56 protein-coding genes (2 of these 56 cut by a window edge) are annotated in these 57,671 nt (G+C 45.4%); 14 read left to right on the top strand and 42 right to left on the bottom strand.

What is annotated here, in order from left to right:
- From putR to CVV77_RS15070, 7 genes are all read right to left on the bottom strand, one after another.
- Nucleotides 1-111 carry the beginning of a proline utilization transcriptional regulator PutR gene (gene putR, locus CVV77_RS15100; RefSeq protein WP_100275791.1) on the bottom strand. 1,125 nt of this gene lie to the left of the window's left edge, so only the first 111 of its 1,236 coding nucleotides appear in the window; its start codon is at nucleotides 109-111; the stop codon falls past the left edge of the window.
- Between the two features lie 151 nt (nucleotides 112-262).
- Nucleotides 263-1,717, bottom strand: coding sequence for a sodium/proline symporter PutP (gene putP, locus CVV77_RS15095; protein ID WP_100275790.1), 1,455 nt, complete (start codon nucleotides 1,715-1,717; stop codon nucleotides 263-265).
- A gap of 91 nt (nucleotides 1,718-1,808) precedes the next feature.
- Nucleotides 1,809-3,356: an L-glutamate gamma-semialdehyde dehydrogenase gene (pruA, locus tag CVV77_RS15090; protein WP_100275789.1), complete on the bottom strand. Its 1,548-nt coding sequence runs from the start codon at nucleotides 3,354-3,356 to the stop codon at nucleotides 1,809-1,811.
- A 17-nt stretch (nucleotides 3,357-3,373) separates the two neighbouring features.
- On the bottom strand, nucleotides 3,374-4,285 hold the full coding sequence (gene putB / locus CVV77_RS15085; protein ID WP_080010736.1) for a proline dehydrogenase PutB: 912 nt from the start codon (nucleotides 4,283-4,285) through the stop codon (nucleotides 3,374-3,376).
- 189 nt (nucleotides 4,286-4,474) lie between these two features.
- Nucleotides 4,475-5,257: a nucleotidyltransferase domain-containing protein gene (locus CVV77_RS15080; protein ID WP_100275788.1), complete on the bottom strand. Its 783-nt coding sequence runs from the start codon at nucleotides 5,255-5,257 to the stop codon at nucleotides 4,475-4,477.
- A gap of 84 nt (nucleotides 5,258-5,341) precedes the next feature.
- Nucleotides 5,342-6,298 carry a cephalosporin C deacetylase gene (gene cah, locus CVV77_RS15075; RefSeq protein ID WP_100275787.1) on the bottom strand — a complete coding sequence of 319 codons (957 nt, stop codon included), beginning with the start codon at nucleotides 6,296-6,298 and terminating at the stop codon, nucleotides 5,342-5,344.
- A gap of 71 nt (nucleotides 6,299-6,369) precedes the next feature.
- Nucleotides 6,370-7,344 carry a LysR family transcriptional regulator gene (locus CVV77_RS15070; protein WP_100275786.1) on the bottom strand — a complete coding sequence of 325 codons (975 nt, stop codon included), beginning with the start codon at nucleotides 7,342-7,344 and terminating at the stop codon, nucleotides 6,370-6,372.
- A 117-nt stretch (nucleotides 7,345-7,461) separates the two neighbouring features.
- Here CVV77_RS15070 and CVV77_RS15065 point away from each other — a divergent pair, with 117 nt between their 5' ends.
- A complete protein-coding gene (locus tag CVV77_RS15065; protein ID WP_100275785.1) occupies nucleotides 7,462-8,220 on the top strand; it encodes a class I SAM-dependent methyltransferase in 759 nt (252 codons plus the stop codon).
- A gap of 30 nt (nucleotides 8,221-8,250) precedes the next feature.
- Here the strand turns inward: CVV77_RS15065 and CVV77_RS15060 are convergent, their stop codons facing one another.
- Nucleotides 8,251-8,811: a shikimate kinase gene (locus tag CVV77_RS15060; RefSeq protein WP_100275784.1), complete on the bottom strand. Its 561-nt coding sequence runs from the start codon at nucleotides 8,809-8,811 to the stop codon at nucleotides 8,251-8,253.
- Between the two features lie 267 nt (nucleotides 8,812-9,078).
- Between CVV77_RS15060 and tmrB the strand changes: the two genes are divergently transcribed.
- Nucleotides 9,079-9,672, top strand: coding sequence for a tunicamycin resistance ATP-binding TmrB (gene tmrB / locus CVV77_RS15055; RefSeq protein WP_100275946.1), 594 nt, complete (start codon nucleotides 9,079-9,081; stop codon nucleotides 9,670-9,672).
- Nucleotides 9,673-9,720: 48 nt separating this feature from the next.
- On the opposite strand, the gene nadE is transcribed toward tmrB, so the two are convergent.
- Together nadE and CVV77_RS15045 are read right to left on the bottom strand one after the other, a co-directional pair.
- Complete coding sequence (nadE, locus tag CVV77_RS15050) at nucleotides 9,721-10,539, bottom strand: ammonia-dependent NAD(+) synthetase (RefSeq protein WP_003241188.1); 819 nt, start codon at nucleotides 10,537-10,539, stop codon at nucleotides 9,721-9,723.
- Nucleotides 10,540-10,671: 132 nt separating this feature from the next.
- A complete protein-coding gene (locus tag CVV77_RS15045) occupies nucleotides 10,672-11,268 on the bottom strand; it encodes a DUF1989 domain-containing protein (RefSeq protein WP_019257412.1) in 597 nt (198 codons plus the stop codon).
- 130 nt (nucleotides 11,269-11,398) lie between these two features.
- Between CVV77_RS15045 and CVV77_RS15040 the strand changes: the two genes are divergently transcribed.
- Nucleotides 11,399-12,739 carry an amino acid permease gene (locus CVV77_RS15040; RefSeq protein WP_032732283.1) on the top strand — a complete coding sequence of 447 codons (1,341 nt, stop codon included), beginning with the start codon at nucleotides 11,399-11,401 and terminating at the stop codon, nucleotides 12,737-12,739.
- Between the two features lies 1 nt (nucleotide 12,740).
- Here CVV77_RS15040 and CVV77_RS15035 read toward each other — a convergent pair whose 3' ends face one another.
- The 3 genes from CVV77_RS15035 to CVV77_RS15025 all read right to left on the bottom strand — a co-directional run bounded on the left by CVV77_RS15035 (nucleotide 12,741) and on the right by CVV77_RS15025 (nucleotide 14,739).
- A complete protein-coding gene (locus CVV77_RS15035) occupies nucleotides 12,741-13,502 on the bottom strand; it encodes a YqcI/YcgG family protein (RefSeq protein ID WP_003241194.1) in 762 nt (253 codons plus the stop codon).
- Nucleotides 13,503-13,571: 69 nt separating this feature from the next.
- On the bottom strand, nucleotides 13,572-14,201 hold the full coding sequence (locus CVV77_RS15030) for a LysE family translocator (RefSeq protein ID WP_019257409.1): 630 nt from the start codon (nucleotides 14,199-14,201) through the stop codon (nucleotides 13,572-13,574).
- Between the two features lie 73 nt (nucleotides 14,202-14,274).
- Nucleotides 14,275-14,739, bottom strand: a complete 465-nt coding sequence (locus tag CVV77_RS15025; protein ID WP_003241197.1) for a MarR family transcriptional regulator — start codon at nucleotides 14,737-14,739, stop codon at nucleotides 14,275-14,277.
- Nucleotides 14,740-14,851: 112 nt separating this feature from the next.
- Between CVV77_RS15025 and bmr3 the strand changes: the two genes are divergently transcribed.
- Entirely contained in the window at nucleotides 14,852-16,390 is a 1,539-nt protein-coding gene (gene bmr3 / locus CVV77_RS15020; RefSeq protein WP_100275783.1) for a multidrug efflux MFS transporter Bmr3, read from the top strand.
- Nucleotides 16,391-16,431: 41 nt separating this feature from the next.
- Here bmr3 and CVV77_RS15015 read toward each other — a convergent pair whose 3' ends face one another.
- The 5 genes from CVV77_RS15015 to CVV77_RS14995 form a co-directional block, all read right to left on the bottom strand.
- Nucleotides 16,432-18,057: an L-lactate permease gene (locus CVV77_RS15015; protein ID WP_060397877.1), complete on the bottom strand. Its 1,626-nt coding sequence runs from the start codon at nucleotides 18,055-18,057 to the stop codon at nucleotides 16,432-16,434.
- Between the two features lie 46 nt (nucleotides 18,058-18,103).
- On the bottom strand, nucleotides 18,104-19,054 hold the full coding sequence (locus CVV77_RS15010) for an L-lactate dehydrogenase (RefSeq protein ID WP_100275782.1): 951 nt from the start codon (nucleotides 19,052-19,054) through the stop codon (nucleotides 18,104-18,106).
- Between the two features lie 174 nt (nucleotides 19,055-19,228).
- Nucleotides 19,229-21,208 carry an alpha-amylase gene (gene amyE / locus CVV77_RS15005; protein WP_100275781.1) on the bottom strand — a complete coding sequence of 660 codons (1,980 nt, stop codon included), beginning with the start codon at nucleotides 21,206-21,208 and terminating at the stop codon, nucleotides 19,229-19,231.
- Nucleotides 21,209-21,468: 260 nt separating this feature from the next.
- On the bottom strand, nucleotides 21,469-21,960 hold the full coding sequence (locus tag CVV77_RS15000; protein WP_100275780.1) for a DUF6773 family protein: 492 nt from the start codon (nucleotides 21,958-21,960) through the stop codon (nucleotides 21,469-21,471).
- A 115-nt stretch (nucleotides 21,961-22,075) separates the two neighbouring features.
- Complete coding sequence (locus CVV77_RS14995; RefSeq protein ID WP_100275779.1) at nucleotides 22,076-23,509, bottom strand: YfcC family protein; 1,434 nt, start codon at nucleotides 23,507-23,509, stop codon at nucleotides 22,076-22,078.
- Nucleotides 23,510-23,657: 148 nt separating this feature from the next.
- Here CVV77_RS14995 and CVV77_RS14990 point away from each other — a divergent pair, with 148 nt between their 5' ends.
- Nucleotides 23,658-24,809 carry a M20 peptidase aminoacylase family protein gene (locus CVV77_RS14990; protein WP_100275778.1) on the top strand — a complete coding sequence of 384 codons (1,152 nt, stop codon included), beginning with the start codon at nucleotides 23,658-23,660 and terminating at the stop codon, nucleotides 24,807-24,809.
- 40 nt (nucleotides 24,810-24,849) lie between these two features.
- Here CVV77_RS14990 and opuAC read toward each other — a convergent pair whose 3' ends face one another.
- The 3 genes from opuAC to opuAA are packed head-to-tail and all read right to left on the bottom strand — an operon-like array spanning nucleotide 24,850 to nucleotide 27,837.
- Nucleotides 24,850-25,731, bottom strand: coding sequence for a glycine/proline betaine ABC transporter substrate-binding protein OpuAC (gene opuAC, locus CVV77_RS14985; protein WP_100275777.1), 882 nt, complete (start codon nucleotides 25,729-25,731; stop codon nucleotides 24,850-24,852).
- A complete protein-coding gene (gene opuAB / locus CVV77_RS14980) occupies nucleotides 25,731-26,579 on the bottom strand; it encodes a glycine/proline betaine ABC transporter permease subunit OpuAB (protein WP_003241221.1) in 849 nt (282 codons plus the stop codon). The genes opuAC and opuAB overlap by 1 nt, the downstream gene beginning before the upstream one ends.
- Before the next feature lies 1 nt (nucleotide 26,580).
- Nucleotides 26,581-27,837, bottom strand: coding sequence for a glycine/proline betaine ABC transporter ATP-binding protein OpuAA (gene opuAA, locus CVV77_RS14975; RefSeq protein WP_003241223.1), 1,257 nt, complete (start codon nucleotides 27,835-27,837; stop codon nucleotides 26,581-26,583).
- Between the two features lie 289 nt (nucleotides 27,838-28,126).
- On the opposite strand from opuAA, the gene CVV77_RS14970 reads away from it, so the two are divergent.
- Both CVV77_RS14970 and CVV77_RS14965 read left to right on the top strand, forming a co-directional pair.
- A complete protein-coding gene (locus CVV77_RS14970; RefSeq protein WP_080010733.1) occupies nucleotides 28,127-28,429 on the top strand; it encodes an ArsR/SmtB family transcription factor in 303 nt (100 codons plus the stop codon).
- A gap of 68 nt (nucleotides 28,430-28,497) precedes the next feature.
- Nucleotides 28,498-29,664 carry an MFS transporter gene (locus tag CVV77_RS14965; RefSeq protein ID WP_100275776.1) on the top strand — a complete coding sequence of 389 codons (1,167 nt, stop codon included), beginning with the start codon at nucleotides 28,498-28,500 and terminating at the stop codon, nucleotides 29,662-29,664.
- A 30-nt stretch (nucleotides 29,665-29,694) separates the two neighbouring features.
- Here the strand turns inward: CVV77_RS14965 and niaP are convergent, their stop codons facing one another.
- The 7 genes from niaP to CVV77_RS14930 all read right to left on the bottom strand — a co-directional run bounded on the left by niaP (nucleotide 29,695) and on the right by CVV77_RS14930 (nucleotide 36,467).
- Nucleotides 29,695-30,897: a niacin permease NiaP gene (gene niaP, locus CVV77_RS14960; protein ID WP_100275775.1), complete on the bottom strand. Its 1,203-nt coding sequence runs from the start codon at nucleotides 30,895-30,897 to the stop codon at nucleotides 29,695-29,697.
- A gap of 121 nt (nucleotides 30,898-31,018) precedes the next feature.
- The gene (locus tag CVV77_RS14955; RefSeq protein WP_019257398.1) at nucleotides 31,019-32,110 is read right to left on the bottom strand and encodes a toxic anion resistance protein; all 1,092 of its coding nucleotides are present in this window, start codon (nucleotides 32,108-32,110) and stop codon (nucleotides 31,019-31,021) included.
- 15 nt (nucleotides 32,111-32,125) lie between these two features.
- A complete protein-coding gene (locus CVV77_RS14950; RefSeq protein ID WP_100275774.1) occupies nucleotides 32,126-33,739 on the bottom strand; it encodes a YceG family protein in 1,614 nt (537 codons plus the stop codon).
- Between the two features lie 83 nt (nucleotides 33,740-33,822).
- Nucleotides 33,823-34,596, bottom strand: a complete 774-nt coding sequence (locus CVV77_RS14945; RefSeq protein WP_019257396.1) for a TerC family protein — start codon at nucleotides 34,594-34,596, stop codon at nucleotides 33,823-33,825.
- 51 nt (nucleotides 34,597-34,647) lie between these two features.
- Nucleotides 34,648-35,226 (bottom strand): TerD family protein, encoded by a 579-nt coding sequence (locus CVV77_RS14940; RefSeq protein WP_100275773.1) that lies wholly within the window; start codon nucleotides 35,224-35,226, stop codon nucleotides 34,648-34,650.
- A 35-nt stretch (nucleotides 35,227-35,261) separates the two neighbouring features.
- The gene (locus tag CVV77_RS14935; protein WP_003241245.1) at nucleotides 35,262-35,843 is read right to left on the bottom strand and encodes a TerD family protein; all 582 of its coding nucleotides are present in this window, start codon (nucleotides 35,841-35,843) and stop codon (nucleotides 35,262-35,264) included.
- 24 nt (nucleotides 35,844-35,867) lie between these two features.
- A complete protein-coding gene (locus CVV77_RS14930) occupies nucleotides 35,868-36,467 on the bottom strand; it encodes a TerD family protein (protein ID WP_003241247.1) in 600 nt (199 codons plus the stop codon).
- A 283-nt stretch (nucleotides 36,468-36,750) separates the two neighbouring features.
- On the opposite strand from CVV77_RS14930, the gene CVV77_RS14925 reads away from it, so the two are divergent.
- A complete protein-coding gene (locus CVV77_RS14925) occupies nucleotides 36,751-37,746 on the top strand; it encodes an LLM class flavin-dependent oxidoreductase (RefSeq protein ID WP_100275772.1) in 996 nt (331 codons plus the stop codon).
- 37 nt (nucleotides 37,747-37,783) lie between these two features.
- Here the strand turns inward: CVV77_RS14925 and znuB are convergent, their stop codons facing one another.
- From znuB to rapJ, 6 genes are all read right to left on the bottom strand, one after another.
- Complete coding sequence (gene znuB / locus CVV77_RS14920) at nucleotides 37,784-38,626, bottom strand: zinc ABC transporter permease ZnuB (RefSeq protein WP_100275771.1); 843 nt, start codon at nucleotides 38,624-38,626, stop codon at nucleotides 37,784-37,786.
- Entirely contained in the window at nucleotides 38,584-39,279 is a 696-nt protein-coding gene (gene znuC / locus CVV77_RS14915) for a zinc ABC transporter ATP-binding protein ZnuC (RefSeq protein ID WP_003241253.1), read from the bottom strand. Before znuC ends, znuB begins: the two co-directional genes overlap by 43 nt.
- Nucleotides 39,280-39,333: 54 nt before the next feature.
- Nucleotides 39,334-40,311, bottom strand: a complete 978-nt coding sequence (locus tag CVV77_RS14910) for a metal ABC transporter substrate-binding protein (protein WP_100275770.1) — start codon at nucleotides 40,309-40,311, stop codon at nucleotides 39,334-39,336.
- A gap of 183 nt (nucleotides 40,312-40,494) precedes the next feature.
- Entirely contained in the window at nucleotides 40,495-42,186 is a 1,692-nt protein-coding gene (locus tag CVV77_RS14905) for a glycoside hydrolase family 13 protein (protein WP_100275769.1), read from the bottom strand.
- A 24-nt stretch (nucleotides 42,187-42,210) separates the two neighbouring features.
- The gene (locus CVV77_RS14900; protein WP_100275768.1) at nucleotides 42,211-42,987 is read right to left on the bottom strand and encodes an SDR family oxidoreductase; all 777 of its coding nucleotides are present in this window, start codon (nucleotides 42,985-42,987) and stop codon (nucleotides 42,211-42,213) included.
- Between the two features lie 107 nt (nucleotides 42,988-43,094).
- A complete protein-coding gene (gene rapJ / locus CVV77_RS14895) occupies nucleotides 43,095-44,216 on the bottom strand; it encodes a response regulator aspartate phosphatase RapJ (RefSeq protein ID WP_100275767.1) in 1,122 nt (373 codons plus the stop codon).
- 122 nt (nucleotides 44,217-44,338) lie between these two features.
- Here rapJ and cwlK point away from each other — a divergent pair, with 122 nt between their 5' ends.
- Nucleotides 44,339-44,842: a peptidoglycan L-alanyl-D-glutamate endopeptidase CwlK gene (gene cwlK, locus CVV77_RS14890; protein WP_100275766.1), complete on the top strand. Its 504-nt coding sequence runs from the start codon at nucleotides 44,339-44,341 to the stop codon at nucleotides 44,840-44,842.
- Between the two features lie 6 nt (nucleotides 44,843-44,848).
- On the opposite strand, the gene CVV77_RS14885 is transcribed toward cwlK, so the two are convergent.
- Together CVV77_RS14885 and CVV77_RS14875 are read right to left on the bottom strand one after the other, a co-directional pair.
- Nucleotides 44,849-46,210, bottom strand: coding sequence for a YcdB/YcdC domain-containing protein (locus tag CVV77_RS14885; RefSeq protein ID WP_100275765.1), 1,362 nt, complete (start codon nucleotides 46,208-46,210; stop codon nucleotides 44,849-44,851).
- 184 nt (nucleotides 46,211-46,394) lie between these two features.
- Nucleotides 46,395-47,810, bottom strand: a complete 1,416-nt coding sequence (locus tag CVV77_RS14875) for a YcdB/YcdC domain-containing protein (RefSeq protein WP_100275764.1) — start codon at nucleotides 47,808-47,810, stop codon at nucleotides 46,395-46,397.
- Nucleotides 47,811-47,983: 173 nt separating this feature from the next.
- On the opposite strand from CVV77_RS14875, the gene CVV77_RS22075 reads away from it, so the two are divergent.
- The gene (locus tag CVV77_RS22075) at nucleotides 47,984-48,091 is read left to right on the top strand and encodes a hypothetical protein (protein ID WP_141564863.1); all 108 of its coding nucleotides are present in this window, start codon (nucleotides 47,984-47,986) and stop codon (nucleotides 48,089-48,091) included.
- A gap of 45 nt (nucleotides 48,092-48,136) precedes the next feature.
- Nucleotides 48,137-49,201 carry a DUF4352 domain-containing protein gene (locus CVV77_RS14870; RefSeq protein ID WP_019257388.1) on the top strand — a complete coding sequence of 355 codons (1,065 nt, stop codon included), beginning with the start codon at nucleotides 48,137-48,139 and terminating at the stop codon, nucleotides 49,199-49,201.
- A gap of 39 nt (nucleotides 49,202-49,240) precedes the next feature.
- Here the strand turns inward: CVV77_RS14870 and CVV77_RS14865 are convergent, their stop codons facing one another.
- From CVV77_RS14865 to natA, 3 genes are all read right to left on the bottom strand, one after another.
- On the bottom strand, nucleotides 49,241-50,173 hold the full coding sequence (locus CVV77_RS14865; RefSeq protein WP_084993135.1) for an aldo/keto reductase: 933 nt from the start codon (nucleotides 50,171-50,173) through the stop codon (nucleotides 49,241-49,243).
- A gap of 135 nt (nucleotides 50,174-50,308) precedes the next feature.
- The gene (natB, locus tag CVV77_RS14860; protein ID WP_100275763.1) at nucleotides 50,309-51,469 is read right to left on the bottom strand and encodes a sodium ABC transporter permease NatB; all 1,161 of its coding nucleotides are present in this window, start codon (nucleotides 51,467-51,469) and stop codon (nucleotides 50,309-50,311) included.
- Nucleotides 51,470-52,210 (bottom strand): sodium ABC transporter ATP-binding protein NatA, encoded by a 741-nt coding sequence (gene natA / locus CVV77_RS14855; protein WP_100275762.1) that lies wholly within the window; start codon nucleotides 52,208-52,210, stop codon nucleotides 51,470-51,472.
- A gap of 143 nt (nucleotides 52,211-52,353) precedes the next feature.
- Here natA and natR point away from each other — a divergent pair, with 143 nt between their 5' ends.
- Together natR and natK are read left to right on the top strand one after the other, a co-directional pair.
- Nucleotides 52,354-53,055 carry a two-component system response regulator NatR gene (natR, locus tag CVV77_RS14850; protein ID WP_100275761.1) on the top strand — a complete coding sequence of 234 codons (702 nt, stop codon included), beginning with the start codon at nucleotides 52,354-52,356 and terminating at the stop codon, nucleotides 53,053-53,055.
- Nucleotides 53,056-53,067: 12 nt separating this feature from the next.
- Entirely contained in the window at nucleotides 53,068-54,024 is a 957-nt protein-coding gene (gene natK, locus CVV77_RS14845; RefSeq protein ID WP_100275760.1) for a two-component system sensor histidine kinase NatK, read from the top strand.
- A gap of 39 nt (nucleotides 54,025-54,063) precedes the next feature.
- Here the strand turns inward: natK and CVV77_RS14840 are convergent, their stop codons facing one another.
- Nucleotides 54,064-55,143, bottom strand: coding sequence for a helix-turn-helix domain-containing protein (locus CVV77_RS14840; protein WP_100275759.1), 1,080 nt, complete (start codon nucleotides 55,141-55,143; stop codon nucleotides 54,064-54,066).
- A 233-nt stretch (nucleotides 55,144-55,376) separates the two neighbouring features.
- Here CVV77_RS14840 and CVV77_RS14835 point away from each other — a divergent pair, with 233 nt between their 5' ends.
- Nucleotides 55,377-55,760, top strand: coding sequence for an RDD family protein (locus CVV77_RS14835; RefSeq protein ID WP_100275758.1), 384 nt, complete (start codon nucleotides 55,377-55,379; stop codon nucleotides 55,758-55,760).
- Nucleotides 55,761-55,797: 37 nt separating this feature from the next.
- Here CVV77_RS14835 and estA read toward each other — a convergent pair whose 3' ends face one another.
- Entirely contained in the window at nucleotides 55,798-56,436 is a 639-nt protein-coding gene (estA, locus tag CVV77_RS14830) for a lipase EstA (protein WP_003241287.1), read from the bottom strand.
- A gap of 171 nt (nucleotides 56,437-56,607) precedes the next feature.
- A protein-coding gene (locus CVV77_RS14825) for a type II asparaginase (protein ID WP_100275757.1) crosses the window boundary here: on the bottom strand, nucleotides 56,608-57,671 show its 3' portion. Its footprint extends 70 nt past the window's final position; 1,064 of the gene's 1,134 nt are visible here — the last part of the coding sequence; the start codon falls outside the window, past its right edge; its stop codon occupies nucleotides 56,608-56,610.

Below are 57,671 nucleotides of genomic sequence, written 5' to 3'. Positions count from 1 at the left end.
AAAGAAATCCGCGCTTTCCAGTATGACTGGTTTCTGCAGTTCATAACTGATAAAATCAATCAGCTTATCAACATCTGAAAATGAAAAAACTCTCTCTAAAAGCTCTTCCATACCTTTTTCTCCTATACTTTTTTTACTTTAATCATATCCATACGGGGGCTTTTTGTATAGAAAAAAATACGTTTGTTTCCAAAAGAAAAAACGTCCGCTTAAAAGGAGAAAAGAGGAAAAAGGGACAACCCCTTCCTCCTCCTTTCGATCTTTATTGAGACATTGTATCTTGGTAGTCGTTGAACTGGTCTGTGACAGCTTGTGACGGAGCCTGCGTCAATACACTGACGACAAAAACAGATAATAAACTCGCAGCAAAACCAGGTATCATTTCATACAGAAAGTCCGAAAGACCGGCATTCGCCCAAATGATTACAGTTGCTGCTCCCACAATCATGCCGGCGAGTGCCCCCCATTTGGTCATTCGTTTCCAAAACAGACTGAGCAGTACAACCGGCCCGAATGATGCACCGAAGCCCGCCCACGCGTAGCTGACCAATCCAAGGATCGTATTGTTTTTCTCCCAAGCCAGCAGTAACGCGATGATTGAAACAGCCAGAACAGCCAAACGGCCCAAAAACACAAGCTCTTTATCAGAAGCTGAGCGTCTGAACATCGACTTATACAAATCTTCTACCAGAGAGCTTGATGTCACAAGCAGCTGGGAAGAAATTGTACTCATAATCGCAGCCAAAATAGCTGAAATCAGAAAACCTGTGATAAGCGGATGGAACAAAATATTCCCTAATTGAATAAAAATCGTCTCTGGGTCCTTCAGTGTCATGCCGCGCTGATGGTAATAAGCGATTCCGCCCAAACCGGTCAGCACTGCGCCGACTGCGGACAAAATCATCCAGCCCATTCCGATTCTGCGCGCTCTTTTGATCTCTTTAACAGATGTTATCGCCATAAAACGCACAATGATATGCGGCTGGCCAAAGTAGCCCAAACCCCAGGCAAACAAAGAAATAATGCCAAGGACACTTGTTCCTTTGAACATATTAAACATATCTGGATCCACTGAGCGGATTTCAGCAACTGTATCACCTGCTCCTCCCGTGTGGAAAAACGTAACGATCGGAACAAGAATGAGTGCGGCAAACATAATGATCCCCTGAACAAAATCTGTCCAGCTGACTGCCAAAAAGCCGCCAAACAGGGTATATGCCACAACAACACCAGTCACAATCCACAATCCGGTGTGATAATCCATCCCCAAAATACTGTTGAATAAGACGCCGCCGGATACCATTCCGGACGATACATAAAACGTAAAAAAGACTAAAATCACAATTCCTGAAAACAGTCTGAGAAGCTTTGTTTGATCTCCAAAGCGATTTTCAAGGAATCCTGGAATTGTAATGGAATTCCCCGCTTTTTCAGTATAGGTTCTCAGCCGCGGCGCAACATAGAGCCAGTTCGCCCATGCCCCAAGGCAAAGTCCGAACACAATCCAAACCCCGCTCAGACCTGTTGAAAACATGGCGCCCGGGAGCCCCATCAGCAGCCAGCCGCTCATATCGGCAGCACCCGCACTGAGAGCGGTTACAGCAGGACCTAAGGAACGTCCTCCCAGCATGTAATCCGTCAGATTCGACGTGCGCTTGTAAGCAAAGTAGCCGATCAGCAGCATCCCCGCCATATAAATACAAATCGAGATAATCAGCTGTGTGTTTTCTATGGCACTTCCTCCTCTTTTTTATAGTATATGGATGAAATGGACATCCCCGCAGGGAGGATGCCCATTTAGTCCCGCTTTAGAACATTTCACTGATTGTTTTTGCCTGCATGTGCAGTGCCAAGTAATCCGGCCCGCCTGCTTTTGAATCCGTTCCGGACATTTTGAAGCCGCCAAACGGATGATAGCCGACGATAGCGCCTGTACAGTTGCGGTTGAAGTACAGGTTTCCGACATGGAATTCCTGTTTCGCACGCTCGATGTGCTTGCGGTTGTTTGTGATCACCGCGCCTGTCAAACCGTATTCAGTATTGTTTGCTACTTCTAAAGCTTCATCAAAGTTTGACACTTTAGAAAATGCAACGACAGGTCCGAAAATTTCTTCCTGCATGAGTCTTGCTTTCGGATCAAGGTCAGCGAAGATCGTCGGTTTGATGAAGTATCCTTTCGAATCGTCACCAGTGCCGCCGCTTACTAAACGCCCTTCCTGTTTTCCGATCTCAATATAGCTCATAATTTTATCATAAGAACCTTGGTCAATGACAGGTCCCATATAAACATCCGCACTGTCAGGTTTTGCTGTTACTTTTGATTCCGTAATTTCAATGACACGCTCTAACACTTGATCATACACTTTTTCATGGACAACTGCACGTGAACCTGCAGAACATTTTTGTCCCGCAAAGCCGAACGCTGATGTAAAGATGGATTGAGCCGCCAATTCAATATCCGCATCCTCATCGACAACAACCGTATCCTTACCGCCCATTTCAGCGATGACACGCTTTAAGTGCTGCTGGCCTGGCTGAACCTTCGCCGCGCGTTCGAAAATTCTCGTACCAACTTCTCTTGATCCCGTAAATGTGATAAGGCTTGTTTTCGGATGGTCAACAAGGTAGTCGCCGACTTCCGCTCCGCTGCCAGGGACAAAGTTGACTACCCCTTTCGGCAGGCCGGACTCTTCAAGCACCTCAACGAATTTCGCAGCGATGACAGGTGTTGCGCTGGCAGGTTTTAGAACGACTGTGTTTCCAGTAACGATCGGCGCCACTGTTGTTCCTGCCATGATCGCGAACAAGAAGTTCCAAGGAGGGATGACGACTGTTACACCAGTTGGCGTGTAGACATATTGGTTTTTCTCGCCTTCACGGCTGTTGACCGGTTTGCCTTTTGCCAGTTCGATCATTTGGCGCGCATAATACTCCATGAAGTCAATCGCTTCAGCCGTATCAGCATCCGCCTCGTTCCACGGCTTTCCTGCTTCTTTTACAAGCAAAGCAGAGAATTCATGTTTTCTTCTGCGGACTTTGGCAGCAGCGCGGAACAGGACAGCCGCTCTTTCTTCCGGAGATGTGTATCTCCACTCTTCGAATGCTTTCGCAGCCGCTTCAATCGCTTGCTCAGCGTGCTCTTGAGAAGCTTTTGACACTCTGCCGACGACTTCTTCTTTATCAGCCGGGTTGATAGAAACGATTTTCGCTTCTGTTTCCACTCTCTCGCCGTTAATGACAAGCGGATAGTCTTTTCCTAAATATTCGCTTACTGTCGCAAGCGCTTTTTTAAACGCTTCCACGTTGTTTTGAGCTTGGAAATTTGTGAATGGCTCGTGTTTGTAAGGTGTTGTCATGATAACCTCTCCTTTTTTTACTTCTTTGTCATTCCTTTGAAAGCAAATGCAATGTTTGACGGACGTTCTGCAAGGCGTCTCATAAAGTAGCCGTACCAATCTTCGCCGTAAGGCAGGTAGACTCTCATGTTATAACCTTCTTTTACGAGGCTGAGCTGGGTTTGCGACCGCATGCCGTACAGCATCTGAAATTCAAACTTGTCATTGGCAATGCCATTTTCCTTGGCAAGCTGCTTTGTGTAGTCGATCATTTTGTCGTCATGTGTGGCAATCGCTGTATAGTGACCGTTTAAGAGCTGCTTCCGGATGATTTTTTTGTAATTTTCATCGACATCGCTTTTCTCCGGGTAAGCTACTTTTTCTGATTCTTTATAAGCTCCTTTTACAAGGCGAAGGAACGGGTTTAAAGAATCCAAATCGTCAATGTCTTTTTCCGTCCGGTACAGATAGGCTTGCAGCACTGTGCTCACATGCTCGTATTTCTTTCTGAAATCTTTGAAAATATCAAGCGTTTTCTGGCATCTGACTTCATCTTCCATGTCAATGGTGACCATGATTTTATGCTTCTCGGCCGTCTGGAGGATTTTCGTCATATTTTCATATACCAAATCCATATCTATATCGAGACCTAGAGACGTCATTTTTAAAGAAACGTGTGAGTTCAGCTGCTGATCCGCAATCGTCGCAATGGTTTGAATGCACTCTTCCGTACGCTCCCGTGCGACCTCGGCACTGTTCACAAACTCGCCTAAATGATCGACAGTAACTGACAAGCCTTGACTGTTAAGCTGTCGAATGGTCGGGATTGAACTGTTAAAATCATTCCCGCCGATAATTTTACCCGCTGCTACCCGGCTTCCCCAGTTTTTTGCCATTTTATTGAGAAAGCCGCTTTTGGATAAAAATAAGAAAAAATCTCTTGTGATCACTTCCAACCTCAACACCCCGCAATCTAAGAAGTATTTGTATGAGTTTATTGTAAATGGACAAAACCTCGGTTCACAATATTCTCAAAATACAAAGATTCTGATAATTTTTGTGGGTTTGCCACAATCAGATAGTTAGAAAGTCGGGGGACATTCTGTCGAATAAAGGAGAAAAGGAAGCGACAAAAAACATCAGCTTCCTCCATCCTTCCACACTTCTTCAACCGTATTCAAAAGCAAACGATTCAATTCAGGTGTCATATCCTTTTGTTCTGCTTTCAGCGATTTTGCTGCTTCCATGATTCTTTCAATTTCCGTTTCAATGAATTGGTGAATGACATGAATTCTCGCTTCGAGATCAAGCTCTTCGCCTCTTTTTTTCCGATCAAGCAAGGTTTCCATTTCTGCCTTCAGTTCGGGTTCAGTAACAAGTTCATCCATCAAAACCGTAAAATCCATTGGCGGAATGGTTCCGTGCTTTTCAATCCATTTGCAAGCCAAAATAGGCCGAAGCACGTAGAAATATTTTTTGATTTTGACCTCTTGCCCTTGAAGGTAATCCTTGACGTTCCTTCTCGCCATATTGATATAGTGATACACGCTTGCTTCAGGCTTAAATGCCTCCATCCGCAGTTTTCTTAACCGCTCTGCGGTCGTAAATGCTTCATAATACACTATGTCTGAGGACAGCCATTCAAGGAGCGGCGGGTTTGATTTTTTGAAGAGGCGCAGCGTCTTTCTCAGCTCCCAGCCGCTGATATCCAGCAAATCGTGAATCGGTTCCTCAATCACATCCCGCTCCTGCTCAATTGAAAAATACCACTCCTTTTTCGGCACATAAATAAAGCGGACATCATAATCACTGTCCTGCGACGGGAATCCCCATGCGCGGCTTCCTGACTCAACGGCATATACGATTTTGACTCCGTATGACTGCTCGATTCGTTTTAATTCATCAATGATCCTTTGTTTCATATCTATTCGTCTCCAGTCTGTTCTCATTCCGGCAGTTTGCAGAAAAAAACCGCCTGATGATACGAGGCGGCTTTTCCCGTTTAATCAGCCTTTAAGGTGCTGCTTAAAGAAAGCAAGTTTTTCCGTTTGAAAGGCAGGGATATACTCATGCCCGAAGTAGCGGTACACCTTCAGCTCTTTTTCTGTCTCCAAGTGGTTGTATGCGGCAAACACGGTGGACGGCGGCGTGACCTTGTCAATCAGACCGATCGACATCAAAACAGGCACCTTCACTCGGTCAGCGAGATTCATAATATCGAAATACGAAAGTGTCTTCATCGCCTGTTCTTCCGTTTCCGGGCTGCCATTTCTTCTGAAGAAGGAATTAATTTCAAGGTACGGCTGTTCAAGCGCCACATCAATGGCCCGTTCAAAGTTGCTTAAGTAAGGATAATCGGCAACCGCTGCTTTCGGAATATCTGATAGAGCCGCTGCGGCAATGGTCAAGCCTCCCCCTTGGCTTCCGCCTGTCACACCGATTCTTGTTTCGTCAACTTCGTCAAAGCTGCTGATGACTTCAAGTGCCCGGACGGCGTCCAAATAAACGCCCCGGTAATAGTATGTATCTTTATCAAGAATTCCTTTCGTCATCCAGCCCAAAGCGTGACCGTGCGGAGAAATACTCGTATCCTCGCTGCTCTGCTGGCCGCGGACAAGCATGCCGAATGCGGCGTATCCGTGGAGCGCCCAGTTCACCATTTCATGAATCTCACCGTCATAGCTTGCGTTGTAGCCGTGATATTTAACGATCGCCGGATGCGGGCCTTCCTTGTCAGGCACGGCGTACCATCCGGCAATGCGGGCGTTTCCAAAGCTTTTATATGTGAGGCGGTACACCTTTACTCCATCAGCAGGATAATCAACCGGCTGTAAATCAGGTGCTGATTGGACTTTCGCAAGGTCATCCAAAGACGATTTCCAAAACTCAGAAAAATCTTTCGGTGCTGTTTGTTCAGGCTTATACGTTTGCAATTGGTCGAGCGGCATATCGAATAGTTGCATTTCCGATTATTCCCCTTTGTTTTATAAGATTTAGTTTGTATTCCTATACTACCACGTTTAGAACCTGTTTTCTAAATATTTTCAATTTTGTTTCCCAAACTGCCTTCATCAAACGTTTGTTTAAGACTTTCCCGGCTCAGTTCCATAAAGGCCTGAGCTGTCAAGCTGACGTAGCGGTTCTTTAAAAATACAAAGACGAGGGTTCGTGATGGCGCTGATTGAATAGATAAATAGATCACACCAGGATCTTTATCCCTTCTGACCATATTCGGCGCCATTGTCACACCTAAACCATTGGCCACAAGGGATTGGGCGGTTTCAATATGGCTCGTCTTAAAAGCTGTATTCGGCTTAAAGCCGCTTTCCGCACAGAGATCGAGAACTGTCCTGCGAAAACCGAAGCCTTCTTTTAACAGAATAAAAGGCACGTGCCTCACCATTTCAAGCGGCACGCACGGCTTGCGGCCCTCCTCTCCCTCCAGCGCTTTCTCAATCAGCGCGATCATTTCCGGCGGCATCCACCTTTGTTTTTCCTTCGGCACTGCGAGAACAATCGGTTCCGTGAGCAACGGTGTAATGGCGAGCCGTTCATCCTCGATCGGCAAGGATAAAACAGAAAGGTCAACCTCTCCCTTTGCCGTCATCTCCTCTAAAGATACCGGATCTTTTTCAACAAGCTGAACCTCCACATGAGGATAACGGGCCAAAAACTGCTTCAGCAGAGGCGGAAAGATATATCTCCCCGTTACAGCGGGAATCCCAATGGAAAGCTTGTGTCCGAGCCCCTGCGACCGCTCCTGCATCTCCCGGAGCAAATCATCTCTGGAACGAATAATGTCCTCAGCTTTTTCAATGAAACGCCGGCCGTGGGGTGTCAGTGTAACAGAGCCGTGGGATCTGTGAAAAAGGGTAAGCCCCAGCTCAGTCTCAAGCTTTTTGATTTGCTGGCTGAGAGATGGCTGAGCAATATGAAGATGCTCTGCTGCCTTTGTAAAGCTTTGGCGCCGGGCGATTTCCGCTGCGTATTCCATCACTTTAATATCCATTTCAGCCTCCATAGGTTGATCCTATCGTTTTTATCATTTTTATATCTTGGACGAATCATAACAGAAATTGCTAACATAATCCATATCATCATTTACAAAAAAAAGGGGCTGGTTCACATGACAAATGAAACACCGTTTTCTAAAAACGCCGAGATGTATCGGGATGAGAAGGTATTTGCTGAAGGCGAAGATTTGGGGTTGATGATCAAAACGGCGGAATGCCGGGCAGAGCAGCGGATGCTGGATATCGGAGCGGGTGCTGGCCATACGGCGCTGGCATTTTCTCCATATGTGCAGGAATGCATCGGTGTTGATGCGACGAAAGAGATGCTTGAGGTTGCGTCCTCCTTTGCGCAAGAAAAAGGAGCGGGAAACGTACGCTTTCAGCAAGGAATGGCCGAGTCACTCCCCTTCCCCGACGATTCATTTGATATCATCACCTGCCGATACGCGGCCCACCATTTTTCTGATGTCCGCAAAGCCGTCAACGAAGTTGCACGCGTCCTGAAAAAGAACGGACGTTTTCTCTTGGTCGATCATTACGCGCCTGAAGATCCGGTTCTTGATGAGTTTGTCAATCATTTGAACCAGCTCCGAGACCCATCCCATGTTCGGGAAGGCTCATTATCAGAATGGCAGTCAATGTTCACCGCCAATCAGCTGAGCTATCAAGACATCCAAAAGTGGAATTTGCCGATTCAATACGAAAGCTGGATCAAACGGGGCGGAACCCCCGCCGATCGGGAAAAACAAATTATCAGCCATTTACATCAGGCATCAGAAGAAGCACGTGATACGTTCTCCATCAAATTGAAACAAAACGGACAGCCCGACTCCTTTTGCTTAAAAGCCATTTTGATACAAGGCGTAAAATGATAAAAAAAGCCGTGCGCACTGCACGGCTTTTTACATTGGCTGATAAAGATCCCAGCCGATTTTTAATGTCTCTACAATATAATCGGCGACCTCCTCAGGAGAAAGGTTGTCTGTTGCCACTTTTGAGTTGTGTTTATCGTAAATGACTTTTCTTTCGTTAAACAGCTGTTCCATTTCATTCATTGAACGGTTATGCAGCACAGGACGGCTCTCGATCAATAAGTCCGCACGCTGCTTCCAGTTCTCCCATGACAGGTCCAGATGAAGCACGAGACAGTTTTCCAGACAGCACTTTCTGATTTCCTCTTGCTTAAAAGACCCGCCGCCCAGAGATACGATTTTGAATCGTTTATGATGGCAGATGTCTAAAATATATTCCTTCTCCGTTTTCCGGAAAAAGTCTTCTCCCTTTTCCTCAAACATCTCAGGAATTGTCATCTTGAAATCCTTTTCGATCTCTTGGTCAATATCGATAAAGTCTCTATATAATTTCTTAGCGACCAATTGGCCGATTGTCGTTTTTCCTACACCCATGAATCCGATCAGGACAATATTTCTTTCTCTTACTGGGATGGCTCGTTTAGCGTTCATCTTCGGCGAAATCCTCCTAAGGAATGAAATTTTATATTCATTATATGCTTATTTTGCGAACATTTATATAGATACCGGCTTGCCCGTCCTTTTCCGTTCAAACGTTTTTGCCTGAATGACATTCATTGTACAACATTTCCACAGATAATTTAATACTTCGACGCAAAAAAGCATTAAAACCTCTTAAGCTCACTGCTTTTATTGTTCTGCTGACTCTTCGATCGAAGGGTCTTTTTTTGTATCATAAGGGAGAAGGGAGAAATGGAGATGATCATTTGGATAAACGGGGCTTTCGGTTCCGGAAAAACACAAACAGCCTTCGAACTGCATAGAAGGCTGAAAACGTCTTACGTGTATGATCCTGAGAAAATGGGATTTGCGATGCGCTCTATGATACCGCCGGAGATCGCGGAGGACGATTTTCAAAGCTATCCCTTGTGGCGGACGTTCAATTACAGCTTGCTTGCCTCCCTGACCGATACATACCGCGGCATCATCATTGTGCCTATGACGATTGTACACCCTGAATACTTTAATGAGATCATCGGCAGGCTCAGACATGACGGCCAGATGGTTCACCACTTTACACTAATGGCTTCAAAGGAAACCTTGTTAAAACGGCTGCGTACAAGAGCAGAAGGAAAAAACTCATGGGCCGCCAAACAAATCGACCGCTGCATTGAAGGATTGTCATCACCAGTCTTTGCGGATCACCTCCAAACAGACAACATGTCGATTCAGGATGCGGCAGAAACCATTGCCGCGAAAGCCAAGCTTACATTAGACCCTGATACGAGAGGCAGCCTCCGAAGGTTCACCGACAGATTGATGGTAAAGCTGAATCATATCCGCATCAAATAAAGATCCTGCACATGACAAAAGCCCGCTCCGAGAGCGGGCTTTCTTCATTTATTTCCACCAGTCATCAAACATAGACGCCGGAACCTGACGTTTATGCTCAGTTATGCTGTAGCGTTTTTCCAGCGCTTCTGACACTTTCGCTGATACTTCTTTTCCTTCGAGATAATCGTCAATCTCCTCATAGGAAATGCCAAGCTCTGTCTCATCCGCCTGCTGCGGTTTTTCGTCGAGCAGGTCGGCAGTTGGTTCTTTTAGGTATAAGCGCTCCGGTGCACCCAGCTCTTTCAGCAGGCTTCTTCCCTGACGCTTCGTCAATCCAGTCAGCGGCAGAAGGTCGGCTCCGCCGTCACCGTACTTCGTAAAGAAACCAGTGACAGCCTCAGCTGCGTGGTCAGTCCCAATGACAAGAAGGCCTTCTTGTCCGCCGATCGCGTATTGAGCGATCATTCTTGTTCTTGCTTTTACGTTCCCTTTATTAAAGTCAGTCAGCTGATCGCCCGTTTCCTGCTGATATTGATCAGAAAAAGCGCTGACGGTCGATTTAATGTCGAACTTCCATGATTTATCCGGCTTAATAAACTTCAAAGCAAGCTGTGCATCGTCTTCATCTTGCTGTGTGCCATGCGGAAGACGGACCGCGATAAATTGAGCGTCTCCGCCCTCCTCGCGAATGCTTTCCACCGCCAGCTGAGCAAGGCGCCCAGCAAGAGTTGAATCCTGTCCGCCGCTGATTCCCAATACAAAGCCTTTAGCGCCGGTTTTCTTTACATATTGTTTTAAAAAATGGATTCGGTCCTCAATTTCTTGCTTTGGATCAATTGAGGGCTTCACATGTAATTCACGCATAATCTTTTCCTGCATGCTCATCCCAATCATTCCTCCTGTAGAGTTTCGCTGTTTCTTATTTGATCATTTCCCCAAATTGATGAAAATGAATCATGACAGTTATGTATCATATTAAATATAGCACAGGTCTTCATTCACAGTGAACAAGAGAGATCAGCTGACTTCCACCCGTATTGACGTTACACTATCGCCATTGCACTTACCTTTTTCTATCGGGCAGGAAGAAAACGCGACAACCAAATCCATTTCCGCCCGCAGCCTTACATAATCCCCGGCATTTGAAAGCGGCGTTTCCACAGACAGGTTCCCTTTCTCATCAAGGACAGTATTCATAAAAATCGCAAACGGATAATGCATGTGAGGCTTCGGTACGCCAAACTGTTCAAGCGCACGGTTCATATTGTCATAGCAAGTATCCTGAAACTCATCCTTTTGCTTGCCGTATAAGAGCCTGTTCATATCAGGACGGCAGGCAGGAAGCAGCAGATCATGCTTGCCGACCGTATCCTCAATCAGCGTCAGCATCGGTTTGTACAGATTGGAGTAGAGATGGTCGTTGACCTTCACATGAATGGAGTGATTGGCATCAATCGTCGCCCCCTGATCAAGGTGTTCATAAAAATCCTTGGCATGGTACGCGACAAAATCGGCAACCTGCTGACCTTCAACATCAACCACCTTCAAAATCTGCCCCTTTTTCAGCTTCAGCCCAAGCCCTTTCTTCGGCTCTACGATATATCGCTGTGTCATCGGCTCGCTCCTTTTTTCCATTAGTATGAGCGTTCGCCGCCTTCTCCATGTAAAAAGAGGCAAAAATCCGATGTATATAAGCTTCGGGCGGGTCGCAATCTAACCTTAGATAAAAGGGGTTGAAATGATTATGAGTCAAACAAAACAAGATCAGCAAAAAGGAAATTTAGCTTGGTGGCAGCTGTCATTAATCGGGATAGGATGCACAATCGGAACTGGATTTTTTCTCGGTTCCAGCATCGCAATAGTGAAAAGCGGTTTTTCCGTTCTGCTTTCATTTCTAATTGGAGCGATCGGTACGTATTTTGTATTCGAACAGCTTGCCAAGCTGTCTGCAAAACATCCTGAAAAAGGCTCGTTTTGTTCGTATGCGAGGAAAGCATTCGGAAGATGGGCCGGCTTCAGTAACGGCTGGGTGTACTGGACATCAGAAATGCTGATTACCGGAAGCCAGCTGACAGCCATTTCACTATTTACGAAGCATTGGTTTCCTCAGGTGCCGTTATGGGTGTTTGCTTCAATCTATGCGGTACTTGGGCTTCTCATTATTTTCACCGGACTGTCTGTTTTTGAGAAGACTGAAAATGTACTGGCAGTTATCAAAACAGCCGCTATTTTTATGTTTATTGTCATTGCCATCCTGGCATTATGCGGTATCCTGTCCGGCGGAAGGCCTGATGTACAGGTTCCAAATAAGACGAGTGAGTTTTTCCCTTTCGGCGCCATGGGGCTGTGGACAGGTTTAATCTACGCGTTTTACGCCTTTGGCGGAATTGAGGTCATGGGGCTGATGGCGGTTCACTTAAAGAAACCAGAGGAAGCGTCTAAATCAGGAAAACTGATGCTGGCGACGCTTGCGATTATTTATATTATTTCAATCGGGCTGGCTTTGCTTTTGGTTCCGTTACACAAGTTTACAGAACAGGACAGTCCGTTCATTACGTCGTTAAAAGGATACAACCTTGAGATCATTCTCGATATTTTTAACGGGATTTTCATTATCGCCGGGTTCTCGACCCTCGTCGCTTCGCTATTTGCGGTTACGACATTGCTTTGTACGATGGCCGATGACGGCGACGCGCCGAAATGCTTTACCTTAAAGGAAGGCAAAAAAATATGCTGGCCGGCACTGGGGCTGACGTTTGCGGGGCTTGTCTTATCCATTATTCTGTCCTTGGTGCTGCCCAAAAACATTTATGAGCACATGACGACAGCAGCGGGGCTTATGCTTTTATACACTTGGCTGTTTATCCTGTTCTCCAGCAAAAAGCTGACTGATCCTGAGGGAATGGGGAAAACGCAAATTTATTTAGCGATGATTCTGATTGCTGCGGCTGTGTCAGGTACATTGTTTGAAAAATCAAGCCGGCCCGGTTTTTTTGTGAGCATAGGTTTTCTCGCGATTATTGCCGTCGTTACCATGATCTATCAAAAAAAGCAGGGACATAAAGACCGCCCTGCCAGCTCGTGATTTATTTCATTTTGTTGAACATGTTCTTTAAATAAGAAAACGGGCACCTCGATACCTGTTTTTCGTCGTCACGGAGGAAATACTGTTTCCATTCTCGATTATCCTTTCCTCCGTACCAGCCTAATTGCGGGTGAATCGGAGCTTGATCGTAGGCCTTTAAACGGGATCGGATCAGCCTGCTCATGTTCCGGCCGGATACAGTTGAACCATTTAGGTCATCAAACACCCACCTTGGCTGAAACGCGATCATAAAATAGGGAAAGCTCCGGCTTCTTCTCGCCTCGTGCCCCGGTGTAGCGCACAGAATAAAGTATGGCTCACCGTCAAAACAAAACTCCCATTTATAATGCTCGGGATCGGCCGGAATGTCTTCCGGCCACTCTTTTTCATCTTGATGACTCAGTCTATTTAAAAAGCTCCAAAACAGCTCTTCATACGCTTCAATCGAATAGTGCTCAGCCAAATCTTCCGGTGTATCAAACAACACAACGAGAGATGCATACTTTCCAGTGTCCCGCGATATCTTTCCGTACTCCGCAAGCAATGGAGCCAGTTCCTCCGCCGTTCGGTTTTCCCGCGGATCTCCGGCAAAAGCAATGCGAAGCTGATCATTCAGAAATGACTGGCGTCCGGGAATGCATGGAAACGTATCCGCATCATCCGCCACAGTTTCTGCCAGCAGCTCAAAAGCGATTCTTTGCCATTCAGGAAGCTCTTCTTGATTACGTTCCAGAAAACTTTTGGTGTAAATCCCATTCACCATTGATCCACCTCCAGTATCATCTGGATACTATATTAAAACTGGAGGCGGCAGGTGACTGTCCTTCATGAATCAGCCCAGTAACTGTTTGATGCCCTGATAACCGAAGTAAAAGCCAAATACAAGGAGGGATACACCAGCGATTCCGGTCAATCCCCTCAATAGCTTTTCATGAAGCAGAGTTCTGAACATGCTGGCTGTGATAGCCATGCAAAAATCCCAGATTAATATGCCGATCATGATGCCGGAGCTATAGATCAGAAGCTGATTCATATTGTAGGCCTCTGCTGTTTTCGCAAGTATGCTCCCGTAAATCCCAAGCCAAAAAAGGATGCTCAATGGATTTGACAGTGAAATGAGAAAACCCGAAGCGAACGTTTTCCTGTATGACGCTTTTCCCCGTGAGCTTCGCACATTCATCGGTTCTCTGACATTTTTCAGTGTTTCAATTCCTGTATAGGTCAGAACAAAAAAGCCGAAGAGCCACAAAAACGTTTTCACAAACGGAGCAGTCAAAAACTGCGACAACCCGAAATAGATAAAAAGCATGTACAGTCCGTCCGCTGTCATGGCGCCTAAACCAAAAATCCATGCATGCCAAAAACCGTTTTTAATTCCTTTGTCTATTTGCGCCGCATTTACTGGTCCCACAGGCGCAGACAAGGACAGTCCCAGCACAATATAGCTCAAAAAAATGTTCACCGGCCCGTACTCCCTTCTCTTACGTAACTTGTACAATTTATTCGGGAACGGGCCAAGCTATGCACAATTTCGCTTACTGTTTCAGACGTTCAAGCTCTTCTTCCATAATATCGGCAGCTTTGCCTACGAAGCTGAAAATGAGTTCCAGTTCCTCTTCCGTATACTCGCGGCACAAATCCATCGTCGACTCTGACAGAGAGCGGAACAAATCCTTTACATGTTTTTTCGAAGCGGTCAAAGGGACGATCATGACTCTTCTGCGGTCGTTCGGGTCCTTTTCACGAGCCACATACCCCGCTTTTTCTAACCGATCAACAAGCGCTGTGACAGAACCTGTGCTGAGGCCTGTCTTTTTCCCCAGCTCTCCGGCCGTCATCGGTCCCGCTTCATTTAAGATGTCAGCTGATTTCAAATCGGTGGGAAACAGACCGAGAGCCTGAGCGGCTGCCTGATGAAACAGAACCGTTCTTGTGCCCAATTTCCGAAAAAGCTGAACGGCAGTCTTTTCCAACTCACTTCTGGAATTTCTTGTTGACAACTGACAGTCCTCCCTATAGAATCGAATTTATCTTGATAATCGAGATATTCAATGATCAAACTATTATCATGATATCAGAACTTACATAGAAAAGTAAGAGGAGGTAGAACAAATGGACACAACATCAGCAAAACAGGCTTCCACCAAATTTGTGGTCCTCGGTCTCCTGCTGGGCATCTTGATGTCTGCGATGGACAATACGATTGTTGCCACCGCAATGGGCAGCATCGTAGCCGATCTTGGGAGCTTTGATAAATTTGCTTGGGTGACAGCATCCTATATGGTGGCGGTCATGGCTGGAATGCCGATTTACGGCAAGCTTTCCGATATGTACGGCCGAAAACGTTTTTTCCTGTTTGGACTTATTTTTTTCTTAATCGGGTCGGCTTTATGCGGCATTGCACAGACGATGAATCAGCTGATCATCTACCGGGCCATTCAAGGGATTGGAGGCGGCGCGCTCCTGCCGATTGCCTTTACCATTATCTTTGATTTGTTTCCGCCGGAAAAACGCGGAAAAATGTCCGGCATGTTTGGTGCTGTATTCGGATTATCCAGTGTTCTTGGGCCGCTGTTAGGCGCGATCATTACAGATTCGATCAGCTGGCACTGGGTGTTTTACATCAATGTGCCGATCGGCGCATTGTCATTGTTTTTCATTATTCGCTACTACAAAGAATCTTTGGAGCACAGAAAGCAGAAAATTGACTGGGGCGGCGCGGTTACCTTAGTCGTATCCATTGTATGCCTGATGTTCGCACTTGAGCTTGGCGGCAAAACATACGATTGGAATTCCATTCAGATCATTGGCCTGTTTATTGTATTCGCTGTTTTCTTCATTGCCTTTTTTATAGTGGAGAGAAAAGCGGAAGAGCCGATTATTTCTTTCTGGATGTTTAAAAACCGTTTGTTTGCCACAGCGCAGATTCTCGCTTTCCTGTATGGCGGAACATTCATTATTTTAGCGGTATTTATTCCGATTTTCGTTCAGGCGGTATACGGCAGCTCAGCGACAAGCGCGGGCTTTATTTTGACGCCGATGATGATTGGATCAGTCATCGGAAGCATGATCGGCGGGATCTTCCAAACGAAGGTCAGCTTCCGCAATTTGATGCTGATATCTGTTATCGCTTTCTTTATCGGCATGCTGCTTCTTTCCAATATGACGCCTGACACAGCACGGGTATGGCTGACAGTCTTTATGATGATTTCAGGATTTGGTGTAGGCTTTAACTTCTCCCTGCTGCCGGCGGCATCGATGAATGATCTTGAACCCCGTTTTCGGGGAACGGCCAACTCTACAAATTCATTTTTGCGGTCATTCGGCATGACCTTGGGCGTCACCATTTTCGGAACGGTGCAAACAAACGTATTCACAAACAAGCTGAGCGAAGGCTTCAGCGGCATGAAAGGCTCAGCAGGCTCAGGCGCCACGCAAAATATCGGCGACCCGCAGGAGATTTTTCAAGCAGGAACACGTTCCCAGATTCCTGAGGTGATCCTGAATCGCATTATTGACGCGATGTCATCAAGCATCACATATGTCTTTTTGCTCGCTTTGATTCCAATTGTCCTCGCGGCGGTCACCGTTTTGTTTATGGGAAAAGCCAGAGTGAAAACAACAGCGGAAATGGCAAAGAAAGCAAATTAACAAAAAAGCAGTACATGCCTGACATGTACTGCTTTTTTCGATTACAATCCTAATCTTGCAAGAATAAACGTCCATATACAAATGATCAATAACAGAATCAGACTGTACGCCACTGTCCGTTTAAACAGTTTAGATTCCTTGCCAGTCTGTCCGACCGCTGCGGCGGCGATGGCGATAGACTGAGGAGAAACGAGTTTCGCCATCACCCCGCCCGCTGTATTTGCAGCTAACAGCAAATCAGAACCCGCACCGATCTGCGCCCCAGTGACAACCTGCAAATGTCCGAACAGAGCGTTATTGCTGACAACAGAACCGGTAATGAACACGCCGATCCAGCCGAGAACAGGACTGACAAATGGGAACAAATCTCCTGTTTTCGCCAGTGCCAACCCAATTGAAGAGCTGAGCCCTGCGAAGTTGGCAAGATTGGCAAACCCCATTACGAAGCAGATCGTGATAATCGGCACCCACAGCTCTTTTCCTGTCTCCTTCAAGGAAGCAAAGGCATCCCGATAAGAGAAATTTTTGCTGAACAGCCCTGTCACGATGACTGCCGCTAAAATCGCTGTACCAGTCGCTGACAGCAGATCGACTTTAAAAACTGCATCTAACGGCATGGCAGATGGCGCAATCGGCGGCATTTTCATAATTTGCTGATGCAGAAAAGGCATTTTCAATAATAGTGTTGTCTGATATAACAGCCCGCCTTCTTGGAATAGCGCTTTGAAGGCAGGAAGGCTCCAGATTGTGATCGCCGCAGTTAAAATGTAGAAAGGAGACCATGCTTTCGCAATGTCAGCGGCACTGTATGCCTTTTTCTCACCAGTCTCGCCGGCTCCTTCCTCCCGGTAAATCTCTTTCGGCTGCCATTTGCGGAGGAAGAGCGCAAGCCCGCCCATGCTGAATAAGGCCGCCAAAATGTTTGCTAATTCCGGTCCAAGCACCGCCATTGTCAGTGTCTGAACCGCTGTATACACACCGCTCACAACCAACAGGGCAGGCCATGTCTGTTTGATTCCCTTCATTCGGTCTAATAGGAATACAAGCAGAAACGGAATCAAAAATGAGATCATCGGCAGTGTCCACATCAATGTTCGTGACAGCTCAAGGGCAGACAAATCACCAATCTGTGCCCCTGTGATTACAGGAATTCCAATCGCACCAAAGGCTCCAGAGGCTGCGTTCGCAATCAAACAGAGCGCCGCCGCTTTTAACGGTTTAAAACCAAGTTCGACGAGCAGCGCCGCACTAATCGCAATCGGAACACCAAAACCGGCCGCGCCTTCCAAAAACGCGTTAAAACAAAAACCAATTAATAATAGCTGTATTCTTTGGTCAGGCGAAATGCCGGCAATGCTGGAACGAATAATGGTAAATTTCCCGGTTTTCACTGCGATTTTATACAGCCACACCGCCATCAGAACGATGTAGCCAATCGGCCACAAACCGCTCCCGATTCCTAGTAAAACAGAAGAAATTGCTTTTTCAACCGGCATATGAAATGCCAAAACGGAGACGAAGAAACTGACGGCTAGGGTAAGAAATGCCGCAAGAATGCCTTTCATTTTAAAAACAGTTAAAGCCAAGAGAAAAAAGAGGATCGGAGTGAGCGCCACAAGTGCGCTCACATACTCGTTTCCAAACGGATCATACAACTGCTCCCACATTGACAATCAGCCCTTTACTCTATAGTTGCGATTAGTTAATCTTTTGTTAAGCAAAATGCGGTTTTAAGATGTTTTTAAGGACGCCGGAGCTGTGAAGGAACTGTTCTTTTTCTTTCTCATTTAAGTTCAGCTCAGTGATGCCTGCAACTCCTCCGCGGTTTACGACAGCCGGAACGCCAATGTACACGTCATCTGCGCCGTATTGTCCGTCCAAATATGTGCTGACAGTTAAAATGCTGTTTTCATTATGAAGAATGGCTTTTGTAATGCGGGCAAGGCTCATCGCAACGCCGTAATAAGTCGCACCTTTTTTCTCAATGATATGGTAAGCGGCGTTTTTCACGTCATCTACGATCTGGTCAAGCTCCTCTTGTTTGTACGCATCGTTTTTCTCAACGAGTTCACTGACTGGCACTCCGCCGACATTTGCGTGGCTCCAGACAGGAAGCTCTGTGTCGCCGTGTTCTCCGATAATATGCGCGTGCACGTTTTGAGGGGCTGCCCCAAAGTATTCGCTCAGCATGTAACGGAATCTCGCAGAATCTAGTGTTGTACCGCTTCCGATCACCCGCTCTTTTGGCAGGCCGCTGAATTTCCATGTAGCGTAAGTCAGAATATCAACCGGATTTGTCGCGATTAAGAAGATGCCGTCAAATCCGCTCGCCATGACTTCACTAACGATGCCTTTGAAAATCTTTAAGTTCTTTTCTACTAATTCTAGGCGTGTCTCACCAGGTTTTTGGTTTGCTCCGGCACAGATGCAGACAATATCAGCATCCTTGCAGTCTTCATATGTTCCGTAAGATGTTTTGACCGGTTGCGGCGCAAACGCCTTTCCGTGGTTTAAATCCATTACATCGCCCATTGCTTTTTCTTTATTTAAATCAATGACCACAAGCTCATCTGTGATCGCTTGGTTAATTAACGCAAATGCATAACTGCTACCAACAAAACCCGCTCCGATTAAAGCAACTTTATTTACATGTTTATTCATCATTAATCATCCTTCCAGGGTATGTTTTTCTTTGATGTTTGTTTGTGAAGTATTTCACATTTATATTGTGCAACATTTCACAAACTATTGCAAGAGAAAAGTTTTGTCTGATTTATGAACAAAAAAAGAAACCATCCAGGATGGTTTCTTGGGGATTTTTCCTCTGATCGCTTGCCCTCAATGAGGAAGAGAACCGCTTAAGCCAGAGTCGTTATATAAACCATTTTGCACATAATCAAAGCCAGGCTGGTTCTGTCCAGGCACTTGGGCGCTGCCATTGTTAAAAATCACTTTGGCGTTGGTTGTATCCGTATCCGCCGGCAGCGTCAGCGTGTAAATTCCATCTGCATTCTTAGTCATTGCTTTTCCCGGCCAAGATCCGGTCAATTCTATTGCCCGGCCTCCATCATGTTTATAGATATAAGCATTTACTTGGCCCCAATGATTCGGATTTTGATAGCCAATTGTTTTGGCCGCAGACGGGTCTCTTTTTACAAAGCTGTACTCTTGGGCCCTCGTTACACCATCACTGTTCGTTCCTGTTAACGTGATGTCGTATGTTGTGCCAAATGGATCTCCTTTTCCGATTGTTAATTGGTCTCCATCCTTAAACGCTGTCTCTTGCCCATTATTGATTTGATACACGGCTTTTGCTGTATTCGCATCTGCACGCAGGGTGATCGTCAATTGATCATTGAAAGAATGGGTTACCCCTGTTTTGACATTCTCAAGGAAGACATGAGGTGCATTTTCAATATCGTCAGGATAAAGAACAACCACTGATCTGGCATTGATCGTGCCTGTCAGTTTACCGTCCGTTACTTGAAATGAACCATCCCCAGCTTTATTAGCATAGCTGCCATCAGGTAATTTCGTTGAAGCATTGATGGTGACAGAAGATGAACCTGCATTTGCCAACACAACGCCATGTGAGCCGCGCTGATTCATGAATATCTGGTTGTTTCCATTCGGATTTGAGAGTTCCTCAGGCTGTCCAGCCATTACATTGTGAAATGTATTGACCGCAGCGATAGCCTGATCTTCAAATAAAGCACTTCCGCGGTCGCCTATTTGGGTTTTCCCTGGGAATCTCACACCATTTCCGCCGCCCTCAGGTCTGGAAAAGAAGAGAGGCGTACTGCCTGAGCGAGAAGCAATCACTGCCCAGCCTAAATGGATATCGTCATCACTCATCCATGTAGACTCTTGATCATCATTGGCATACGTATCATGCGATTCCACCCATGTGACTAACTTGTCCGCAGCCACATCAGATGCATAATGGGAGATATTCGACACGCTCAGATTACGATTCTTTAAAGCGGACCTTATGGAATGTCCATAGTTAGATGCTGTCACATTCATATAATTCGCATATGCGGCATCTCTGGAGGCACTATCTTGCAGGATTTCTCCGTATTGGAACTCCGCAGATGTATTTGTGATATTCGGCCAAAATTGACTGCCGTAATTCCCATCATCCGGAAGCTCTATATGTTTGGCGGCATCAAATCGAAATCCGTCTGCCCCGTCATTCAATGCTCTTTCTAAGAAACGTTTCAGATAGGACTGTACTTGTGTATTCTGTGTATTCCAATCATACAGCCCGAGCAATGAATTTTGCGTGACATCCCATCGATCGGACCAATTTTTAATTTGTGTGTTTCCATGGGTCCAGTTTGGAATACTCTTAATCTCATTGGAAATCGCAGCATAGTCACTGGTGGTATGATTGATGACCGCGTCAACAATGACCTTTACGCCATATTCTTCAGCGGCTGCACACATTTCTTTAAATTCTTGTTCAGTACCTAAGTAACGGTTGCCAATTTGGTACGATGTCGGCTGATACAGCCAGTACCAGTTCGACATGCTTTTATCTCCTTGGTTCCCTTCCTTTACTTGGTTAATCGGAGACGTCTGAATGGCTGTATATCCTGCATCATGAATATCCTTCATATTATGTTTTAACGTATTGAACGACCAATTCCATGCATGAAGAATGGTTCCGCTTTTGATCGACGGTGCTGTAAGCTCATTCGATTTGTTCGCCGTTTCAGCACTCGCAGCCGCCGGTCCTGCCAGAACCAAATGAAACAGCAATAAAAATCCAGCGAATAACGGCAGTAAAGAGGTTTTGAATCGTTTTTCAAACATTCTTGACACTCCTTATTTAGTTTTTGAAGACTTACTGCGGAGTCAAAAATCCCTCTTACTTCATTCTTCCGCTTCCTCCTTTCAAACGAATGTGAAGACTGGAGAATTTTGTTAACGCTTACAATTTAAATTATCACATTCACCCTATCAAAACAACTTGATAGAGTGAATTCAAATCTATATTCCTATCCTAATAAAAACGCTGCCCTGAACTGTGAGCCATTTCCCTCACTTTACAAACAAAAAAAGAAACCATCACACTAAGATGATTTCTTTTCTACTTCTTCTTTTATCGCTCTTCTGTAAGCCAGCTTCACAATCACGTATCGAAGCAGAAACAAAGCGCCGCCGCAGACGATAAAAAGAAGGACCATTTTCAGCCAAGCGAAGAATGTATGGGGAATCCCCCTGTCGTACATCGTAAGCACCACTACCGCAAAGGCGACCGCAATTGACTCTATTCGCTGCTGCTTCACCCGTTTTCGCAGTTCTTCTTCGGTGTCTATTCTTGGCATGAGCATCCCAGATGCCGCTGCCCTGATGCAGTAATATAAGATGATGATGAACAAAAACACAAGGCTTGCAGCCCATTCTTTAAACGGAAATTCAAACATAATGCCTCGGATGATCACATCAAGAAGCGCAAAAGCACCCGCTATTATCCCAATCTCCGACCAGATTTTTTGTTCATTTTCTTTTACTCTCTTATTTTTCCCATTCACGCCTGAAAGTCTATTACGCAGATTATTCATGACCTTCCTCCCGCACTTTTACGAATGGCTTATGGCTTACATGTTACAATAACAGCCTGCGCTTCTGCAATGATTAACTCAAAAGCCCGCCGTACAAGCCGGCGGGCAGCAATCGTTAAAACGGCCCCCAATTGATCATGACGCCGATCACAATAAAGACAAGCCCGATCAAAAACCAAATCAAAGCAAGCGGCACCATAAACCGCAGCCACTTGACGTACGGAATGCCGCTGGCGGCAAGCACCGCCATGAGAACGCCGGATGTCGGGTTCACACAGTTGACGACTCCTTCTCCAAGCATAACCGCCTCCACCGCAACCTGTCTCGTAATTCCCATCAAATCAGCGAGCGGCGCCAGAATTGGAATAAATACAACGGCCTCTCCAGACCCTGAAGAGATGAGAAAGTGAAGAAGCGCACTGGCGATATACATGCCGATCGCGCCGGCAATCGGGCTGAATCCGTCCAAAAGCGATGCCAAGGCATTGACGACTGTATCGAGGAGCTTGCCGTTTTCAAGAATGACGGAAATACTTCGTGCCATCCCGACAATCAGCGCCCCGTATACAAGGCTTTGGCAGCCCGTAATGAAGGTTTTGGCAATATCGTTTGCCGCAAGCCCGCCTATTAAACCGGCAAGGACAGAAATAAAAATAAACGTCGCAGCCATTTGGGAATCAGACCAGCCCAGCTTTAAAGCGCCGTACAAAAATCCGATCAGCGACAGTCCCGCCACAGCCAAAATCAGCTTATGGCGAACGGTAAACGGCACTGACTGATCTTCTTCTTTACCCGCTTCACCCATTCCTGCCGCCGGGAACCAATTTGTTCCTAACACACTGGCATCCTTTGATTTTTTTAATTTTCTCGTATACAGATAGATATAAATAATAGAAGAAAGCAAAAAGCATATGTATATCACAATACGCAGGCCGATCCCCGAAAAGAGCGGCAGCTCCGCAATTGATTGCGATAAACCGAGCGGTGACGGTGATAAAATAGTAGAGTTAAATCCAGCGTAGCAGCCGATGTAAATAACAGCGGCGCCCGCAACAGCGTCCCATTTTAAGGATCGTGCGACAATGAGGCCGATGGGGATAAATCCGATAACTGAATTCACGACAATTCCGGTTGTCCCGAGAATGGAGAACAACGCGCCGACAATACAAATAAATAATAATTGCTTTGTGCGGAATTTGCTGATGACATTGTAAATCAGGCCATTGATGGCGCCCGTTTTTTCTAAAATGGCAATGGTGCCGCCTGTGAACAAAATCAGAAAGATGATTGGTGCTGATCCGACCATTCCATCCTGAAGAGAAGAAAAAAAGCTGATCAGGCTGACCGGAGACTGTTCGATTGAATGATAGCTTCCCGGAACAGCAGTCGTGACATCTCCCTTTGTCACGCGGTCAAATTCTCCCGCCGGCACAATATACGAAGCAATAGCGCAAATGAAAGCAATCATAAATAAGAGGACATAGGCGTCAGGCATTTTAAATGTCGTTCGTTTTTTCTTAGGTTGTGTTTCGGCCGCTGGCATACTCATATTTCGATTCATCCCCTCTGTTTGAAAATATTCATTATTCTGAAAAGTAGCAATATGTGCTATATTATATACAGCCTATCTTCCTGTTTCAATATAAATAAAGTAAAGAAGGTAAAATTCATTTTGATAGAAGGAGGTACTTCTTCCCATGCAAAAGCTTTCCGAAGACATGAAACAAACCGTTATGAATATCTTCGAGCATCTGCACGCGAACCCTGAAGTCAGCTGGAAGGAATATGAGACAACTGCATTTCTTAAACAAAAGCTTGAGGATTTGGGATGCCGGACGCGCACTTTTTCAGACTGCACCGGGGTTGTTGGCGAGATCGGTTCGGGCTCGCCGGTTGTAGCTGTTCGCGCTGACATTGATGCGCTATGGCAGGAGGTCAACGGCACATTCCGCGCCAACCATTCCTGCGGCCACGATTCACATATGACAATGGCGCTGGGCACGTTAATGCTGCTGAAAAAACAGCCCGAGCTTCCGAAGGGCACGATCCGTTTTATCTTTCAGCCGGCTGAGGAAAAAGGCGGCGGCGCCTTGAAAATGATAGAAGAAGGTGTGCTTGATGATGTCGACTATTTGTACGGCGTTCACGTCCGTCCGATTCAGGAAACACAGAACGGGCGCTGTACCCCTTCCATCCTGCACGGGTCAAGCCAGCATATTGAGGGAACGATTATCGGTGAGGAAGCCCATGGCGCCCGCCCGCATCTCGGGAAAAACAGCATTGAAATTGCGGCATTTCTCGTACATAAGCTCGGACTCATTCATATTGACCCGAAAATTCCGCATACCGTTAAAATGACAAAACTTCAAGCCGGCGGTGAAAGCTCTAACATCATTCCAGGAAAAGCGTCGTTCAGCCTTGATTTGCGCGCTCAGACCAATGAAGCCATGGAGACGTTAACCGCCGAAACAGAAAGAGCCTGCGAAGCGGCCGCCGCGGCATTCGGCGCGAAGATCGAGCTGCAAAAGGAACACAGCCTTCCTGCGGCAACACAAAACAAAGAAGCTGAAGCAATCATGGCAGAAGCAATTACAGATATCATCGGGGCTGAGCAGCTTGATGAACCGCTTGTCACAACCGGCGGTGAGGATTTCCATTTTTATGCGGTGAAAGTGCCGAACCTGAAAACAACCATGCTCGGACTCGGCTGCGGACTTCAGCCGGGACTCCATCATCCCCATATGACCTTTGACCGAAACGCGATGTTCAACGGCATTCATATTTTAGCGAATGCCGTACTCAAAACGTTTCAGAAGGCGGAATCACCCGCTGCCGCTAACGCTTCTTAACAAATAAAAAAAGCAGCCTGGCTACAGGCTGCTTTCTTCATCATTTCTTCAAATCTTCAATTGAGTTGACGTTTTTCATATATTGAGGTACAACAAGACCCATCTTCACACCAGTCATACTGGTGCCTATATCGTCATATTTGCCTTTGTATTTGGCCGCGTATGCTTTATGGGTATTCGGCAGCCATGCGGAAAGGGATGCGTCGGCGCTTCCCGTCGCAACCGCAGTCCACATTGGACCAGCCTCTACCTGAGTAAGCGTTACGTCATAGCCCAAGTCTTCTAAGACTTTGCCAACCACGTTTGTACTTGCAATCTCACTGTCCCACGCTACATAGGCAAGGTTGATTTTGTCTCCCTTCACCTTTTGAACGCCTTTTGTCCACTCCGCAATCTGATCTTTGTGTTTCTTCACATACTCAGCTGCGGCTTTGGCAGGTTTTTCGCCTTCTTCCACCTTGATCATGACTTCGCCCATGTCGTCTTGCGACCATTTAAACTGGCTCAGTAGCTTTACGGCATTCGGCTGTTCTTTGCTGAAGCCTTTGCGCGTGATCGTATGGATTTCCTCTGCGCTGCCATAAGATTGTTTCGGATCATCGAGATATTTCAGCTTATATCTGGAGAACATCCAGTGCGGTGTCCATCCTGTAATGATGATCGGTTTCTTACGGTCGTATGACTTTTTAAGCGTTGCAGTCATCGCGGCGCTTGACGCCGAAATCAATGTCCAGTCATTCAGGTCATAATCCTTCATCGCTTGATCGGTCAGGGCCATAATCCCTGAACCAGGGTCAATCCCGATGATGGTCTTATTCACCTGTTCAGCCGCGGTTGCATTTTCATCGCTTTCCGACCCGCAAGCCGCAAGTGAGAGCGCCAGCATGGCGGAAACACCGATACCGATGATTTTTTTAAGCATCAGGCATTCCCCCTGCTTTTCTTCTTCACTTTAATATTTTGAGTAATGCGGTCCAGCGTAATGGCAACGATAACGATGGCGATACCGGCCTCTACGCCGACCCCGGTTTTCAGCTGTGTAACGGCACTGTATACTTCAGAACCAAGTCCAGGCGCACCGACCATTGCGGCGATAACAACCATTGATAACGCAAGCATGATGCTTTGGTTGATTCCGGCCAGAATGGTTTTTGTCGCAAGCGGAAGCTGAACTTTAAACAATCGCTGAGCTGTTGTAGAACCGAACGCCTCAGTCGCTTCAATCAGATCCGCCGGCACTTGTTTAATACCGAGAACAGTCATGCGGATTGTCGGCGGCATCGCGAAGATAACAGATGCAACAACACCCGGCACAACACCGATGTTGAAGAAGAAAATCGCCGGCAATAGATATACGAAAGCAGGCATTGTCTGCATTAAATCAAGAATAGGCGTTACAATACGGCGAACTGTTTCTTTCTGGGACGCCCAAATTCCGATCGGAACCCCGACCACAATCGAAATAATCACAGATGTCAAAACAAGCGCCAATGTTTGCAGCATTGGGTCCCAATATCCTAAATAATCAATCAGGAGGAATCCAATCAATGTGAATAACGCAATTCCCCTCGTACTGATCCACCACGCAAGTGCGGCGAAAATAATCGTTAACAAAATAGATGGGATAAATCCAAGTCCGCTAACAATTCCATTTACAAAAGCGGCCAATCCGTTTGCGATTCCGTCGAAGAATCCGCCAAACGTCATCGTAATCCAGTCAACAAAACGGTCAATGATATCTGCTAAAGGTATTCTAGGCAGTCTATCCATCTTACTTCACCTCCTGTGCAGAAGGATCTTGTGTTTGTTCGTCAGTGCCTTCAGCATTGATATACTCGTTATTGCCGGCAAGCGCGCCAATCAATGCGCCTTTTACGACAATCCCTTTCATTCTTTGCTTCTCATCTACAACCGCAATTGGAATATTCGCGTCAGAAACAACGTCAAAAATCTCTGTCAAATACGTATCCTCTGGTACAGTCGTAAATTCTGTATTCAAGATATCTTGAAGTGACAAATCAGATTCAGCCGCTTTTTTCGCATCAGACGCATAGATAACACCTAACAATTTCTTTTGTTTATCCACCGCGTAAATTGAAGAAATTCCAAGGTTTTTCATCAGTGTCAATGCCACGCGAGGCCCTTTATCAATCCGCACTGTTTCAGCGCGCTTCATAATGTGGCCTGCTGTGAGGACTTTAGATAAATCAACATCCTCGACGAATTTCTCAACATATTCGTTAGATGGATTCATCAGGATTTCTTCAGGCGTGCCGATTTGAACGATGTTACCGTCCTTCATCAAAACAATTCTGTCGCCGATCCGCAACGCTTCGTCCAAGTCGTGCGTAATAAAGATAATCGTTTTTCCGACATTATCGTGAAGATCAAGAAGTTCATCCTGCATATCTTTACGAATCAATGGATCGAGCGCACTGAACGCTTCATCCATCAGAAGAATGTCCGGATCATTTGTCAACGCGCGGGCAAGGCCGACACGCTGCTGCATCCCGCCGGAAAGCTGGTCAGGATATTGGTGCTCAAACCCTTCAAGTCCGACGAGCTTTAAGGACTCAAGCGCTTTTTGCTGACGCTCTTGTTTGTCTACACCTTGAAGTTCCAGTCCGTATTCTGTATTTTCAAGTATCGTTCTATGCGGGAACAGAGCGAACTTTTGGAAGACCATGCTGATTTTCTTCCGGCGGACTTCCCGGAGCTGGTCTTTAGACATATTTGTTATCATGTCACCATCAATGTAAATATTTCCGGCAGTCGGTTCAATAAGCCGGTTTAACATCCGTACTAAAGTTGATTTACCGCTCCCTGATAGACCCATGATGACAAATATCTCACCATCATATACATCAAAATCTGCCTGATTTACCCCAACGGTTGATCCAGTCGCTTTCAGGATCTCTTTTTTTGTCTTTCCGTTGGCAAGCATTTGAACTGCTTTCTTTGTTTGTTTCCCAAAAATTTTAGAGACTTTCTCAACTTTTATCTTAATTGGTTTCTCATCTACACTCATATTTTCCCTCCATATTAAGCAATCTTTATTACCGTAACATTTATGTAACATCCCACACAAACAGCATATTCTCTTTTATTCTGTACCATTTCTTTATAAACATCCATGTAACGGCATGACCTTATTTATGCTTCTAAATGCTCTGTAATCCTCCTTTATGATTGTATTTTACAGGTGATATTTCGCCCATCTTTAGTTGAAAACGCTTTTACTGCATCTGAATTCCTCCTCCCTTTTATGACTTCCTGCTCCTTTACTGGAAAAATAAGTTGCTTTTCCAACCCCGATTTTGTATTATAGTTTCATGACTATGAAACAAACAGATGATCAAATCAGAGCCCAAATTTTTAAAGCCCTGTCTGATGAATCGAGGCTTGCCATTATTCGTACGCTTTATTACAGCGGAAAAGAACTCAGCTGCGGTGAAGTAGGTGAAAAATGCAATATTGTCAAAACCACAGCATCTTATCATTTTAAAACGCTGCGTGAAGCGGGGTTGACGGCAACCCGGAAAGATTCGCGGACAAAATATGTCAGCCTGCGTGAAGACACATTTCAAACATACCTGCCAGGCTTTTTGGAAACCCTCTAAAAAAGGGTTTTCTCTATACATATCTGTTTCATAGTTTCAAACTTATAAAACTATAGGAGTGATAAAAATTGAAACATATTTGGCTTTTTTTCAGTGTGATGTTTGTCATTGGCACGGATACCTTTTTGCTATCGCCGCTTCTCCCGCTTTTACAGGAACAGTTTCATGTCTCTACCGATTTGTCAGGCTGGATGGTCAGTGCTTATGCGCTCGGTTATGCGCTGTTCGCTTTGGTTGCGGGCCCGATCTCAGACCGGCTTAACAGGAAAACAGTCATGCTGTGGGGACTTGCAGGCTTTATCGTATCCACGTTTTTATGCGGCATCGCTCCCTCTTTTGCCGCCATGTGCCTGTTCCGTTTTGCCGCAGGCGTTAGTGCTGCGTTTGTGACGCCTCAAATTTGGGCGTCCATCCCTGTCATCGTCCCGCCTTCTCAGATCATAAAAAGCATGGGGATTGCGACAGCAGGATTGGCCGCTTCACAAATGCTCGGACTGCCCATCGGAGGGTTTTTCGCTTCCTTTACATGGCATACGCCATTTTTCGTTCTGTCAGCTTGCTCGCTTGTTCTTCTATTGATTCTGGCGGCGGCCATGCCTGATATTCGTCCTTCTTCACCCCGTCCGTCAATATTGAATCCATATCGGGAGCTGTTTTCACTGCCGAAAACAACGGTCATCCTGCTTGCCTATTTTCTCTTTCAAACCGGCAATTTCGCTTCGTTCAGCTTTCTAGGCACTTGGCTTTCTGCGGATTATCATTTAACCGTTTCACAAATTGGCGCTGCTATGCTTGTACTCGGGCTGGGGAATATGCTCGGAAGTCTTATCGGCAGCCGAATTTCAGCAAAGCTGGGCATGTTTCAGACATTGATCAGCGGCATGCTGCTGATGGGGGCTCTCTATTTCTGTCTCCCTTTCTTTCCTCACTTATTTTTAGTGGAAATGAGCTTTTTTCTCACTTTCTTTACAGCTGGCATTATCTTTCCGTTAATGATGGGTGTCTTTCAATCCATTTCACCAAACGCCCGAGGAACCATTGCTTCCCTTTCCAATGCCGCTATGTATGCAGGAACCACTGTCGGCACATGTGTTGCAGGTTTTTTATATCAAAGGGCACAGCATTTCGGAGCCGTCACAGGATTTACTGCCATTCTGTTCATACTGTCTATGACGCTCTACCAGACAATCAGAAAAACCGAAAAACGCCAACCCGCAGCCCGGGCGCAAATGTAAAAAAAGCACCTCAATCGCGAGGTGCTTTTCCTATTCAAGCTCCGTTTGTTTCGTTTCTTTTCCCATAATCAAAATACAAACAACCGCGAGCAAGATTGCGATGCAAAAGATTGAAAAGATGACTGAAAATGAAATATGACGGGCTGCGAGCGTTCCGACGAGCAGAGGCCCGAAGATGCCGCCGATTCTTCCAAACGCCGCTGTCGTTCCTGAACCTGTTGCGCGAATCGCTGTCGGGTATTGCTCAGGTGTATAGGCATACAGCACGCCCCACGCCCCAAGATTGAAAAACGATAACAGCATTCCAGCTGTAAGCAGAAGGCCTAAGGAATCCGCCGTTCCGAAGAAATAGGCGCTACCTGCTGTACCAATCAGGTAAATGACGAGTATCCACTTCCGGCCCGCTTTTTCGATCAGCCAGGCGGCAGAAAAATAGCCCGGAAGCTGAGCAAGCGTCATCAACAGGACATATTCAAAGCTTTGAATCATGCTGAAGCCTTTTAGCAGCATGACACTCGGGAGCCACAGGAACATGCCGTAATAAGAAAACACCACGCAGAACCAAACGATCGACAGCATCACTGTCGCCCGTATATACTGTCTTGCCCAGACGCTTTTTACATTCTCCCACACCGATTTCTTTTTGGCAGAAAGCGACTCATATTTCGGTGAATCAGGCAGACTCGTCCGCAAGTACAGAGCATAAAAAGCAGTCAGCGCGGTTAACAGCAAGGCAGCCTGCCAGCCGAAGCTCGGGATCACAAAGTAAGAAATCAGTGCCGCTACGAGCCAGCCAACAGCCCAAAAGCTTTCCAGAAGCACAATCACTCTGCCCCTCTTTTCAGGCACAACCGCTTCCGAAACGAGTGTTGAAGCGACTGGAAGCTCGCCGCCAAGCCCCATTCCGATCACGAAACGAAGAATAAGAAATGCCGATAAGCTCGTCACAAAAGCTGAAATGCCGCTTCCGATCGAAAAACACAAAAGGGTAATGATAAACACTTTTTTCCGGCCGATTCGATCAGCCAGCAGACCAAACAAAAACGCACCCACAGCCATGCCGATGGAATTGACGCTTCCGATCCATTTCATTTCTTCGGGCGACAGATTCCACTCCACATGGAGCGCGGCGATAATAAACGATAATATTCCGACATCCATTGCATCAAACAGCCACCCCAAGCCGGCGACGCCCAGCAGTTTACGCTGGGATATAGGCTGTTGTTTTCCCATTGCCAACACCTCTGATATGCAAAATAATTACCGTTTAAGTTTACACCTGTCTTTACACATTGTCATTAACTAAATGATGTAAATGAGAAACCCCGCTTATGTTTCACAAGCGGGGGGTTTTTTATTGCTGCAATGCTGCTTTTTTAATATTATCCTGCAGCTGGGCAATACGTCTTGCGCCGTCTTCGCGAAGGCGTTTGTTTTCTTCTTCGATTTGTTTTGTTTCCTGCATGCCGCTGACGATCGTGTTCCAAGACGATTCGATCGTTTCAATATCTATGCTCGGTCTGCCGGCCATTCTGGCAATTTCAACACTTTGGCTCGAGATGTTTTCAGCATTTCGTCTCAGCATCTCGTTTGTCCGGCGGTCAAGCTCGCTCATGGAGTCAGCCACAAGCTTTTGGCGTTTCACGGTAACGGCTTGAATAATGCCGTTTTTAAAAATCGGAATGGTGATGATGAACGCGGAGTTGATCTTCCCGATCAGCTTTGCATTTCCGCGCTGCAGGAGACGGATTTGAGGTGCCGTTTGAAGAGCCACCATCCGTGCCATATCCAGATCGTATACCCGTTCCTCAAGCGCCTGAATGCCGTTTCGCAGTGTATCGAGCTGCATTTGCGCCAGCTGATTTCCGCTTGCCGCTTTTTCTTCATATGAAGGAAGGATCGACTGCATCTCTTCCAGCTTCATTTGTCCGGCAACGACGTATTTTTCAAGCTCCATATAGTATTTGATATTGTTTTCATACATTTCATCGAGCGTGTAGTTCGTCTTCGTCATCTCATCTTTGTATTTCGAAATCTCAACGTTGATTTTTTCAATCTCTCCGCCAAGCGTCTGGTACTTTTTAAAGATTTTTTCGATCATGCTGCCGCCGCGTTTGAAAATTTTCGCCATCAATCCCTTTGGCTCATCAAAATCATTTTTGTCGAAGCGGTCCATGATTTTCCCAAGCTGAGTCAGCATTGTGCCGGAGTCTGTCACGCTTGTTGTTTTCATCATCCCTAAGATGCGGTCAGAGAACTTGGAAATTTCAATGGCCGGCTCCTTCCCGTACTCAAGCAGCTCCATTTGGTTTTTGACGTCAATTTGCTGTACAAGCCGCTTCACCTCTGGTTCTTGACGGAGCTGGAGACGGATATCGTCAGCTTTCTGCTGGGAAATTTCTTCGTTTTTATCGAGAACAAGCGGGTTTTGATTTTCTGTTGTCATGCTTTTCTTCTCTCCTTACTTTTGGGTAATCGTTCTGAACAGCCTTCTCACAAGCGAAGGCTCTTTATAGTCCTGCTGAAACACCATGTCGTCCAGCCAGTGGATATCATACTGATCCTCTTCAATAAACGGCTCAATGTCTTGATGGCCGGGCGGGTTATAAATGATGATATCGATTCCGATTTCATTCAGGAACAGCAGGGCTGCAGCATCTGAACGCGTGAGTCCGCCGCTCATTTCCGTATGATATAAAACGAGTTTCGGAACGGTTTGCGCATAATCGAACATTTGAATCAATTTCAGCAGTTTAGCAGGCAGGTTTGTTGTTTGTTTAAACAAGTAAATTTGAACATCCTTGACTTGCTCCTGATGCAAAGCCTTAAGCCGCGGGTGCCTGCACATTCTCGAAATCGTTTTGGCAATGGCAGTCTGAACGCCCGCCGGAAGCTGCTTGTACTGCCATACATTGCTTGCCATTAGTTTGTCAGGGTCAATATTCCCCTCATGGTCAAGCGCGTGGCTGTAATGAAATTGATAGTTCGACTTTATTTCTTCTGTAAACGGAAAGCTTCTTACCATTTCTGTTTCCTGATAATCTGCTAATGTATGAAGCCTGTTCCAATATTCTTTATTGTCTTTCGACACACCCATTACCTTAGCAAATACATTCGGAATCTCGATGGAATGTTTATCAGCTTTGAAATTCGGCCGAATAAAGGCGCGCTCTTTCGTGATTAAAAACAGTTCATCATAGGTCGTTTTCAGCGTAACAGACATCGGCGTGTGATCTCTAAATTGCCATGGCTTGTACAGCATGGATTCCTCATGATTCAGCACATGTTCAATTTCCTTTGTTGAGCGGTAGGCCACTGTTGATTTCCGGTCCGGTTTTTCTTTCGGAAACGGCTGAAGCTCCGAAACATCCGGAAGTTTTTCCGTAAAACTGAGCTCCTGCATCGGTTCGACAAGCGCCATCTGATCGGTTCCCGCCGGATGGAACAGCAGAACATCGCAGCCGACTAACATCAGATAATATAAGAAATAGAGCTGGCTTTTCGTCGCATCTCCGTACCAAACAACCTTTGGCATCTCCCGTTCTATATCGGTTTTTTCCAGCCAAGGATTCAGGTGATTCAAAGAAAACTTCGAGACATCAAGCAGCACTCTGCGAAAATCAGGATGATTCAACCCCTGCTCATGACTGTCTGCAAAGGTATGTAAAAGCGTCATCAGCGCTTTTCTTAAATGGCGGTGCATCAAGGGATTCGAGTGCTTCGCAATCAGCCTTTCCCCGTCCAGAAAGGCAACAAAGCGGCTGACTGACAGCCCTTTTTCCTGCTGATTGATGGAATGAATATGCTGGAGCTTTTGAAATGTTTCCGGCTCAATTGTTTTATCAAGCGTTTCACTCAGAATGGTAATGCGATCGTTTACAGACAGCTCATACAGCTCGTTATAGTAGTCCGTCTCATCAATAGGCGTACCTAATATCTGCCCGGCAAGGCGAGAAAAAGAAAGGCCTTGTTCTGTTTCATAGTGATCCCGCTCGGGCAAAGGCTGAAACAGCAGGCTTTGCCAATCCCCATCAGCCGGGACCGCTTTATGAATGGTTAGTTCTTCTTGTCTCATCATATCCTCCTTTCCGGTTTGTCATCGGACGATATTTCTGTAACAAAAAAGGAAGGATATTGAACCTCCCTCCTTGTTTTGTTTTATTCTTCTTTTGAAGCGGCTGTTTGTTCACGCACCTGCTTTTGTTTGTTGATGTAGTGAATGATAAAGGTTACCGCAAATGCAGCGATAATGATAATGAAGAATACAGAGTGCGGCATTTCGTAATGGAAAGCACTTGCCGCCATTTTCAGCGCGATAATTCCGATTAACACGAATGCTGTGTTTTCGAGCTCAGGAATTTTATCAATCAGGACAAGGAATACTTTTGCCACTGTACGCATCATTAGAATACCAAGCATACCGCCGATCAGAAGCACCCATACTTTTTCTGACACCGCAAATGCGGCCAGAATGCTGTCCACAGAGAAGGCAAGGTCCATCAATTCAACTGAAATAACAGTTGCCCAGAAGATACCGAATGTGCGGACCATCCAAGAGTTTTTCTTCATGCCGTCCGCTTCCTCTTCTTTTTCGCCGATCCAGAAGTGCTTAATGACGAGCCAAGCGAGATAAAGCGCGCCAAGCACCTTGATCCACCAGAATTTAATGAGGAGCATACCGAGCCCGATGAAAATAAACCTGAAAATATAAGCTCCAAACAAACCATACGTTAACGCTTTTTTTCGCTGTTTTTCCGGCAGGTGTTTGACCATCACCGCAAGAACAAGCGCGTTATCGGCCGATAAAAGGCCTTCCAGAACAACAAGGGAACCGATCAGACCCCAGGAAACAGGATCAGACAATACCTCTCCCCACATTTTCCAATCGAAAAATGAAGCATACGTAGACATGATATGATGTAAAAAGTCCAAGTTTTTTCCTCCTATTAATTTGAAACGGTGACTTCTCTATTTGTCACTCGCTTACACTTGCAAACCGTAGTTCCGGCACAATGCAGCCAACCCGCCTGAAAAACCGCTGCCGATCGCATTGAATTTCCACTCGCCGCCGTGTCTGTAAAGCTCACAAACGACAACAGCTGTTTCAATGGAGAAGTCTTCTCCCAAGTCGAAGCGAAGAAGATCATTCTGCGTCTCTTCGTCCACAACGCGCACAAACGCATTGGAAACTTGTCCAAAGTTTTGGCTGCGTGCTTCAGCATCGTGAATGGTCACTGTGATGCCGATTTTCTCAATGTGAGCAGGGATTTTCGAAAAATCAACGATAATCTGCTCATCATCTCCGTCGCCCTCACCCGTGCGGTTGTCACCCGTATGGATGACACCGCCGCTCGGATGTTCAAGGTTATTATAGAAGACGAAATCGAGATCATTCACGCAGTTATCATGAGCATCAACTAAAAAGGCTGAAGCATCCAGGTCAAAATCGTGCCCGCCGGAGTACTTGTTTGTATCCCAGCCTAAGCCGATCACCGCTTTTGTGAGTCCCGGATTTGTTTTCGTTAAATCAATGCGCTGTCCTTTTGATAATTGAATGGCCATACTGCCTCTCTCCTTTCTGCTCTTCGTAATTGGTCTTAACCGACTTGCAAACCGTAGTCTGTTGCGATGCGGGCAAGACCGCCTTGGTAGCCTGAGCCGATAGCGGAGAATTTCCACTCGCCGTTATGTCTGTAAAGCTCCCCTGCAATGATTGCCGTTTCAATAGAGAAATCTTCCGCAAGGTCATAACGGATGAGCTCTTCATTTGTTTCTTCATTTACGATGCGAACGAACGCGTTTGATACTTGTCCAAAGTTTTGGCTGCGCGCTTCCGCTTCGTGAATTGTGATAACAAATGAGATTTTATCAATGTTAGCCGGCACAGCGCTGAGATTCACTTTTACATTCTCATCGTCGCCTTCGCCCAAGCCTGTCAGGTTGTCGCCTGAATGGACGACTGAACCGTTGCCGCCTTCAAGCTGATTGTAGAAAATAAAATCGTTTGGAGACGCGCATTTCCCTGCTGCATCTAACAGAAATACACTTGAGTCAAGGTCAAAGTCGTGCCCGCCGTCATACTTATTCGTATCCCAGCCTAAACCGACAACAACCTTTGAAAGACCCGGATTTGTTTTTGTCAAATCTACTTTTTGTCCTTTTGCCAATGAAATTGCCATGTTTCATCCACTCCTTTTTTTCTTTTACGCGTATCGGCTGATAATATCTTCTAATCTCGTATCATTTGTGCCTTCACCGATCGCCGCAAACTTCCACTCGCTGCCGCTGCGGTAGATTTCTGCTGTAATCAAGCTTGTTCTGCCGGCATAATTGTCTCTCAAATTGTATTTGAGCATTTCCTCATGATTCGATTGATCAACCACGCGGATAAATGCATTTTGAATCATGCCGAAATCTTGTTTTCTTCTGACACAATCATAAATGTTCACAACAAATACAAGCTTATCAATGTTTGCAGGCACTTTCTCCAAATCTATCATAATTTGCTCGTCATCGCCTGCACCGTCGCCTGTCAGGTTGTCGCCTGTGTGCTTTACACTGCCGCAGCGGCTTTTCAGATTGCCGAAATAAATGACATTCTTTTTATCGGTGAATTTTCCGTTTTCCAGCATCAGCACTGAAGCGTCACAGTCGATATTTGCACCGCCTCCGCCAAGCAGTTTGCTGAAAAAACCTCCGCCTGAAGAAACCGGGTCCCAGCCGAGACCGACCATCAATTTTGAAAGACCGGCTTTTCCTTTTGTTAAATCAATTCGCTGACCTTTTTCTAAAGAAATTGCCACACGATTCACTCCTACTCATCGAAATGTGAATATAGTCACATTTATTTTTACGCTCACATGGAAAATAAGCCGTAAATTATTAATATATACGTTTGTTATTATATCAAAGTTTCGTTAAAGTTAAGAATAATTGACGAAAATCCTCGAAAAAAACCTTCCATATTTGCTATATGTTTTGCAAATGCTATGAAGTACAAATCTTAAACAAACCATTTGACGTGAGCGAGTCATTTTGCCTATTCTTGTGTCACATTCTAAAAACAGACAGAAAGGAAGCGGCCTTTTGATTCATTTAAGCATACTTGATCAGGCACCTGTTTCTAAAGGAAAAAGCTCTGTGACGACTCTTCAGCATTCGGTTGAGCTTGCCCAATTAAGCGAACAGTGGGGCTATAAGCGTTATTGGTTTGCCGAACATCACAGCACGAAAGGACTGGCAAGCACAGCGCCTGAAATCATGATCGCACGCATCGCAGCACAGACAAGCACGATTCGTGTCGGGTCAGGCGGGGTGCTGCTGCCCCAGTACAGCCCGTTTAAGGTGGCCGAAACCTTTCGCCAGCTTGAGGCCCTGTATCCAAACAGAATTGACCTCGGTGTCGGGCGTTCCCCCGGCGGCACGACAAAAACCCGTCTTGCCTTAACGGACGGGGTGAAAAAAAGCTTAACCGATTTTAACAGACAGCTGCAGGATGTCTCTTATTTTCTCACGGATTCGCTTCCTGCCGGGCATCCGTATGCCGGGATCAAAGCGGCGCCCCTTATTGATACTTCACCGGAGCTATGGGTGCTCGGTCTCGGTGAAAACAGCGCAAGACGTGCGGCGCACCAAGGCATTGGATATGTGTTTGGGCATTTTATTAACCCCGAACGAGGAGAAAATGCGTTTCGCGTCTACAGGGAAAGCTTTCAGCCATCAGCCCATTTCTCGTCTCCGTCCGCCTTGTTTACGATTTTTGTCATTTGCGCAAAAACAGATGAAGAGGCAGAAGAGCTCGCATTAAGCCAGGATTTATGGCTTCTTTGCGTCGGAAAAGGCTTGGACAGCCGCGTGCCGAGCATCGAGGAGGCAAAAGCGCATCCCTACACAGAGTCTGATAAAAAACTTATAGAGGAAAACAGAAAGCGAATGGTGATCGGTTCTCCAAACACTGTCAAACAAAAGCTTTTAGAGCTCACAGACCGCTATGAAACAAATGAAATTATGGTTCTGTGCAATGTGTTTGATTTTGAGGCGAAAAAGGAATCATATGAGCGTCTTGCCGGGATGTTCTTATAAAAAAAGCAGTTTTCCCTGTGGAAAACTGCTTTTCATGTTACTGACGCCTTTCTTTACGCTGGGCTTCTTTTTTGATAAACATCCAAACTCCCTGAACCACAAATCCGATCAGCAGGAGAACGATCAAAAGCAGGGTAATGGACGGCCCTGGCGGCGTTCCGAGCTGATAAGATGATGTCAGTCCCATAAATACGCTAAATAACGAAATGAGTATGGCTGTGATAAATACCATGTTAAAGCCCTTAGCAATTCTGATGGCGAATGCTGCCGGCAATACGAGCAGGGCTGATACAAGAAGAACCCCGATGATCGGAATAATAACCGAGATCGCAAGGCCTGTGACGATACTGAATGACATCGACAGGACGTTTGTGTTAATTCCGGATGTTTTTGCTGTTGCTTCATCAAATGTCAGCAGGTAGAGCGGTCTTTTCAGTACGATAAAGTAAAGCAAAATCAGCAACGTAATGATGCCGATAATATACACCTGCTGCTGGTTTACTGTCACGAGCGAACCAAATAGATATTGATCGATGCTCATGTTGGCGGTGCCTTTTGAAAGGCTGATTAAAAACATCGCGAAGGACAAACCAGCCGCCATTAAGATGGCAATGGATACTTCTGAATACGTCCGATATGCCCGCCGCATGTATTCAATCCCGATTGCACCGATGGTCACGACGACTATGCTCGCCGCGGTAATATTGGTGCTGAGGAAAAAGCCGATGGCAACACCCGACAATGAAATATGCGAAAGTGTGTCAGCCATTAAGGCCTGTCTTCTGAGAACGAGATACACCCCTAAAATCGGGGCCATGATGGCAATCATGCCGCCTGCTAGAAAAGCTCGTCGCATGAATTCCAAGTCAAACATTTCCATCCGCCTTTTTCTCCTCTCTCTAATCGAATCACTTTATCTAAAAATTGCTGTACTTCATTTTGTTCGTGAGTAACCATCACAACTGTGCGGTTGTGATTTTTCACGAGATGGTGCATAAATTCGTAAAATCCTTTTCTGCTGTCATAGTCAACGGCTGTTGTCGGTTCGTCCAGCATTAAGAGGTCCGGATTGCTGGCAAGCATTCTGGCGATACAGATTTTCTGTTTCTGTCCGCCTGATAAGTCGCCGATTTTCCGGTGGCGGAGCTCCCACATTTCCACCATTTTCAGCGCTTTTTCCACTTCGATATGATCTTCTTCATTTAAACGTTTAAACCATTTCCCTTTTGTATAGCGGCCTGACTGAACAAGCTCCAGCACCGTACTCGGAAAGCCGGCGTTAAATGAAGAAATTTGCTGCGGGACGTACCCTATCGTCAGGCGTTTTCCTTCTGTATTCCTTTTACTGATCGTCACCGTGCCTTCCCACGGTTTCAGCATGCCAAGCATCACCTTCATGAGCGTTGATTTAGAGGCGCCGTTTGGTCCCGTGATGCCGACAAACTCACCGCTTTCAATATCAAGTGATACTTTATCCAAAACAGGCGTGTGGGAATAGCCGAAAACGATATCTTTCAATGAGACGAGATTCATGTCAATCTTCCTTTCTCACAAAGAAATAGTGTGCACCCTCCGGCGCACACTATCTTATGATTTAACCAATAGTGAATCTTTCAGGGCATCGAGGTTTTGTTTCATAATGTCGATATACCCTAAACCTTTATCCTGTTCTTCTTTGCTTAAGCCTTCCAGTGTATTAAGCACTTCTGTCTTCGCGCCGATTTCACTGGCGAGCGTATCTGCGACCTTTGAGGATGCAATTTCTTCAAAGTAAATAACTTTTACGTTATGTTCCTTGGCATACGTTTTCAGCTTTGCCAAGTCGGCTGCGCTCGGTTCTTGGTCAGGCGAAATCCCTGCAATCGGAACCTGTGTCAAACCGTATTCTTTTGCCAGATAGCCAAAAGCTGTATGCTGCGTAATGAATTCTTTCTTCTCCGATTTTTTTACGGTTGTACGATATAGTTTATCAAGATCCTGCAGTTTTGCAATATATTCTTTACTATTTTTCTCATAGTATTCTTTGTTATCCGGGTCCTGCTTTACGATTTGCGCCGTAATATTTTTAACTTCTTTCTGCGCCAGAACAGGACTGAGCCATACGTGAGGGTCCATTGCATGGCTGTGCTCATGCTCCCCATGTTCATGTTCCTCGTGCTCTCCGTGCTCTTCATGTTCTTCTTCAGAGCCTTCCATTAAATCAATGCCTTTGCTCGCATTAACGAAAACGGCATGGCCTTGGCCCATGCTTTTTTCAGTTGACGGCACCCACGTCTCCATGTACTCACTATTATAAACGAACAAATCGGCATCTTGAATGTTGGCAATGTCTTTCGGCGTCGGTTCCCAATCATGAGGCTCAACGGAAGATGGAATTAACAGATCCACATCTCCTTTGTCTTTTACAATTTGTTTCGTAAATTCATACATCGGGTAGAACGTTGTGACAATGTGCAGTTTATCACTCTTCGAATCCGCTGACCCTTTTGTTGATGAGTTGCCGCATGCTGCCACTAATAAAAAGCACGCTGCAATCACAAACAAACCGCTCCATTTTTTAAACATATTGTATATCCCCTCTTTTTCATAGTGACTTAAATCAAAATGATAACGATTTTGTAATCCTATATCATAATAAACCGAAGTCATTACGTTTTGCAAGATTAAATTTCATTTTGATTTTATTCTTCCCGTCTGCAGCATGAATATATGTACATGAAAAAACCCGGCTGAAAATGCCGGGCTGAGTCATTTGACTGTTTTGTCGAAAAGATACACTCTGCTCTCATAAGGCTGAAACACCATTTCATCAGCAAGATCACCGTTGTTTTTATAATTGCTGAGAAGCAGGGATGATTGATCCTTGCTGCAGTGCTTAGGCCATCGGAAAACGGCTTGGTCTTTTGAAAAATTATTGACCGACAAAAGCTGCTGTTTGCCGTTTTCTCTCATGTATACAAACAGCTGCGGATCATCCGGAAGCAAAAGGTCATAGCTCCCTTTGATGAGGTCAGCGTACTGCTTTCTCAGGGTGATCAGCTTTTTGTAATAGGTTAAGATCGAATCAGGGTCTGTCTGTGCTTCCTCCACATTGATGGACGAGAAGTTCGGGTTGACCTTCAGCCAGGGCGTGCCGTCAGTAAATCCGGCATTCTTGCCGCTGCTCCACTGCATCGGTGTCCGGGCGTGATCCCGGCTTTTGGCTAAGATCGATCTCATCACATCTTCTGGATCATAGCCTTTTTCAAACACCCGTTTATGATACATATTGATCGTTTGGATATCTTTGTAGTCCTCAATCCGGGTAAACGGCGCGTTTGTCATCCCAATTTCTTCGCCCTGATAAATATACGGCGTGCCCTTCATGAGATAAAGAACGGTGGCCAGCATTTTCGCGGATGCTTTGCGGTATTCCCCATCGTCTCCGAATCTGGACACAATCCGGGGCTGGTCGTGGTTGCACCAATACAATGTATTCCAGCCTTGATGTTCAAGCTTCTTTTGCCATTTTGTCAAAACCGATTTTAAATCAGAAAGCTCAAGGGGCTTCAGATCCCAATGTTCTTTTCCGGGCTGCTGATCAAGCTCCATATGCTGAAAATGAAAAATCATATTTAGTTCATGCTTATCAGTTCCCGTATACTTCAGGCCTTCCTCCGGTGTAACACTGCCGACCTCTCCGACAGACATGACATCATATTGAGAAAATACTTCATCTGTCATTTCTTTTAAATAGTCATGGATTCGTTCGCCATTTGGCTGGAAAGGCTTCGGCTCTGCCTGCTGATTGATATAGTCCTCATACGAAGGAAGATATTCTTTCTTTGAGATGAGATGGAGCTGATCAATGCGCAAGCCGTCCACCCCTTTATCGAGCCAAAACCTCATCATGTCAAATACCGCTTGGCGTACCTCAGGATGCTCCCAATTTAAATCAGCTTGTTTAACAGCATTCATGTGGAGATAATATTCCCCCATATGCTCCTCATATTGCCAAACCGGGCATCCATAGTCAGACACCCAGTCCGTCGGCGGGCCGTTCTTTGTGCCGGGGCGCCAAAAGTAATAGCTGCGGTATTTGCTGTTTTTGTCCAGCTCCGCTTTTTTAAACCACGGATGCTCGACCGAGGTGTGATTTAACACAAAGTCCATCACCAGCTTTAACCCGCGCTGGTGCACCTGGTCAAGCAGCTCGTGAAAATCATCCATCGTTCCGTATGAATCCATAATCGTCTTATGGTCCGTCACATCATAACCGTGATCAACATTCGGAGAAGGATAAATCGGGCAAATCCAAATTACATCTGCCCCGAGTTCCTTTATGTAGTCAAGACGGGAAATGATCCCCCGCAAGTCTCCAATTCCATCTCCATTGCTGTCCTGAAAGCTCCTTGGATAAATTTGATACACCACCGCATCCTTCCACCACTCTGTTTTCATCCCGCAGTCCCCCTGTTTTGTGTTCTATTCAAGCTGAGACGGATAAAGTGTCATTCCGCCATCGACGAAGAGTGTTGTGCCGGTCACATAGCTCGCTTCCTCAGATACGAGCCAAGCCGCTGCTGCCGCCACTTCTTCCGGCTTTCCGAAGGCTTTCATCGGGATTTTTTTCAGTTGTTTTTGCCTGTTCTCTTCCTTTTTCGTATCAACATTTGATTCTGTGGCAATGGTGCCGGGCGCTATCGCGTTGACGCGGATTCCTTTATCCGCATAGTTGAGCGCCAGCGTTTCTGTCATCATCTTAATGCCGCCTTTGGACGTGGAATACTGAACGTTGACGGGGCGCGGGATCTGCTGGTGAACACTCGAGATATTCAGCACATTGCCTTTGATGTTGTTTTTCATCATGTGGCTAAGTGATGCTTTTGCTCCCAGAAAGGTTCCGGTGACGTTGACATCAATGACTCTCTGCCAATCTTCAAGGCTCATCTCATGCGGCATGGCCTCCGCGCCGTTAAAGCCGGAGTTGTTCACCATCACATCAAGTGTGCCGAAATGCTCTAAAGCGGCGTCCAAGAGCGCCTGAATCCCTTCTTCTTTTGACACGTCCGCCTCAACTGCGACGGCCTGCCCTCCGTTATTCTTAATGATGTCCACAGTTTCATCGGCTCCCGACGGATCGCTGTGGTAGTTCACGACAACATTCATTTTCTCGTGTCCGAACCGTTCCGCAATAGCTTTCCCGATTCCTTTTGAAGAACCTGTCACAATCGCTGTTTTTCCGGTTAAGTCTTTATACATAAACGATATCCTCCTCTGAATTTTCATTATGCAGTGGAAAATACCCTATTTTTCCGGGTTGGAAACAGCATAAAAAAGCAGAGAACCTGTATGTTCTCTGCCATCTTCTATTGAAAACGCTGCTCGGCAAGCGTTTTTTTAATGTTCATAAGCCTGCGGTAAAAGAATGCGGCGGACTCGTAGCGTTCTTGCTGATTGAAACGTTCCGCTGTATCATGCAGCAGTTCTTCAGCATCGGCAAGAAGCTGGCGGGATTCCAGCAGGTCAAAGCATTCTTCAAGCACGCTCCGGTCGCCGTCGCCAAGATACAGCTCATGAATGAGGCGGAATTTCGTTAAGTACATGTCATCTTCCCATTCAGCCGCGCTCTTTATCCCGCGGTCATACATCTCTACCGCTTTGTCGTATTTTCCCTGTTTACAGTAGATATGGGTCAGTGAAAAAACAGCTTGAACGGCCTGCTGAAAGTTGTGCTCCTCAAAAATAGCGGCGGCTTTTTTGAAATAGCCCTCCGCTTCACTGAAATCACCCAGACTGTACTTACAATGTCCGACATTATAATGGGCAGCGGCGATCATATACGCTTCCTCAAGCTGCCTTGCATGATCTAAGGCGCTGCACAAGTGTGTCAGCGCTTTTTCATGCTGATAAACATCGGTCAAATTTCCGGCAATGATAAATTCACACTGCACACGGCGGCGCCCGTACAGTTCATATTTCGTATAAATATCAAGGGCCTGGCTCGCATAATTCATTGAAAAATACGTTTGTTTGATGTGATAATACACTTCGGCAACCTTAAAAAGAAACTCAGCTTTTTCGATCTCATCCTCGACATACTCGAGCTTTTCCTCGGCATGTTTATAATGGTCAATCGCTAATATAAAATTTTTCTGCTTAAATTCGTACATTCCCCTGAAATAATAAAAGTAGTATTCCAATAAGCCTGTGAGTTTTTGCTGATTGCTTTCAATTTCTTTCAGCATATCAGAGAACGGAGGCTTGGTGTCGCTGTCTTTCACCGGCATCAGCTTATCGAGCATGATTCGATGCCGGAATTCCATCAAAGAAAAATATAAAAGCAAGTCCTGATTTTCTTCCATGTCTTCTAAATCATATTCAATCTCCTGCTTTAACGCTTCTGCTTGATCTGCTTCAAATGCGCGAATGAGCTTGTACCATTCGTTTAGCTTTACTGCTACTTCTTCAGATGGAATCTTTGCTCTCATCGGTCTGCCTCCTTCCTCCTGCTACTATTTATGTTATATTTTATCATAGCTGTTCTCTTTTAGAGAGAGTCAATCTCTTAAAAGCGTTAACATTCAACACATCATGAGAAAGTGAGACCGATATGAAATTATCCGCAAAAACATCCGTTATCTTATGTATTCTGTTTCTTCTTGATCTGTGTTTTAGTTATATACGGCACGAATGGCATTCTCAAAACGCCCTGCAGGATATGCCTGTTCCTTCGGCTCTTCATCCGATTGTGAAGCAGAATGCCGACGCTCTAAAGGCCGCAGCAGCAAATAAAGGCATTAGCGTTGTCATTACAGAAGGATTCAGGTCCTTTAAGGAACAAGACGAATTATATAAACAGGGACGTACAAAAAAAGGGAATATTGTCACCTATGCAAGAGGAGGGGAATCGTATCATAACTATGGTTTAGCTATTGATTTCGCCCTTCAAAAAAAGGATGGCAGCATCATATGGGATATAGAATATGACGGCAATCAAAACGGAAAATCAGATTGGCTGGAGGTTGTCGAGATTGCTAAGAAACTCGGTTTTAAGTGGGGCGGGGACTGGAAACGATTCAAGGACTACCCCCACTTGGAGATGATTCCTGACTAGACACCCTCACAGCCTTTTCTTTTTCCTTATGTGCGCATCAATATAGGAAGGATAAACCGGCTTATATACAAGTTTGTAATGCTGATCGCTGCCTGCTGTAAAATCAGGCTGCCATTCAAGCTTCACATCAAAAGCGGCTAAAAACGTTTCTCTCGCTTCTTCAGCTGAAACATCCGGCCTGTGATTTATTGTTTCTAATTGTTCAGGATCAATATCCGGCGCCATAAAAGCATCAATCTTTCCGGTTTCCGGATTGACAATGATGCGGGCAGCGCCGAACCGCAACGGCACTTCTTTATACCAGACAGAAAAATGATTGCGGACTCTCCCTCTTTCATCAATTAGGACGGGATTCACCCTGAAAAACTCAGCCGCTCTCGGATAGAGGGCATACAAAAATTGAAGCGCTGTCTCCTGGCATTCTTCCGTTGAGCATCGGCGGGTGTTCCGCTGGTCCATAAAAGAGATCGCCGCTTTTAGTTTTCCTGTTCTTTTATCAGTCTTCATTTTGATTGTGTTTTTATTTCTCGTTTCAAAATAGCTTCCTATGCTTAAATCCTTCCGCTCCGGCGCAGTGCCTTTGCGCCACGTGCTTCCCATTTCTTCCCCAAAGTCCTTTTCACTGACTTTCTGCATATCAGAGGTGAGGCCCAGCATGGCATATATATCGATTTCTTCTTTGTTCTGAAGCGGCGGCAGGGGCGCCCCGTTTTCTATTCTTTCATCTGCAATATGCTGATCGGGCACGATTTCGTCTACATCCGCGGGATAACTGTATCCCGGCAGAATCGGTTCATACACAAGCCTGGGTGACTGTTCGCCATCAATGACATCGTACATCAGCTGCAAAGACATTGTATTTAAGTAATGAGACACAACCTTCTCTTTTGCTACAAATTCCTTTGGAACTTCGGCTTTATGCTCTTCTCCGTAGTATAAAAAATGGACAATCTGTCCGCTGCGTGTCATATCAATTAAAAAGCCTGAATTGGGAAGCGGAAGCCCCAGTTCCATTTTGGTATAGACAAAACGGACGTGCTGCCCCCTTTCTTCCTTGCCTTGAAAATGAAATTTCATAAATGTGCCAGGATGGTTGGCAGCAGCAAACTGAAGAGCCGTCAGCTTCAGCTCGGCATCTGGAAGTTTTTTGTCTGCCTCAGAGCGCACGGTTGTTGAAAAGGTGAGTAAAGCACCATCATTTCCGAGTTCAACGATAATGTGCTTTTCCGGATCTTCAGGGTCCTTCCAGATGAAATATGCCTGCCCCTTCTTCTTTTGCTTCTGGTCGTAATCTTCTATCTCAAGCTCATAATGCGGCGGTACATTCCCGATCTCTTGCGCCTTCTTTTTCAGCTGTTTATTTACCAATGAAGTCATCCTTTCAAAGAGTCTACGACAAAGAGAATCCTGTTTATTATATAAAAAGACCTTTCTTCATTTAAAGTGAAGAAAGGTCCTTTTCTATTATTGTCATTGTTTTTCAATATTCTTTCTGCTACTTTCATCACACATCACCTTTTGCATCTGCGCATTTGCGTGACTTTTGACTGTTTTACCATGAGCTGATAACCGGCTCTCCTGTATGGGCTTCAATAAAACGTGGATACACCGGTTTGTAGACGAGCCGGTAGGTGTGCTTTTCATCATCACGGTATTCTCTCTCCCAGCCCAGCTCAACTCTAAAATGCTGCCAAAAAATAGACTCTGCTTGTTCTGCAGAAATGGCCGGAACGGGATGAATGGTTTCCAGCTCCTTTGGGTCTATATCCGGCCCCATATAAACGGTAATGTGCCCTGTCTGGCGGCTGACGCAGATTCTGATCTGCCCAAACCGGAGCGGGACCCCGTGACAGTGCGCTTCAAATGTAAAACCAGCGACTGCGTTTTCTTCTTTATCCGGTTCATCGTACCTGATCTTAAAATATTGATCGGCATTCGGAAATAAAGCAAACAGGAAACAAAGCGCAATTTTTTCGCACTCTGCCTCAGTTACTGTCAACGGCCCCTTTTTCTCCATAAATGACATGACGCCTTCGAGTTTTCCGGTTTCTTTGTTATGGATGGTTTTCAGCACTTGATGAATCCGCCCTTTCAACCAGCTGTCCATGCTTTTATCAGCCGGTTGATACACAGGATCATCCGGATTCCGCCAAACGATCCCGATTCTCCCATCTCCCAAATCCGCTTCCCGCTCTTTGACAAAACCTTTTTCGATGCCGATCATGCTTCTAGGATCAGCCTTTTCGTGAATGCCCTCGAATAAAGGGAGAGGAAAGCTTTCCCGCTCCCTGTCATCGTCTTCATCAAATTCTTTTTCTTCTTGAACCAAATCCGCAGGTACGGTAATGGCCCTGCATTCAGGCTCATACACCAAATGCGGCTGATCGTCCCCGTTTTTGTAAACAGAACGATGGAGAACCTCAAACAAAAGGTCGAACTCCACGTCCTTCTTGATGAAGGCAAGCGCCTCTTCATAATTCGCGACCCGCTTTGGCTTGATGATGCTGCCCGCTTTGCCATAATAGCGGAAGTAAATGATCTCACCTGATAAGGAAACTTCAGCCATAAATCCGGTCATGGGAAGAGGAAGCCCGTCTTCTATTTGAACATATGAAAATCTCACTTTATCGTCGTATGTACGGTCATTTTCTTCACGGACAAAGGCTGAGAGCGCGCCGGGATAATGAGTCTCGACAAATTGGCGCATGATATCCTCTAATTGCTGCTCAGACAGCCTTTCTTCGCTTTCAGGCTCAATATCACGGGAAAGGGATTCCGGCTGCCCGTCCGTCCCAAGTTCCACGATAATGCCGATGTGTTCATCCTGAGGATCTACCCAACAGAAATGTGCTTTTTTCTCATCATCTCCATAATCTTCAATTTCCAGTTTTAAGTGTGTCGGCACCCGGCCGATTTCCAGTGCTTTTTGTTTCAGTTCCTCTTTTTTCACCAAGACGGCCCCTTTCATTATTCTTATGTCCCCTTCAACTAATCAAAAAGTAATAGTCTAAATTACACAAATTTCTGAGTTTACCAGTTTTACCAGAACATTTTTCACCAAAAATAGTATGATGAACCTATTCAATATAAAAGCTAATAATCTTAAAATTAATTCCGTTGTAACTTTTTATAGGTCCATTCATGACAAAGAAGGGCGGAGTTTCCAAAAAATCCGGTGAAAACCGTGAGAAAAGAACTGATTTTTTTGGTTATATGATGCTAATCCATTCAAAAAGATCCATTTCTTAAAGACAAAAGACTCCCTTCCCTAAACCATTTGAGGAGGAAAAATGAATGTTTCAGAAAAAAACGTACGCTATTTTCCTAATTCTTCTGCTGATGTTGTTTACAGCTGCTTGTTCCGGAAGCAAAACAAGCGCGGAGAAGAAAAATTCAGAAACAGAAAAAAGCTCAGATATAGCTCAAGTCAAAATCAAAGATGTCTCTTATACACTTCCGTCCCAGTATGATAAGTCCACTTCAGATGACCAGCTTGTGTTAAAAGTCAATGTCGCTGTGAAAAACACAGGAAAAGAACCGCTTAATGTAGACAGTATGGATTTCACTTTGTATCAAGGTGATACCAAAATGTCTGACACAGATCCTGAAGACTATAACGAAAAGCTTCAAGGCAGCACGATTAACGCTGACAAGTCCGTTGAAGGAAACCTTTTCTTCGTTGTAGATAAAGGCGAGAAATACGAGCTTAACTATACACCGGAATCTTACGGTGATAAAAAGCCGAAATCAGTTACTTTCAAAATTGACGGAAAAGACAAAAAAATCCTTGCGACAGCAGACCAGCTCCAAGACTCTGCAAAAGCGTTATCAGCTTATGTTGATGTCCTTCTTTTCGGTAAAGACAACGCTGATTTCGAAAAAATCACAGGTGCCAACAAAAATGAAATTGTAAATGATTTCAACGAGTCCGCCAAAGACGGCTATCTCTCAGCTTCCGGCCTTTCCAGCACATATGCGGACAGCAAAGCGCTTGATAATATCGTGAACGGCATTAAAGCGGGATTAAGCAAAAACTCTTCCATTCAGGCGAAAACAACTTCGATCTCCAAAGACGAAGCGATTGTTGAAGCCACAATTAAACCAGTAGATGCATCTTCACTCTCCGACCGCATCGAAGACAGAGTGAAAGACTACTACAGCAAAAATGCTGGCGCAAGCTATGAAGAAGCTGTGAAATACGCGCTTCAAGTATATCCTGAGGAATTCAAAAAGCTCGGGCCGGCTTCATCTGAAAAAACGGTTGAAGTGAAAATGAAGAAAAATGACATCGACCAATGGCAGCTTGATATGGACGATTATAGAGCAGCAGAATTAGTCGAAGCATTCATTAAAGAATAAAACCCCAAAAGGAAATAGCCTCCAAGGCTATTTCCTTTTTTATGTGAAAATCTCACTGATGAAATTCGACTCATCTTCGGTCAGTTCTATATTCAAGGTTTTCAGGTTATCCTTCAGCTGTTCCGGACGCTTAGCACCTGGAATGATGGCGTCTATCGCCGGTCTCGTTAACAGCCACGCCAAAGCGACATGTGCCGTCTCCGCTTGTTTTTCCTCCGCTACCGCTTTCAGCTTGTCTACTTTTTTGAGATTGTGAATAAACGTTTCTCCCTGAAATTGCGGCTTGTCCTTTCTAAAGTCTTCGAAGACCGTGTCTTTCGTGAATTTTCCTGTCAGCAGTCCGGACGCGAGCGGAAAATAAGGAATAAAGGAAATGCCGTGTTTTTCACAGTACGGAAGCAGCTCCTTTTCGGCATTACGCTGAATAAGCGAGTATTCTGCCTGAAAGACCTCCAAATAGCCGTCTGCATTACATTCCTGCAATTGCTGATAGTCGAGGTTCGAAGCGCCGATCGCTTTGATTTTCCCCTCATCCTTCAGCTCCTTCAGCGTGCCTGCCACTTCAGCGAGAGGCGTTTTGCCATCCGGGAAATGAACATAATACAAATCAATGTAATCTGTTTTCAGCCGCTTCAGGCTCTTTTCCACCTCGCCGCGAAGAAATTCACGGCTGTTGTCTAGTTCAATGCTGCCGTTCACTTCTTTATGGGCCCCTTTGGTAGCAATAATGAGATCATTCCGCACGCCGCGTTCCCGCACGACTTCGCCGATTAGTTCTTCGGAACGCCCCAGTCCATATATAAAGGCGGTGTCGATAAAATTCACGCCGCCATCCAATGCCGTGCGCACCAAATCTTTCCCTGTTTCATCATTCAGGTTCGGAAATAGATTATGCCCGCCGACCGCATTCGCACCGAATCCGATCCGCTTCACCTGCAGCTTCGTCTTGCCAAGTGTACGTGTTTGATCCATTGTTCCTTCTCCTTTGAAACCAATTTTGATGAAAAATAGTGCAGGGTCACTTTCTGTATTAGATATCCTTTTTCTATTTTCCTTCTTTTTTCAGGATATACAAAAAGGAGAAAGTGTATTTCTCCTTTTGCAAGTTTATTTTGGCAGAACCCATTTATCTTTCAAGAAACAGGCTCTGGCCAATAAATAGAAAATGGCGATAAGCACGGCAATGGTTCCTGACGTGTACAAAATGGCAGCCGGGTCAACCATCCCGAATAAAAGCTGTTTGAATAACGCATGCAGGTTCAGAAACGGGATGACAAAGTACGATAAGTCAAATTGATTCGGTGCCTTGCTGAAGATGAAAAACATCGGGAACATAGGCAGAAAGACGACGAGAGACATATAGCTTTGCGCTTCTTTTACCGAGCTGGAAATGATGCTGATGAAAAGCTCCATCGCAGAGATCAGCAATGCAGAAAGCACGATGATGAGGGCTGAAGCGCCGATTACACCCCACATATGATCTCCGAGCTGGAAGGCCGTCTTTAAATTTTCGGTAAATAACACGGTGGACAAAATCAAAAACACCAAAGCCAATACACCTGAGGCAACTCCAAAAGTAGAAACCGCAAGCCACTTGCCGACCAGCACTTTGTTTCTGCTGACTGGCGTCAACAGCAGCGCCTCGATTGATTTCCGGTCCTTTTCCCCGGCCATGATATCAAGAGCAATCGGCATTGCGCCGGAAACAATGGATGTTAGGATCAGCATGGGCAGAATGGCAGAAATCATAATAGCGGAAGCCCCTTTCTCCTCGTCCGCTTCCTTTTGCTGAATCGTAAACGGCTGGATCACCGATTGATCAATATGTTTATCGGTTAAACGTTCCTGCACAATTTCATTTTTGTATTGATCTAAGGCAGACTGCACAAGCTGCATGGCATTTGACGACCCTTGATCGATTGAATTGCCATACACATCAACCTCAAAAGGCGTCATGCTGTTGACATATGAGTTGAACTCTTTCGGGACGTTCAGATAGGCATCTGCTTTTCCATCATCAACCGCTTCTTTAGGCTTTGCAAATGTTTTTACGCTGATCTCGTCAATCGCATTGAGCTTGTTTTCCAGTGCGGGCGACAGAGAATGGCCGACAGCCAGTGTGTATTGCTCCCCTTTGTCGGACAGCATGCTTTCATAAAAGAAGACAAGCCCGAGCATTGTAATCATCGGAACTAAGATCGTGAGTAAAATCGTTTTTCTGTCGCGCAAAGCGTCGATCATTTCTTTTTTATAAATGTGGCTCAGCATTTAAGAAATCCCCCTGACAAGCTTAGACATAAAGATGTAATTCAAATCCTCACTACGCTCGCTATCGTATAATGATTCAAGCGCTCCCCGGTAAATCACCTCTCCGCTGTGAATCATGATGACACTGTCACAGAGCGCCTGCACTTCCTCCATAATGTGGCTGGAGAAAAGAATGGTTTTTTGTTCTCTTTTCAGCTGCTGGATGAATTCGCGGAAGATGTTGCTGGATGTAATATCAAGCCCTGTTGTCGGCTCATCAAATAAAATGATGTCAGGATCGTGAATCAGCGCTCTGGCTATCGCGACTTTCTGCCTCATGCCTTTCGAAAACCCGCCCACTCTGCGGTTCATATAATCGCGCATGCCAAACCGTTTCGATAAATCTTCTATTCTCGCTTTGATCTCGTGACGGTTCAGTCCGTACAGCCTGCCGAAATATTGCAGATTTTCTTTAGCGGTCATCCTGTCGTAAAGTCCGGTTTCTCCTCCGAATAAGACGCCGATTCTTTTTTTGACCTCGGCCGGCTGCTTGACCGTGTCAAAGCCGGCTACTGTGATTGCACCCTGTGACGGTTCAAGCAAGGCAGCAATCATTCTCAGCATCGTCGTTTTGCCGGCACCGTTTTCTCCGAGAATGCCGACGACTTCTCCTTTTTGAATTGTTAGGCTTACATCTCGCACCGCTTTGACTACTTTTTTCTTATCATGAAACCTGCGGCTGCAATCGGTCAGTGTAATCATGTCACAATCTCCCTTTTCGTTATTTCTAGTAATGACTATATACGAAATGCTGGATTTGTTGGATAAAGTTGTCGCGAAGAGTTCTTTTTATGTCGCGAAATGGGATAGAATAAAGATGATTCTATGTAACTAGGGGAATGATAATGGTAAAAGTCGGACTTGTCGATGATTATCGAGTAGATTTAGAGAAGCTGGAAGCGATCGTGTCCAGAATGCAGGATGTCGAAATTGTCTTTTCCACCGATTCAGCGGAGGATGCCTACAGCCGGGTGAAGAACGGTGATATTGATCTGCTGCTTGCCGATATCGAGATGCCTCATATGTCTGGCTATGAGCTTGCTGATTTGATCAGATCCCATTCGCTTGATGTGGATGTGATTTTCGTCACCGGCAACGGCGGCTATGCCGTTCACGCCTTTGACCTGAATGTCCATGATTATATTATGAAGCCGTACCATGCCGACCGGCTGAACGCTTCCTTCGAACGTTATTTGAAAAAGAAAACGGAAACGAGTTTGAATGGGCGGATATTGATTAAGCAAAAATCTGAAATGCACGTGCTGCAAAAAAAGGATATCATTTTCGCAGAACGGACGGGACGTTCGACGACGATTGTGACAACCGCCGAAGAAGTGCAGACGTATCAAACATTAAATGATATTAAAGGCGATCTGCCGGAGAAGGATTTTCTCCGTTCGCACCGATCCTTTATTATCAACATTCATTACATAAAACATTTTTCCGCTTATACAAAGCATTCGTTTACGGTTTCCTTTGAGGGAACGCCTAAAAAAGCGATGATCACCAAGCAGCAGCTTGATTATTTTCAAAACTATTATTTTTGAGGAGTTCGGGATGTGATTACCCTTTTTCAATGTCTTTATCTGTTTTTATTTAGTTTCATATTTTATCAGGGGGCTGCTGCTCTTTCGCACAGTACAGCCCTCTCTTGGCTCGCCGCTGCTTTAGGCGCAGCGGCAGCAGGATTGTACCTATGGAAAATGAAGCGGGTGTGGGACCGCTGTTCCTTCCAGCTTTGTGCGTGGATTGCTGTGATCCAATTGATGTCAGCGGCGGCTGTGCTGAATGGCACGACTATATTACCGGCATTGTTTGTGATCGTGATATTTGCAGCATGTGAAGGGCTCCGTATCGGACAGTCTGCTTCGCTGGCTAGGTTTTCTGACAAAATTGTTCAGCTGACTCAAGCGGAACAGCATGCCAATCGGATGCTGATGGACGTCAGAAGCCGGAATCATGACACAATGAAGCATATAACAGCGATCCGATCTGCGCAGTCCAAGGCAGATACACAAGCATATATTCAAAACTGGGCGGATCAGTACAGTCAATATGACCGTTTTTTGAAGGGAGAGAATGCGTACGTTGCAGGGGTGCTTTATGATTTTCTTGAAAAAGCACGTGTTTCAGGTATCACGGTTTCACTGCATATACATACACCGCTTTCTTCACTTCCGTTTTCACCAGCTGATCAGGTCAGCTTGGTTGGCAACATATTGGAAAATGCGCTCGACGGCGCGGCGGAGACCCAAGAAAAAGCGGAGATTAAGCTGGAAACCTCGCTGCGAAGCGGGCTTTATGTGCTGATTTGTGAAAACAGCACGCCAGGCATGGACCCAAAAGTGCTCGATACACTGTATCAATCGTTTGGCCGTTCCACGAAAAGCGGCGCTCATGAAGGTATGGGCACATATATCATTCAAACACTGGTGAAGGGCGCTAGTGGCAGGCTAGATTTTACTTATCGCCATCCCGTCTTCCGATTAGAAATTAAGATTCCGTTCCAAAAATAAAAAAACCTTGAAAAGTCCCGCTTTTCAAGGTTTTTTTCATTAAGATGATAATGCTTGTGCAAAACGGTCCGCTTCATCCTGCAGTGTGCTTTCAATTTCTTTGTAACGGCTGGAAATCGTTGATGCGCTGACGCCGTATTTTTTCGCCAGTTTGGCTTGAGAAACGGACGCGCCGTTAAGAGAAATTGCATTCACATAATATTCAACCGCTGCCGCAAAAGCTTCCGGTTTTCTGATGACAGGTGATTTTTTCTCGCAGAATGTTTTCCAGATATCAATGACAGCCGGAATCAATTCAGTCGGATACTCATCTCCGCTCAAGCCTTCTTCGATAGCCGCAGCTGTTTCTTTCTCCATATCGTTTGCCCAATCAACACTGCTTTCTTCCGTTGCTGTCTCTGCTTGCGGCTCTTCATCTTTCTCCGCTAACAGCGCGAACAGCACATTGTTGAATTCCTGCTTCATGAAGTCCTCCGGCGTTTTGCCGTTCTTCACAGCGGCATCCGCATATTTCTTCACCTTGCTGATCAGTGCTTCTGTTCTCTTCACCGGGAAGATCGTGAACTGCATGAAGAATTCCGCTTTTTCCGCTTCGTGGATTGGATATCCGAGAATCAGGCTTCCCACTGGCGGGAGGTCTTGGTTATTGGCGTCCATTTCCACTTCGAATTGTTTTTTCGTAATGACATCTTCAAAGTGAATGACACCTTCTTTCAGGTCTTGCAATAGCAATAAAGCAGGCGTCATGCTCTTCCATGATTCAACGATCTCACGCGTTTTCGGACGAGTGATCGAATCGCCTTTTTTCTGAAGGTACTCTTCGAAGATTGTCTTTTCACCAGCAAGCTGATGGAAGAAGATTCCCCAGATTCCTAAATTAAATACGCTGATGTCTTTCGTCTGTCTGTCCATAGCAGAAAGAAAATCATGCTGGTTGATAAAGCCTGAAATGCTTTCTCTATGTACTGTGAAGGCATACTCCACTAAGTCTTCCTGAATTTGTTTTGCTTCTTTTGCCGCTAGTTCTGTCGGGAAGTCGACAACTTTACTTCCGCAGCATTTTTTATATTTCTTGCCGCTGCCGCATGGGCAAGGGGCATTTCGTTTCACTTTTCCCACAATAAACCCTCCGAATTCTGTTGTAACTTTTCTATTTTAACAAAAATAACTTCTGAGGGCTTGGTTTCGGGCTAAAAAAGAATTTGGTAATATGATAAGTTGGCTGATGATGTCAATTTACCTATGACTTTTACACCGAATTTTGTGATTTAAGACTTATAACCTATTCCCACTTTAGGCCCTCTTTTTTACAATGGTTAGGTATTTATGTAAAATTTTAAGGAGTGTTTATGTTGGAACCAGCTGGTTTTATGCTGCGCGCCTGCGCTCTTGTACTTGATGTGATCATTGCCGCAGCAGTGATTTTGGCAGCCGGATTTACGTTTGGCGACGGGTCCGCCGGCGTCATTATTATCGCCATATTGATGTTGCTTGTGTATCCTTTGCTGATGCCGCTGACAAATTGGAGGGGTACACTGGGCAAAAAAATCATCGGGCTGCAAATCGTGAGAGACGAAACATATGAAAAAATATCCGTTCCACAGGCGATTGTCCGTTACCTGATAGCGTGGGTGCATGTGTTCTCCCGCCTGATCTATTTGACAGCCGCATTTACGAAGAAAAAACAAGCCGTTCATGATATGGCTGCGAAAACAATTGTGCTGAAAGCAGAATAACCTTGAAGAATAGAATTCTTCAAGGTTATGTATCTCGTTAGTTCGTATTTTGGCCTCCGCCGTTCAGTCCTTCTTTAATCAAGCTGTTGACTTGGCTGTTCATCAATAAACCGATGTGCCCAACACCATGAATTTGAACGTTTTTAGCACCGTCTAATCTTGATAAATAATTCATGACAATCATATCGGCACTGCTGTAAATGGATGTGTATAAAATCTTTTGATTCGGATCTGTTCCTGGAAGCGCCTTGTTTGTCACCAAACGGTTCGCGCCGCCAAGCGTTACGACGTTTTCAATTTTATTTCCGCCGTCCAGATTTTTTATGTAGTAAAGTGTGTTCGCGCCCCCCATGCTGTGAGCGACAATATCCACCTTTTTCGCACCCGTTTCATCCAAAACCTTTTGCACAAATCGTGATAATACCGGGCCATTGTTATAATTCGTGCCTGTCTTGTCCCAAAAATCAACTGCATACAGCTTGTCCCGCGACCAGCCTTGAGACGCCAAATAACTCTTAATTCCCGCAAAATTGAATGACGCTCCTCCAATACCGTGAACCATCACGACTGGATTGTGTTCAGCGGCTTTTGCTGACGGCTGCATCGCAAACAGCGATGTGACGGACAGCATCAAAATTGTTACAAGTGCAATGAACTTACTTTTTACAAATTTCATAATATCCTCCTTTTTTTGTAACAAATTCTTCAATTATATTACTTTGCCAAATTAATTAAGTAAAGGGTAATTTTTACTTAATTTTAATGAGATTTTAAGGTTCAGAGGAAATTTTGCTGTTTTTTGATCCTGAAATGCCCAAAAAAAGAAGGCCTATTCGCCTTCTTTTCTTTAATACTCATTGAAATAAGCTTGGATCTTGTGTGGATCGTCTGTTTTGGTGAGCGCCAGCATCAGCAATATCCGTGCTTTTTGCGGGTTTAAAGAGTTCGATGCCAGCAGATCTTTTTCCGCATAGTTTTGATTTGGTGTCACGGCACCATTTCCCGTACGGGTTGAGCGCACCACAGTGACGCCTTTTTTGACTGCGCTGACCGCTCCTTTTTCGGCTGCGTCAGATAAAGACCCGTTCCCAGAACCAGCATAGACAATCCCTTTTGCTCCGGCTTTCACAGCCGCGTCAAACAGGTAGCTTCCGTCATTTTGGTATCCGTACATAATATCTACTTGAGGCAGCTGATCAAGATTAGAAACTGAGAAATCGGTATCCTTCGTATGCCTGCGGGTGATTTCATTATTAAAATAGATATCATCAGCTATCGTTCCGACGTATCCCATTTCTTCTGATTTAAATGTATCCGTTGCGGTTGTGTTTGTTTTGGTCACATAGCGGGCTGAGGCAATGCGGTCGTTAAGAACGACGAGCGCCCCTTTTCCTTTTGCCTCAGGTGTGCCTGCCACTTTAACTGCATTGTACAGGTTAGACGGCCCGTCGGCGCTGATGGCTGTGGACGGTCTCATAGAACCGACAACAACAACCGGTTTATCGCTTTTCACAGTGAGGTTCAAAAAATAAGCTGTTTCTTCCAATGTATCAGTTCCATGGGTCACGACGATTCCATCTACATCATCTGAAGCGAGCAATTTGTTAATGCGTTTCGCCAGCTTCAGCAATATTTTATTATCAATGTTTGTGCTGCCGACGTTAACAATCTGCTCGCCGCTGACGTTCGCAATGTCCTTCATTTCCGGAACCGCCTCGATCAGTGATTCAACGCCGACGACACCTGATTTATATTCAGTGGTCGAGGTTTTCGATTTATCGGCCCCTGCAATCGTGCCTCCTGTCGCTAAAATTTTAATGTTTGGCCGGTCCTTTTTTCCAGAGGCGGAAGCCGAAGAGACTTTTTGCGCCTGCGGTTTTTCTTTCGGGGATTCTTTTGTTTCAGGAGATT

This window comes from Bacillus sp. SN1 (assembly GCF_002796895.1).
Classification (GTDB): Bacteria; Bacillota; Bacilli; order Bacillales; family Bacillaceae; genus Bacillus; species Bacillus inaquosorum.
This window is presented reverse-complemented; position numbering and strand designations above follow the sequence as displayed.

Bases quoted from the DNA above. Each gene is read 5' to 3' on its own strand.
- bmr3 (WP_100275783.1), top strand. From the start codon at position 14,852: ATGGACACAACATCAGCAAAACAGGCTTCCACCAAATTTGTGGTCCTC.
- CVV77_RS15045 (WP_019257412.1), bottom strand. From the start codon at position 11,268: ATGACACAGCGATATATCGTAGAGCCGAAGAAAGGGCTTGGGCTGAAG.
- CVV77_RS14865 (WP_084993135.1), bottom strand. From the start codon at position 50,173: ATGGATCAAACACGTACACTTGGCAAGACGAAGCTGCAGGTGAAGCGG.
- CVV77_RS14935 (WP_003241245.1), bottom strand. From the start codon at position 35,843: ATGGCAATTTCATTGGCAAAAGGACAAAAAGTAGATTTGACAAAAACA.
- CVV77_RS14990 (WP_100275778.1), top strand. From the start codon at position 23,658: ATGCAAAAGCTTTCCGAAGACATGAAACAAACCGTTATGAATATCTTC.
- tmrB (WP_100275946.1), top strand. From the start codon at position 9,079: ATGATCATTTGGATAAACGGGGCTTTCGGTTCCGGAAAAACACAAACA.
- natB (WP_100275763.1), bottom strand. From the start codon at position 51,469: ATGCTGAGCCACATTTATAAAAAAGAAATGATCGACGCTTTGCGCGAC.
- niaP (WP_100275775.1), bottom strand. From the start codon at position 30,897: ATGGGAAAACAACAGCCTATATCCCAGCGTAAACTGCTGGGCGTCGCC.
- znuC (WP_003241253.1), bottom strand. From the start codon at position 39,279: ATGAATCTCGTCTCATTGAAAGATATCGTTTTCGGCTATTCCCACACG.
- amyE (WP_100275781.1), bottom strand. From the start codon at position 21,208: ATGTTTGAAAAACGATTCAAAACCTCTTTACTGCCGTTATTCGCTGGA.
- CVV77_RS15060 (WP_100275784.1), bottom strand. From the start codon at position 8,811: ATGAACGCTAAACGAGCCATCCCAGTAAGAGAAAGAAATATTGTCCTG.
- cwlK (WP_100275766.1), top strand. From the start codon at position 44,339: ATGAAATTATCCGCAAAAACATCCGTTATCTTATGTATTCTGTTTCTT.
- CVV77_RS14940 (WP_100275773.1), bottom strand. From the start codon at position 35,226: ATGGCCATTCAATTATCAAAAGGACAGCGCATTGATTTAACGAAAACA.
- CVV77_RS14910 (WP_100275770.1), bottom strand. From the start codon at position 40,311: ATGTTTAAAAAATGGAGCGGTTTGTTTGTGATTGCAGCGTGCTTTTTA.
- CVV77_RS15015 (WP_060397877.1), bottom strand. From the start codon at position 18,057: ATGTGGGAGCAGTTGTATGATCCGTTTGGAAACGAGTATGTGAGCGCA.
- opuAB (WP_003241221.1), bottom strand. From the start codon at position 26,579: ATGGATAGACTGCCTAGAATACCTTTAGCAGATATCATTGACCGTTTT.
- CVV77_RS14875 (WP_100275764.1), bottom strand. From the start codon at position 47,810: ATGAAAGGGGCCGTCTTGGTGAAAAAAGAGGAACTGAAACAAAAAGCA.
- CVV77_RS22075 (WP_141564863.1), top strand. From the start codon at position 47,984: ATGACAAAGAAGGGCGGAGTTTCCAAAAAATCCGGTGAAAACCGTGAG.
- nadE (WP_003241188.1), bottom strand. From the start codon at position 10,539: ATGAGCATGCAGGAAAAGATTATGCGTGAATTACATGTGAAGCCCTCA.
- CVV77_RS14870 (WP_019257388.1), top strand. From the start codon at position 48,137: ATGTTTCAGAAAAAAACGTACGCTATTTTCCTAATTCTTCTGCTGATG.
- opuAC (WP_100275777.1), bottom strand. From the start codon at position 25,731: ATGCTTAAAAAAATCATCGGTATCGGTGTTTCCGCCATGCTGGCGCTC.
- CVV77_RS14955 (WP_019257398.1), bottom strand. From the start codon at position 32,110: ATGACAACAGAAAATCAAAACCCGCTTGTTCTCGATAAAAACGAAGAA.
- CVV77_RS15010 (WP_100275782.1), bottom strand. From the start codon at position 19,054: ATGATGAATAAACATGTAAATAAAGTTGCTTTAATCGGAGCGGGTTTT.
- pruA (WP_100275789.1), bottom strand. From the start codon at position 3,356: ATGACAACACCTTACAAACACGAGCCATTCACAAATTTCCAAGCTCAA.
- CVV77_RS15040 (WP_032732283.1), top strand. From the start codon at position 11,399: ATGAGTCAAACAAAACAAGATCAGCAAAAAGGAAATTTAGCTTGGTGG.
- CVV77_RS15070 (WP_100275786.1), bottom strand. From the start codon at position 7,344: ATGGATATTAAAGTGATGGAATACGCAGCGGAAATCGCCCGGCGCCAA.
- CVV77_RS14900 (WP_100275768.1), bottom strand. From the start codon at position 42,987: ATGTATAAAGACTTAACCGGAAAAACAGCGATTGTGACAGGTTCTTCA.
- CVV77_RS14905 (WP_100275769.1), bottom strand. From the start codon at position 42,186: ATGAAAACAGAGTGGTGGAAGGATGCGGTGGTGTATCAAATTTATCCA.
- CVV77_RS15000 (WP_100275780.1), bottom strand. From the start codon at position 21,960: ATGAATAATCTGCGTAATAGACTTTCAGGCGTGAATGGGAAAAATAAG.
- znuB (WP_100275771.1), bottom strand. From the start codon at position 38,626: ATGGAAATGTTTGACTTGGAATTCATGCGACGAGCTTTTCTAGCAGGC.
- CVV77_RS14950 (WP_100275774.1), bottom strand. From the start codon at position 33,739: ATGAGACAAGAAGAACTAACCATTCATAAAGCGGTCCCGGCTGATGGG.
- natA (WP_100275762.1), bottom strand. From the start codon at position 52,210: ATGATTACACTGACCGATTGCAGCCGCAGGTTTCATGATAAGAAAAAA.
- CVV77_RS14995 (WP_100275779.1), bottom strand. From the start codon at position 23,509: ATGAGTATGCCAGCGGCCGAAACACAACCTAAGAAAAAACGAACGACA.
- estA (WP_003241287.1), bottom strand. From the start codon at position 56,436: ATGAAATTTGTAAAAAGTAAGTTCATTGCACTTGTAACAATTTTGATG.
- natR (WP_100275761.1), top strand. From the start codon at position 52,354: ATGGTAAAAGTCGGACTTGTCGATGATTATCGAGTAGATTTAGAGAAG.
- CVV77_RS15035 (WP_003241194.1), bottom strand. From the start codon at position 13,502: ATGGTGAATGGGATTTACACCAAAAGTTTTCTGGAACGTAATCAAGAA.
- cah (WP_100275787.1), bottom strand. From the start codon at position 6,298: ATGCAACTATTCGATATGCCGCTCGACCAATTGCAAACGTATAAGCCT.
- opuAA (WP_003241223.1), bottom strand. From the start codon at position 27,837: ATGAGTGTAGATGAGAAACCAATTAAGATAAAAGTTGAGAAAGTCTCT.
- CVV77_RS15080 (WP_100275788.1), bottom strand. From the start codon at position 5,257: ATGAAACAAAGGATCATTGATGAATTAAAACGAATCGAGCAGTCATAC.
- rapJ (WP_100275767.1), bottom strand. From the start codon at position 44,216: ATGAGAGCAAAGATTCCATCTGAAGAAGTAGCAGTAAAGCTAAACGAA.
- CVV77_RS15065 (WP_100275785.1), top strand. From the start codon at position 7,462: ATGACAAATGAAACACCGTTTTCTAAAAACGCCGAGATGTATCGGGAT.